48 protein-coding genes and 9 pseudogenes (2 of these 57 running past the window's edge) are annotated in these 57,671 nt (G+C 56.5%); 25 read left to right on the top strand and 32 right to left on the bottom strand.

What is annotated here, in order from left to right:
* Positions 1–613, top strand: partial view of an aldo/keto reductase gene (locus PSH69_RS18065; protein ID WP_305409321.1) — the 3' portion only. It extends 395 nt beyond the left edge of the window; the window shows 613 of its 1,008 coding nt (coding positions 396–1,008); its start codon lies beyond the left edge, outside the window; it ends in the stop codon at positions 611–613.
* A gap of 2 nt (positions 614–615) precedes the next feature.
* On the opposite strand, the gene PSH69_RS18060 is transcribed toward PSH69_RS18065, so the two are convergent.
* The 3 genes from PSH69_RS18060 to PSH69_RS18050 all read right to left on the bottom strand — a co-directional run bounded on the left by PSH69_RS18060 (position 616) and on the right by PSH69_RS18050 (position 2,489).
* Positions 616–939, bottom strand: coding sequence for a hypothetical protein (locus tag PSH69_RS18060; RefSeq protein WP_305409320.1), 324 nt, complete (start codon positions 937–939; stop codon positions 616–618).
* A gap of 15 nt (positions 940–954) precedes the next feature.
* Positions 955–1,266 carry a hypothetical protein gene (locus PSH69_RS18055; protein ID WP_305409319.1) on the bottom strand — a complete coding sequence of 104 codons (312 nt, stop codon included), beginning with the start codon at positions 1,264–1,266 and terminating at the stop codon, positions 955–957.
* A 158-nt stretch (positions 1,267–1,424) separates the two neighbouring features.
* Positions 1,425–2,489, bottom strand: coding sequence for an alpha/beta fold hydrolase (locus PSH69_RS18050; RefSeq protein ID WP_305409318.1), 1,065 nt, complete (start codon positions 2,487–2,489; stop codon positions 1,425–1,427).
* A gap of 205 nt (positions 2,490–2,694) precedes the next feature.
* On the opposite strand from PSH69_RS18050, the pseudogene PSH69_RS18045 reads away from it, so the two are divergent.
* Positions 2,695–3,153, top strand: a pseudogene (locus tag PSH69_RS18045) (VOC family protein); the annotation flags it as partial.
* A 36-nt stretch (positions 3,154–3,189) separates the two neighbouring features.
* On the opposite strand, the pseudogene PSH69_RS18040 reads toward PSH69_RS18045, so the two are convergent.
* The 3 genes and pseudogenes from PSH69_RS18040 to PSH69_RS18030 form a co-directional block, all read right to left on the bottom strand.
* A pseudogene (locus PSH69_RS18040) lies at positions 3,190–3,443 on the bottom strand (hypothetical protein).
* Complete coding sequence (locus PSH69_RS18035) at positions 3,444–3,566, bottom strand: hypothetical protein (RefSeq protein WP_019580173.1); 123 nt, start codon at positions 3,564–3,566, stop codon at positions 3,444–3,446.
* Between the two features lie 46 nt (positions 3,567–3,612).
* Positions 3,613–4,482: a GyrI-like domain-containing protein gene (locus PSH69_RS18030; protein WP_305409317.1), complete on the bottom strand. Its 870-nt coding sequence runs from the start codon at positions 4,480–4,482 to the stop codon at positions 3,613–3,615.
* A 294-nt stretch (positions 4,483–4,776) separates the two neighbouring features.
* On the opposite strand from PSH69_RS18030, the gene PSH69_RS18025 reads away from it, so the two are divergent.
* On the top strand, positions 4,777–5,361 hold the full coding sequence (locus tag PSH69_RS18025) for a DUF4157 domain-containing protein (protein WP_305409316.1): 585 nt from the start codon (positions 4,777–4,779) through the stop codon (positions 5,359–5,361).
* Between the two features lie 12 nt (positions 5,362–5,373).
* Here the strand turns inward: PSH69_RS18025 and PSH69_RS18020 are convergent.
* A pseudogene (locus PSH69_RS18020) lies at positions 5,374–5,510 on the bottom strand (thiol-disulfide oxidoreductase); the annotation flags it as partial.
* Between the two features lie 11 nt (positions 5,511–5,521).
* A complete protein-coding gene (locus PSH69_RS18015; RefSeq protein WP_305409315.1) occupies positions 5,522–6,178 on the bottom strand; it encodes an HAD hydrolase-like protein in 657 nt (218 codons plus the stop codon).
* A 209-nt stretch (positions 6,179–6,387) separates the two neighbouring features.
* Here PSH69_RS18015 and PSH69_RS18010 point away from each other — a divergent pair, with 209 nt between their 5' ends.
* Positions 6,388–6,744 (top strand): VOC family protein, encoded by a 357-nt coding sequence (locus tag PSH69_RS18010; protein ID WP_111455136.1) that lies wholly within the window; start codon positions 6,388–6,390, stop codon positions 6,742–6,744.
* Positions 6,745–6,925: 181 nt separating this feature from the next.
* Positions 6,926–7,621 carry a tRNA (adenine(22)-N(1))-methyltransferase TrmK gene (locus PSH69_RS18005; protein WP_305409314.1) on the top strand — a complete coding sequence of 232 codons (696 nt, stop codon included), beginning with the start codon at positions 6,926–6,928 and terminating at the stop codon, positions 7,619–7,621.
* A 67-nt stretch (positions 7,622–7,688) separates the two neighbouring features.
* Here the strand turns inward: PSH69_RS18005 and tssI are convergent.
* Positions 7,689–8,982 (bottom strand): annotated as a pseudogene (gene tssI / locus PSH69_RS18000) (type VI secretion system tip protein TssI/VgrG).
* A 243-nt stretch (positions 8,983–9,225) separates the two neighbouring features.
* On the bottom strand, positions 9,226–10,329 hold the full coding sequence (locus tag PSH69_RS17995; RefSeq protein WP_305409313.1) for a polyamine ABC transporter substrate-binding protein: 1,104 nt from the start codon (positions 10,327–10,329) through the stop codon (positions 9,226–9,228).
* A gap of 138 nt (positions 10,330–10,467) precedes the next feature.
* On the opposite strand from PSH69_RS17995, the pseudogene PSH69_RS17990 reads away from it, so the two are divergent.
* Positions 10,468–11,259 (top strand): annotated as a pseudogene (locus tag PSH69_RS17990) (response regulator transcription factor).
* Between the two features lie 123 nt (positions 11,260–11,382).
* On the opposite strand, the gene argC reads toward PSH69_RS17990, so the two are convergent.
* Positions 11,383–12,312: an N-acetyl-gamma-glutamyl-phosphate reductase gene (gene argC / locus PSH69_RS17985; protein WP_305412851.1), complete on the bottom strand. Its 930-nt coding sequence runs from the start codon at positions 12,310–12,312 to the stop codon at positions 11,383–11,385.
* A 114-nt stretch (positions 12,313–12,426) separates the two neighbouring features.
* Between argC and PSH69_RS17980 the strand changes: the two genes are divergently transcribed.
* Complete coding sequence (locus PSH69_RS17980) at positions 12,427–13,311, top strand: LysR family transcriptional regulator (RefSeq protein WP_305409312.1); 885 nt, start codon at positions 12,427–12,429, stop codon at positions 13,309–13,311.
* 70 nt (positions 13,312–13,381) lie between these two features.
* On the opposite strand, the gene PSH69_RS17975 is transcribed toward PSH69_RS17980, so the two are convergent.
* Positions 13,382–14,242: a LysR family transcriptional regulator gene (locus tag PSH69_RS17975; RefSeq protein WP_305409311.1), complete on the bottom strand. Its 861-nt coding sequence runs from the start codon at positions 14,240–14,242 to the stop codon at positions 13,382–13,384.
* 193 nt (positions 14,243–14,435) lie between these two features.
* On the opposite strand from PSH69_RS17975, the gene PSH69_RS17970 reads away from it, so the two are divergent.
* The gene (locus tag PSH69_RS17970) at positions 14,436–15,962 is read left to right on the top strand and encodes an MFS transporter (RefSeq protein WP_305409310.1); all 1,527 of its coding nucleotides are present in this window, start codon (positions 14,436–14,438) and stop codon (positions 15,960–15,962) included.
* Between the two features lie 87 nt (positions 15,963–16,049).
* Here PSH69_RS17970 and PSH69_RS17965 read toward each other — a convergent pair whose 3' ends face one another.
* The 9 genes from PSH69_RS17965 to PSH69_RS17925 form a co-directional block, all read right to left on the bottom strand.
* Positions 16,050–16,790, bottom strand: coding sequence for a Mut7-C RNAse domain-containing protein (locus PSH69_RS17965; RefSeq protein WP_018925635.1), 741 nt, complete (start codon positions 16,788–16,790; stop codon positions 16,050–16,052).
* Positions 16,791–16,915: 125 nt separating this feature from the next.
* A complete protein-coding gene (locus tag PSH69_RS17960; protein ID WP_018925636.1) occupies positions 16,916–17,680 on the bottom strand; it encodes an ABC transporter ATP-binding protein in 765 nt (254 codons plus the stop codon).
* Between the two features lie 16 nt (positions 17,681–17,696).
* On the bottom strand, positions 17,697–18,407 hold the full coding sequence (locus PSH69_RS17955) for an ABC transporter permease (RefSeq protein ID WP_064618600.1): 711 nt from the start codon (positions 18,405–18,407) through the stop codon (positions 17,697–17,699).
* Positions 18,404–19,132 carry an ABC transporter permease gene (locus PSH69_RS17950; RefSeq protein ID WP_018925638.1) on the bottom strand — a complete coding sequence of 243 codons (729 nt, stop codon included), beginning with the start codon at positions 19,130–19,132 and terminating at the stop codon, positions 18,404–18,406. Before PSH69_RS17950 ends, PSH69_RS17955 begins: the two co-directional genes overlap by 4 nt.
* A 55-nt stretch (positions 19,133–19,187) precedes the next feature.
* Positions 19,188–19,970, bottom strand: a complete 783-nt coding sequence (locus PSH69_RS17945; RefSeq protein WP_305409309.1) for a transporter substrate-binding domain-containing protein — start codon at positions 19,968–19,970, stop codon at positions 19,188–19,190.
* 291 nt (positions 19,971–20,261) lie between these two features.
* Positions 20,262–21,029 carry a phosphonate ABC transporter, permease protein PhnE gene (gene phnE, locus PSH69_RS17940; RefSeq protein ID WP_305409308.1) on the bottom strand — a complete coding sequence of 256 codons (768 nt, stop codon included), beginning with the start codon at positions 21,027–21,029 and terminating at the stop codon, positions 20,262–20,264.
* On the bottom strand, positions 21,026–21,853 hold the full coding sequence (gene phnE / locus PSH69_RS17935; protein ID WP_305409307.1) for a phosphonate ABC transporter, permease protein PhnE: 828 nt from the start codon (positions 21,851–21,853) through the stop codon (positions 21,026–21,028). Before phnE (PSH69_RS17935) ends, phnE (PSH69_RS17940) begins: the two co-directional genes overlap by 4 nt.
* A complete protein-coding gene (locus PSH69_RS17930) occupies positions 21,847–22,644 on the bottom strand; it encodes a phosphonate ABC transporter ATP-binding protein (protein ID WP_019648578.1) in 798 nt (265 codons plus the stop codon). Before PSH69_RS17930 ends, phnE (PSH69_RS17935) begins: the two co-directional genes overlap by 7 nt.
* A complete protein-coding gene (locus PSH69_RS17925; RefSeq protein ID WP_305409305.1) occupies positions 22,641–23,492 on the bottom strand; it encodes a putative selenate ABC transporter substrate-binding protein in 852 nt (283 codons plus the stop codon). The genes PSH69_RS17930 and PSH69_RS17925 overlap by 4 nt, the downstream gene beginning before the upstream one ends.
* Positions 23,493–23,700: 208 nt before the next feature.
* Here PSH69_RS17925 and PSH69_RS17920 point away from each other — a divergent pair, with 208 nt between their 5' ends.
* Positions 23,701–24,861 (top strand): IS30 family transposase, encoded by a 1,161-nt coding sequence (locus PSH69_RS17920; protein ID WP_305409304.1) that lies wholly within the window; start codon positions 23,701–23,703, stop codon positions 24,859–24,861.
* A 55-nt stretch (positions 24,862–24,916) separates the two neighbouring features.
* Here the strand turns inward: PSH69_RS17920 and PSH69_RS17915 are convergent, their stop codons facing one another.
* The gene (locus PSH69_RS17915; protein WP_305409303.1) at positions 24,917–25,135 is read right to left on the bottom strand and encodes a hypothetical protein; all 219 of its coding nucleotides are present in this window, start codon (positions 25,133–25,135) and stop codon (positions 24,917–24,919) included.
* A 414-nt stretch (positions 25,136–25,549) separates the two neighbouring features.
* Between PSH69_RS17915 and PSH69_RS17910 the strand changes: the two genes are divergently transcribed.
* Positions 25,550–26,326 (top strand): hypothetical protein, encoded by a 777-nt coding sequence (locus PSH69_RS17910; RefSeq protein WP_305409302.1) that lies wholly within the window; start codon positions 25,550–25,552, stop codon positions 26,324–26,326.
* Between the two features lie 370 nt (positions 26,327–26,696).
* Positions 26,697–27,272 (top strand): hypothetical protein, encoded by a 576-nt coding sequence (locus PSH69_RS17905; RefSeq protein WP_305409301.1) that lies wholly within the window; start codon positions 26,697–26,699, stop codon positions 27,270–27,272.
* A gap of 176 nt (positions 27,273–27,448) precedes the next feature.
* Here the strand turns inward: PSH69_RS17905 and PSH69_RS17900 are convergent, their stop codons facing one another.
* Together PSH69_RS17900 and PSH69_RS17895 are read right to left on the bottom strand one after the other, a co-directional pair.
* Complete coding sequence (locus PSH69_RS17900; RefSeq protein WP_305409300.1) at positions 27,449–27,670, bottom strand: hypothetical protein; 222 nt, start codon at positions 27,668–27,670, stop codon at positions 27,449–27,451.
* A 27-nt stretch (positions 27,671–27,697) separates the two neighbouring features.
* Positions 27,698–27,961: a hypothetical protein gene (locus PSH69_RS17895; RefSeq protein WP_305409299.1), complete on the bottom strand. Its 264-nt coding sequence runs from the start codon at positions 27,959–27,961 to the stop codon at positions 27,698–27,700.
* Between the two features lie 202 nt (positions 27,962–28,163).
* Here PSH69_RS17895 and PSH69_RS17890 point away from each other — a divergent pair, with 202 nt between their 5' ends.
* Complete coding sequence (locus PSH69_RS17890) at positions 28,164–28,379, top strand: transposase (RefSeq protein ID WP_305409298.1); 216 nt, start codon at positions 28,164–28,166, stop codon at positions 28,377–28,379.
* A gap of 227 nt (positions 28,380–28,606) precedes the next feature.
* On the opposite strand, the gene PSH69_RS17885 is transcribed toward PSH69_RS17890, so the two are convergent.
* From PSH69_RS17885 to PSH69_RS17875, 3 genes are all read right to left on the bottom strand, one after another.
* On the bottom strand, positions 28,607–31,801 hold the full coding sequence (locus PSH69_RS17885) for a hypothetical protein (RefSeq protein ID WP_305409297.1): 3,195 nt from the start codon (positions 31,799–31,801) through the stop codon (positions 28,607–28,609).
* A 61-nt stretch (positions 31,802–31,862) separates the two neighbouring features.
* Positions 31,863–33,671: a pentapeptide repeat-containing protein gene (locus PSH69_RS17880; RefSeq protein ID WP_305409296.1), complete on the bottom strand. Its 1,809-nt coding sequence runs from the start codon at positions 33,669–33,671 to the stop codon at positions 31,863–31,865.
* Positions 33,672–33,958: 287 nt separating this feature from the next.
* Positions 33,959–34,951: a lipase family protein gene (locus PSH69_RS17875; protein ID WP_305409295.1), complete on the bottom strand. Its 993-nt coding sequence runs from the start codon at positions 34,949–34,951 to the stop codon at positions 33,959–33,961.
* A gap of 500 nt (positions 34,952–35,451) precedes the next feature.
* On the opposite strand from PSH69_RS17875, the gene PSH69_RS17870 reads away from it, so the two are divergent.
* Complete coding sequence (locus PSH69_RS17870) at positions 35,452–36,033, top strand: TetR/AcrR family transcriptional regulator (RefSeq protein WP_305409294.1); 582 nt, start codon at positions 35,452–35,454, stop codon at positions 36,031–36,033.
* Between the two features lie 224 nt (positions 36,034–36,257).
* Positions 36,258–37,478 (top strand): MFS transporter, encoded by a 1,221-nt coding sequence (locus PSH69_RS17865; protein WP_305412850.1) that lies wholly within the window; start codon positions 36,258–36,260, stop codon positions 37,476–37,478.
* 255 nt (positions 37,479–37,733) lie between these two features.
* Here the strand turns inward: PSH69_RS17865 and PSH69_RS17860 are convergent, their stop codons facing one another.
* On the bottom strand, positions 37,734–38,033 hold the full coding sequence (locus PSH69_RS17860; RefSeq protein WP_305409293.1) for a hypothetical protein: 300 nt from the start codon (positions 38,031–38,033) through the stop codon (positions 37,734–37,736).
* Between the two features lie 883 nt (positions 38,034–38,916).
* Here PSH69_RS17860 and PSH69_RS17855 point away from each other — a divergent pair.
* The 6 genes from PSH69_RS17855 (at position 38,917) to PSH69_RS17830 (ending at position 48,421) form a co-directional block, all read left to right on the top strand.
* Complete coding sequence (locus PSH69_RS17855) at positions 38,917–39,432, top strand: Hcp family type VI secretion system effector (RefSeq protein WP_074687775.1); 516 nt, start codon at positions 38,917–38,919, stop codon at positions 39,430–39,432.
* Between the two features lie 130 nt (positions 39,433–39,562).
* Positions 39,563–42,469 carry a type VI secretion system tip protein VgrG gene (locus PSH69_RS17850; protein ID WP_305409292.1) on the top strand — a complete coding sequence of 969 codons (2,907 nt, stop codon included), beginning with the start codon at positions 39,563–39,565 and terminating at the stop codon, positions 42,467–42,469.
* On the top strand, positions 42,466–47,142 hold the full coding sequence (locus PSH69_RS17845; RefSeq protein ID WP_305409291.1) for an RHS repeat-associated core domain-containing protein: 4,677 nt from the start codon (positions 42,466–42,468) through the stop codon (positions 47,140–47,142). The genes PSH69_RS17850 and PSH69_RS17845 overlap by 4 nt, the downstream gene beginning before the upstream one ends.
* 3 nt (positions 47,143–47,145) lie before the next feature.
* Entirely contained in the window at positions 47,146–47,538 is a 393-nt protein-coding gene (locus PSH69_RS17840; RefSeq protein WP_305409290.1) for a hypothetical protein, read from the top strand.
* Positions 47,539–47,613: 75 nt separating this feature from the next.
* Positions 47,614–48,084, top strand: coding sequence for a hypothetical protein (locus PSH69_RS17835; RefSeq protein WP_305409289.1), 471 nt, complete (start codon positions 47,614–47,616; stop codon positions 48,082–48,084).
* Between the two features lie 73 nt (positions 48,085–48,157).
* Positions 48,158–48,421 carry a PAAR domain-containing protein gene (locus PSH69_RS17830; protein WP_305409288.1) on the top strand — a complete coding sequence of 88 codons (264 nt, stop codon included), beginning with the start codon at positions 48,158–48,160 and terminating at the stop codon, positions 48,419–48,421.
* A gap of 495 nt (positions 48,422–48,916) precedes the next feature.
* Here PSH69_RS17830 and PSH69_RS17825 read toward each other — a convergent pair whose 3' ends face one another.
* A complete protein-coding gene (locus tag PSH69_RS17825; protein WP_305409287.1) occupies positions 48,917–49,087 on the bottom strand; it encodes a hypothetical protein in 171 nt (56 codons plus the stop codon).
* 629 nt (positions 49,088–49,716) lie between these two features.
* Between PSH69_RS17825 and PSH69_RS17820 the strand changes: the two are divergent.
* Both PSH69_RS17820 and PSH69_RS17815 read left to right on the top strand, forming a co-directional pair.
* Positions 49,717–50,496 (top strand): annotated as a pseudogene (locus tag PSH69_RS17820) (IS5 family transposase); the annotation flags it as partial.
* An 869-nt stretch (positions 50,497–51,365) separates the two neighbouring features.
* Positions 51,366–52,496, top strand: a complete 1,131-nt coding sequence (locus PSH69_RS17815; protein ID WP_305409286.1) for a hypothetical protein — start codon at positions 51,366–51,368, stop codon at positions 52,494–52,496.
* Positions 52,497–52,884: 388 nt separating this feature from the next.
* Here the strand turns inward: PSH69_RS17815 and PSH69_RS17810 are convergent.
* Positions 52,885–53,489: pseudogene (locus tag PSH69_RS17810) on the bottom strand (IS110 family transposase); the annotation flags it as partial.
* Between the two features lie 201 nt (positions 53,490–53,690).
* Positions 53,691–54,263 (bottom strand): annotated as a pseudogene (locus tag PSH69_RS17805) (IS110 family transposase); the annotation flags it as partial.
* A gap of 62 nt (positions 54,264–54,325) precedes the next feature.
* On the opposite strand from PSH69_RS17805, the gene PSH69_RS17800 reads away from it, so the two are divergent.
* A protein-coding gene (locus PSH69_RS17800; RefSeq protein WP_305409271.1) for an IS3 family transposase occupies positions 54,326–55,476 on the top strand; the annotation gives its coding sequence in 2 pieces (ribosomal slippage) (positions 54,326–54,560 and positions 54,560–55,476; 1,152 coding nt in all).
* On the opposite strand, the gene PSH69_RS17795 is transcribed toward PSH69_RS17800, so the two are convergent.
* Entirely contained in the window at positions 55,412–56,095 is a 684-nt protein-coding gene (locus PSH69_RS17795; RefSeq protein WP_305409285.1) for a reverse transcriptase domain-containing protein, read from the bottom strand. The genes PSH69_RS17800 and PSH69_RS17795 overlap by 65 nt on opposite strands.
* A gap of 285 nt (positions 56,096–56,380) precedes the next feature.
* Here PSH69_RS17795 and PSH69_RS17790 point away from each other — a divergent pair, with 285 nt between their 5' ends.
* Positions 56,381–56,956 carry a recombinase family protein gene (locus PSH69_RS17790; protein ID WP_305409284.1) on the top strand — a complete coding sequence of 192 codons (576 nt, stop codon included), beginning with the start codon at positions 56,381–56,383 and terminating at the stop codon, positions 56,954–56,956.
* Between the two features lie 4 nt (positions 56,957–56,960).
* A pseudogene (locus tag PSH69_RS17785) lies at positions 56,961–57,671 on the top strand (IS481 family transposase) (its annotated part continues 688 nt past the right edge of the window); the annotation flags it as partial.

The following is a 57,671-nucleotide window of genomic DNA, read 5'->3' as shown; positions in this document are numbered from 1 at the left end:
GCCTGCTTTTCCTGCCGACGCCAGCAGTGAAGGCATTGAATTGGCGCTTTCGGCTTTGGCCGCCGCGCGCGATCAAGGAAAGATTCGCGCTATCGGCGTATCGAATTTCGATGTCGCTCAACTCAAGCGTGCGCAGGCGGTGACAGAGATCGTTTCGCTCCAGCCGCCGTACTCCGCCTTGATGCGGGACATCGAGCAGGACGTTCTGCCATTCTGTGAGCAGGCCGGGATGGGTGTGCTTGCCTATTCCACGCTTCAATCAGGGCTGCTTTCCGGCAGCATGACGCGCGAACGCATTTCGCAACTGCCCGAAGACGATTGGCGCAAGGCCCGAAGTGCTGATTTCCAGGAGCCCCGTTTGAGTGCGAACCTGGCATTGGTTGACGTCATGGCACGCATTGGAGAAAGGCACGGGGTGAGCGCTGCGGCGGTCGCCATCGCCTGGGTTCTTCGCAAACCGGTCGTGACGGGCGCCATTGTCGGAGCCCGCCATCGCGCACAAGTAGACGGGCTGATTGCAGCCCTGGAGTTGCGCCTCAGCGCTGCGGAAATCGACGAAATTCGACCGTTCCTGCCGGCGGGCATGGGAACAAATGTCCCTGGTGCCGCCTGACACTATTGAGCAGAGGGTGAGCGTTCAGTTCTGTTATTGAACGCAGGCATTCGATGGGCAGCAGAGCGATCGATCAAGATCGCAATGCTACCCATCACAACACCGATCAAGCCCAGCGGTGCGGTCAGCACCACCATCCACATGTGAGAGAAGTTCAGCAGTTGCAGCATAAGCAGCAGGATGCTGATCATCATCGGCGGGGCCACCGCCAGCAGCGCCTTATTGGCCTTGTCGCTTTCCTCCACCGCGCCGCCCACGTCGATGCGGTAGCCCGACGGCTGTTTCGCTTCGATCTCCTTGAGCAACGGCTGGATCTGCTGCGTCACCGATACACCTTGCTATCAGTTTTTGCACTCCGCCATTACCACATGACAGGTCGTCGGCGTGCCACCGGATTGGCCGGCATAGCGTATGCAGTTATCCATGGACTTTTGGCGAGCCATGTTCAGGGTGGAGCCCCAGGCCAGGCCGCCCTCGCCGGCAGTGGGTAGCGCTTTTGCATAGCAACTTGAGCCTGCGCTTGAGTCTGTGCTTGAGGCCGAGTAGCGGGCCGTGGAAGTTTTGCCAGCACAGCCCGCGGTCAGGGCCAGGTTGATGGCGAGCAGGGAAGGGAGGATCCATGACGAACATTGGCGTGCTGTTTTGCCGATCATCCCATTTTCCCCTGTATCAAGAGGCTGGAGGCGTGTTTGTGGTCGTGTTCTATTTAGATTAGACGGTTGCGCCTGCCTTGGTTAAAACGGCTCGTTAAATAAACGAGCCGTTGTTGTGAGGGTGTTCAGCGGGGCAAGTGCATGGATGTCAGATCACCTCAAAGGTGATCCGCATCAATCACAGCCTTGGCGAACGCCTGCGGATCTTCCTGCGGCAGGTTGTGGCCGATGCCGCCGCTGATCAGCCGGAACTCGTATTTGCCGGTGAAGCGCTTGGCGTAATCCTCGGGGGCGGGGTGCGGCGCGCCGTTGGCATCGCCTTCAAGGGTGATGGTCGGCACGCTGATGGAAGGCGCCGTGGCCAGTTTCTGCTCCAGCGCTTCGTATCGGCTCTCACCCTGGACCAGGCCCAGGCGCCAGCGGTAGTTGAACACGGTGATGTCGACATGGTCGGGGTTTTCCAGCGCCTTGGCGCTGCGGTCGAAAGTGGCGTCGTCGAACGCCCATTTCGGCGAAGCCAGTTGCCATATCAACTTGGCGAAGTCGTGGGTGTTTTTCTCGTACCCGGCGCGACCGCGATCGGTGGCGAAGTAAAACTGATACCACCACTGCAATTCAGCCTGGGGTGGCAGCGGGTTCTTGCCGGCCGCCTGATTGCCGATCAGATACCCGCTGACCGAGACCAGCGCCTTGACCCGTTCTGGCCACAGCGCCGAGACGATGTCGGCCGAGCGTGCGCCCCAATCGTAACCACCGAGCACGGCTTGTTTGATCTTCAGCGCATCCATGAAGTCGATGACGTCACTGGCCAGCGCAGCCGGTTGGCCATTACGAACGGTTTTATCGGACAGAAAATGCGTATCGCCATAGCCACGCGCATACGGCATCAGCACTCGATAACCCTTTGCAGCAAGCAACGGGGCGACCTCGTCATAGCTGTGAATGTCGTACGGCCAGCCGTGCAGAAGAATCACCACCGGCCCATTAGCCGGGCCTGTTTCGGCGTATGCCACGTCCAGCAGGCCGGCGTTGACATGCTTGAGTGGGCCGAATGGGGAGGGTGTTGCATGAGTGGCACCAGCATTGACCGAGGTTGGCTGCGCCGCGGCGGTCGTTTGTGCGTGGGCCGCACCGAGAACGCCGAACAGGGTAAACGCGAGGATCGACGAGCCGACCAGGCGGTGGCGGTTTTTTCCGGTTTTGTTCTGCAGTGCCATCTTCATGTGATGTCTCCGTTGCAAGCCGTTGGCCAGGGGTTCTGACTGAGCCCCTCGAAACCTTGTTTGCATTTGAACGCGGCGACGTATCTGGTCTGTGTCGAATCGCAGGCCAAGTGAAAAACCATGTATCGAGAGGCTAATCAGACACACTGTGATACATAGGGAGAGATCTCGGTATCAAATCGCATATCTGAAGAAGGTGGGGCCATTGAAATTAAAGTTCAGCCACGTGGATGTTCTCGTCAAAGACCTTGAGGAAGCGTGCAGGTATTACGCCCGCGTCTTCAGCGCCAGAATTTCAAAGACACTTGATTGGCAGCGCGACGGTTTGCACGTGCGCTATGCGATCGTTATGTTCGGAACGGAGCGCCTTATGCTGGTGCAACCGTTTACCGGAAATCTCAAGGCTCTGATGGACGCCAACGGCGAAGGCACCATCTACCGGCACTGTTATTCCACACCGGACATCGAGGTAGCCTATGACGAATTGATCGACGCAGGCGTCCAGCCGGAAGATGAGAACGGCAAACCGCTGTCTCGCGATAACCTCCAGACGCCAAGTGGGACACGCATACTCTGGTTACCGAAACGCTTCGGGCATTTTTCTATTGAGTTGCTTGAAGAGAAAGAGCTGGAGGCATTTATCAAGGATGCATTTGCTGAGGAGGATTTATCCCTGGTAGCGATACATCCCTACGTCCCTTCAGTCAATCTGCTCGAACCGCCGCCGCTTCAGGAACAACCCCACCCCGAACGCCACGGCAAAGATCGACAGCAACCCCAGATCAAACCCCAATAAACGGATCTGCTTGCAGCAACGCAGCCGACCGCACCCGCCGCCACCAGCACCACCCCTAGCCACTTGCGCAGCAGATACGGTTTGAGAAACCGATCGAGCAGAAAGAACAGCACCAGGGCAATGAGCAGTTGGGTAATTTCGGATGTGTGTGTCTCCAGTCAGGTCTTGATGATCAGTGTCGAGAGGGTGCGTTGCGGGCCGATACCGTCGTTGACCTGCGCCTCGATGCTGACCAGTACGTCGCCAGCAGGGTCGGTGGGCAGGATTTCATTGGCATACATGCGCACACCGGTCGCTACAGGAATACCTCTATAGCTGCTTGCTCCGCTATTGCAGCGGAACATACACGTCAGTTTGCCATTGATCCTGCGGTGTCTCGGGATAGACGCTCAGGTAATTGAAGAACAACGGGTGGTCACGGAGTTCCTCGCCACTGGCAGGAAGCCAATCGCGGTAAATCGGATAGATCGTTTCGCCGATGTGATCCGGTGACCCCGTATGTCGTACCACGACGCAGCGACCGCCAGGAATGACGATCTCGCGTACGCCGAATTCATTCGGCGCCACGGCCTCGTGAATCTCGCCGCAGATGGCGAAGCGGAATGCTTGTGCAGGTGTCGTGTCGGGGTTGCCATAGGGAATGCCAAAGGTGCGACTCGATGCCACCGGCGACTGTCCGCTCTGCATACGCCACTCGATGAACTTGCGCACGCTCTCATTGACGAGCCCGGGTGGTCCGCAGTGCTCAAGCGCTGCGACCCTGACTTCTGGGAATTCCACGATTCGTACTTGCATGATGATAGTCCTGGAAAAATGAGGGATTGCGAATACCGCATTCCAGACCTGCCAGTTCGGTTCCTTCCTGAACGCACTCGGGGTCATACCGAACGCCCGCCTGAACGCCCTGCAAAATGCCTCGGGGCTTTCAAAACCGGCACCGAGTGCCGCGTCCAGTACCGAGTGATCAGCGAGGGCGGCCAGGCGATGTGCCGCGCGTCGTAGCCGCATCAGTTGCACATAACGTGAGACAGGCACACCTGCGAACGCGCTGAATTGTCGATGGAAGTGAAACACCGAAAAATTCGCCACGTGGCTCAACGTCCTCACCGACAGGTCACCTTCGAGATTGGCATCAATGTAGGCGAGTACGGCGTTGAAGCGTTTTGTGTAGGCGAAGTTGCTCGGCATGTCAGACACTGGGAAAAGGCTCCTGGAAGTACGGTCGGCAATAGCATCGACTATAGCGGCGTGAACGCGCCTAGCCGCGTTTGCTCAAGGTGCGTTTTGGGGTGGCCGATGCGATCTCTTCCACCATGAGACACCGAATATCCAGTCCGATCACTTCTGATCGACTGTTGCTGTCGTTGTGAGGGCAGCAATTACCCCCAGGCAATCATCGAGAAGAGACCCGACAGGGATGCGCTAAAGTTATGCGGGTCATCGATCAATTGTGATCCGCTGTTCGCGCTGCTTCCGTCCCTGGAGGGCCCAATGCCGCCCATCATCACATGCCTGGTGGCGCTGTTTGTTCTTGGTCTGACTCTTGTAGCGCCAGCCCAGGCCAGCACCTGCCCACCTGGCGAGAAACAAGTGTGCCTGAACGGCTGCATCTGCCTGCCAGATCTGGGGCAGATGCCTGATGGCGTCTACCAGGTCGCGGCACCTGCCCTGGCGCTGTGGCTGACCCAAGCCCGCGCTGAAGCCGCCAGCGCCGAGATCCAACCCATTCCACCGCACATCCGGGAGCAACTGCTGCGCTGGTACGATCCCGGCGTCCTCGATGCCGCGCACTACAAAGTGAGCGATAACGGCCAATTCAGCGCCGCCACTACCATGCTGCAAAACCCCGATGTCGGTGCCGTGACCCTGATCGACATCATCCTCTTCCGGGACGCTCAAACCGCAGAACAGGACATCGCGCTCTGGGCTCACGAACTGAAACACGTGCAGCAGTTTCAGGAATGGGGGGTAGAAGGATTTGCCCAGCGCTATACACAAGATTTCAATGCTGTGGAGGCGCCGGCTTATGCCATACAGGCTGAGGTTCGACGGTCGGTGCGGGAAGAGACTCACTGAAGGGTAGCGAAGCTGCCCCTCGGGTGACTGAACCGCCGCCAACCGCACGCGCCGCTGGCGGTCATGGCGAAGACACCGTCGAACAAGACCACCGTCTCTCCTGATTTGAGCAGCGGCGCGGGTGAGGGGCGGATTTGCGAGGCGGGCATAAGCGTGGGTCCTACAAACTTGCAAATGACTCAAGGTGAGCATCACTTCCTGCCAGTCGCCGTAACTCTCTCACATCGGCGAACCACTCATGGGATTGAAGATTGTGGAACGCATCCTGTGTCCCATATCCCCAGGCGACCGCGCCAAAGGCGATACCGGCAGTCGCTGCTGCTTCACCATCCGTAGGTTGGTCGCCGATGTAGATAACCTCCTCTGGCGCCACGCCAAATTTGCGCATGACACGGCGCAAGCGAGACGCCTTGCCGAAAATGGAGACGCCGCATTCGAAGGCCCGGATATGTCGACAGCTGGAGCCCAATATTTGCTTGATATTTTCTTGGGAGTTAGAAGAAACCACCGCCAGGATCAGTCCTCTCTCGTCAAGATGGGCGAGGGTATTGGCAATGCTATTAAACAGTGGGATCGAGCTTCGATGTTTTTTCATCAAGCTCATGAAGGTTCGCGCCACCAGAGGCAACTTCCAGCGGGGCATTCCGATATGAGCCATGATCTCCCGAGCCCCCTGCTTGCGCAGACCGTCCAACTCTTGCGGGTGAATCCGATTGAATGCGTGCCTGTCAGCGACCTGGTTGAACACCGAAACAAAGAACGGAAAAGAATCAGCGAGCGTGCCGTCAAAGTCGAAAATGGCAAGCCGGTATGACATGTAAAAGCTCCTTCCTGTAGTGGCGGCAGCCGAGTCCAGGCGGCTGCTTGTGCTGGGCGATTAATTCACCCGATTGGTGGGAAAGGCGCATTATCCCTGCTCCGGAATCTGCCCGGAAGGAGAAAGTGGCTTAACGCTGGAGGAGGGGGCTGCTCCTTGCCGGCAGCTGCAATATCATTGTTCCTTTGAAATCAGCCAAGGAGGCATCCATGAGTGTGCGTGGTAAAGACCGGCAGATCGATAATATTGAATTTAATGTCGACGACATTGCCCGCAGCAAAGCTTTCTACGGCAGTGCGTTCGGCTGGACATTCGTCGACTACGGCCCAACTTATACGGAATTCAGTGATGGCCGCCTTACCGGTGGCTTCACTACGGGAGAGCCGGTTCGACCTGGTGGCCCTTTGATCATTTTGTACTCGGATGATCTCGATGAGGCGCAGCAACGGCTCAAAGCCTTGGGCGCTGTTATCAGCCGCGAAGTATTCTCGTTCCCTGGTGGAAGCAGGTTCCACTTCATTGATCCGGATGGCTATGAACTGGCCGTTTGGACGGCTCGGCAGTAGGTCTCAGGTCGGCCCAAAGCGATCCATTAGCAGGGTTCGCTTTGGGCCGATACTCAAGCGGTAGGTGCGGGTCGAGCCATGACCCTGGTCGCATAAATTTGAAATGCACTGCGTTGCTCGCCAGAATCGCGGGCCGACCCGGTCAAAGGTGCCGGACGTTCGTGGTGAAAAGGGGCAGCAGTTGAACCAACAGACATTGTCCATGCGCCTGGAACGCGTGGCGGCACATGTGCCAGCAGGTGCGCGCCTGGCCGATATCGGCTCGGATCACGGCTACCTGCCTGTGGCATTGATGCGCCGTGGCGCCATCGTGGCGGCGGTGGCCGGAGAGGTGGCATTGACGCCATTTCGCTCGGCCAAACGCACCGTGCGCGAGAACGACCTGGACCAGTGGATTACCGTGCGCCTGGCCGATGGCCTGACGGCAATCGAGCCGGGAGACGGGATCACGGCAATCAGCATCTGCGGCATGGGCGGCGAGACGATCCGCGACATCCTCGACTGCGGCAAGGCATGTCTGAGCGGCCAGGAGCGTCTGATCCTTCAACCCAACGGCGGCGAGCAGCCACTGCGCCAATGGCTGATGGAAAATGGTTACTGCATCCTCTGCGAGGAAGTGCTGCGGGAAAACCGCTTCGACTACGAAATCATCGTCGCCGAGCGCACCGGGCCGGTGATGTACACCGCCGAGGAGCTGTATTTCGGTCCGCTGCAGATGCAGGCACGCAGCTCGGCATTCCTGATCAAGTGGCAGCGCCTGTTGCGCGAGAAGCAGCGGACCCTGAGCAGCTTCGCCAAGGCCCGGCAGGCCGTGCCCGAGGAGAAGGTGCAGGATGTCGCCCGGCAGGCCCGGTGGATCGCCGACCTGCTGGCTTGAGCCCTTGACTAAGTAATTGCAGGGGTAAATTTCAACCTGACGGTTGCTGCTCTTATAGGGTTTGCGGTTAGCGGCAGCACAGGCAACCGCTGATCAGCGGTTGATCGGGGTCGCTTTCGAGAAATGTAACCATGACTTCCATACCCGTTCGGGGGGGCGTCATTCCACAACTCCAATTGGAGGTCCCCCTCAGCCAACAACAACTCTTGTCGTCAAATCTACCTTCGCGTTCCCAGGGGAACTTGACCTTGACCCTTCCGTTGCGCCTATCACCCTGGATCTCCTCGTCCTCCAGAGCGATGATCACAGCGGTGTGGTTACTTGGTACCTGAGGTTTCTTGTGAGCCAAAGGCGGACGATAGGACACGTCCCACGGAAGAACGATAAAGCGGTTGCGGTAACCCTGATGAAAGTCATCCTCGTTGTCTGTGTTGCCACTGGCGATGTTCTCGCTCAATACCTGTGGTTGCTGGCCTTCGTGGATGATCTGAGTCAGTAACCATAGGTCGTTCCATTCCTGGCGCGGGTGGCCAGAGATCTCCAGAACATGGCCACTGACTAACCGGGTCTGGTCACCTTGCCCTTCGGCTTGACGATAAGCCGCATGGCGGCGCTCCATAGCACGCAGACTTATCTGCTTGCCGTGCTCATGGCTTGTGGAAGGCTTCAGCTTGTCATCGTTTTCCATGCCTGGCTGTTGCTCGTTTCTCCCCAGACGTAGGTTGAAGCGCCTGATCAGTGGCTCGTTGGCCACTCTATCGCTCTCTTGTCCATAAGCAGTGGGTTGCCCAATCCTGGGAAAAGCCGCCTGGTCATCGCCAAAGACCAGCACATGGCCTTGAGCGCTGTGTTGGAAGTGGAAGTGGATACCTTCTTCTTCACACAAGCGCTGAATAAAGTGCAAATCCGTTTCATCGTACTGGGTACAGTAGTCACGCTCGGGGTAGGTCGACCCCAGATGAAGCATAAGCGTCACCCACAATCCCGTGTTCTTCCAGTATCAAGGCGACGATTTTCGGCACCGAGAACTGTTGATAGATCCTCTGGTTGATGCGGTGGCGCAAGTAGGACAGGTGCGGTACGAGGGCCAGATTGTAGCGCGTCAAACGCTGATCATTACCGCTTTGGGCGATGTGATAGATCCGTCCATGGATGCCGTTGCCCTTCGTGTCGAAGGTCAGAAAAGCCTCTACGTCGAAGAGGCTTTCGAGATCCAGGTCAGACCGCTCGCTAACAAGCTCCACATTGAAGAGGTAAGGCCTGCTGATCGCCTCATCTCCGGAGAATGCGAGTACTTGAAAGTCGTGCGCAAAACCGTCGATGGTCAAACTGAAAGGCGTCTGATTGGCTGGGCTGAACATCCACTGTTCTCTTCTTGCATAAGGTGTTGAATCGGCGCTGTCGCAGATGTCAATGTCAGGAAGCCGGGTAAGTCCAGTTCAAGGCAAGAGCTATAACAGGGACTAATCCACTAATTTGGCGCTCTTGTATATCGGCGTTTGCGTCTTACTTTTCGGACATAAATAGCCTCAATCTGCTGCTCAAGCACGTCCGCGTATAAAATAAAGATATGCATAGAGCAGCAGGCGACAAATCAAGTCAGATCACACACCACTCTTCACTTTGGTCCAGATCCGTGTACGGATTCGCTCCAGCTTTAATGGCAGTGGCTCAAGTGGAACAAGTGTGGCAATAGTCTTTTTGTCTGGATAAATCCAGGGATTGTCTCGCAACTTCTGTTCGACAAACTCAGCGGCATCTTTGTTAGCGTTAGGGTAGAGAGTGTGGTTTGAGGTCTTGGCAATGATTTCTGGTCGCAACATATAATTAATAAACGCCATACCTTCCTTTGGGTGGGGAGCGTCTTTTAGAAGAACCAGATTTTCCGACCAGACCAGCGCTCCTTCGCGGGGAAGGCTGTAGGTAATCTTGCGTCCAGTGTTGGTCTTCTCGTTTATGGCCTGCGCGGCAAGGGCACCATTAGCCCATCCCACGACTGCACAAATATTGCCGTCAGCCAGGTCTGCGTCAATTCGGGAGGAGTCGAAATAGAGGACGTAGGGACGGATTTTTAACAGTAGGGCTTGAGCTTTCTGGTAATCATCCGGGTTCCTGCTGTTGCTGGGGAGCCCAAGGTAATGCAAGGCAATCGAAATGATCTCACTTGGAGAGTCAAGCATTGCCACACCACACGACTGGAGCTTGCTGATGTTTTCTTCTTTGAAGATCAAATCCCAGCTATTCACCGGAGCATTATCACCCAATGCCGCTTTGACTTTGTCAACGTCATAGCCAATGCCGGTAGTACCCCATAGATAGGGCACGGCGTAGCGATTACCAGGATCATTGACCGCGACCTGGGACAAGATATCAGGATCGATATGGGACAAATTGCTCAGTTGATTACGATCCAACGGCTGAAGTACTCCCGCCTGGATCAGGCTTGGCAACACATCGGAGGTGGCCACAACCACGTCATACCCCGTGCGCCCAGCCATTACCTTGCTCTGCATGATTTCGGCGCTGTCGAAAGCATCCATATGCACTCTGGTGCCGGTTGCCTGCTCAAACTCCTTTGGGGTCTCCGGTGCGAGAAGCCCGAACCAGTTATACAGATACACCCCAGGCTCTACAGCCCCCACTGATGTGCTCATCCCTGCACAGAGAAGCGAGGCCGAAAAAATGGTTCGCAAACGTGATTTTCTCATGCAACATCCTTATCAAGACGATGTGCCCTCATGGCCATCGTAAGTCCTGCAAGCGAATATACCGGGCGTTACCGAATAGTAAATACCTACGAATACTTATCTCTGACCTACGAATCCCTAACCCTAAAGGGGTAGAAAATGCCGTTCGACCTTCATAGCCTGGCTTGGCACCGATCGATTGGGAAGCTGATCATGCAGTTGAACCGTCCAGAATTCTGGAGTTCACTTGTTCGTATATTAAATGAATACGTGCAAATCGATAATTGGGTTGTATTGATCTTTAGCAATCAACAAGTGCAAGTTGTTAGTCTTCCTGAGGTCGCAGATGTCGAAGAGGTAGACGCGTTCACTCATCGCTATGTGAAGGGGCTTTACCTGCTGGATCCATTTTATATAGCTAATCGAGAAAATCCCCAGAGCGGTTTCTTTCATTTGCTGGATATTGCGCCGGAATACTTTCTTGAAACTGAGTATTATCATCAATATTTTGCACAGTATATCTCTGTGGATGAGGCTCAGTACAATGTTCAGCTTGACGCCGATAGAACGTTATGTATTTCCATTGGTAGCAAAGTCCGTTTTGATCAAGAGTAAATAACAATGCTTGATATTATCAAGCCGTGGGTGACTGAATTAATGCATCAGCGCATGTGTTTTGAAAATGATGTAGAAAAAAATCTCACTGAATCACCTCTATGGCCAGAAACAATTACCCAGCTTGGCACGCAAATAACAATGCGCGAAAGTGATGTGCTCAGATTGTTGCTCAGTGGCTTCTCTAATAAAGAGATAGCCGGAAAGCTTTCCCTTTCGGTGGAAACGATAAAGGTTCATCGCCGCAATATTTATGCCAAATTAAATATCAAGTCACAATCCGAATTGTTTGCTCGATTTTTTATGCCAAAACAAGATGTTTTCTCTACGAGTTGAAGTGGGTGTTTTAGTCTGGGTATTACCGTTAAATGGGTTCACGGCTTCAGGTACGAACCTGGCCTGAGCTCTAATCCTGGTTCGGGATGAGGGCATCACGCTAATTTGCGCGGCTAATCGGAGTCATGTTCCTGCAAGCATCAAATCCAGATTCTGCACTGCTGCTCCAGCTGCTCCCTTCCCAAGATTGTCAAACACCGCAGCCAACAAAACCTGGCCCGTTTCGTCATTCTCAAACACTGACAGTCGCAAATCATCAGTCCCATTAAGTGCCTGAGGATCAAGGGACGTCAGCCCTTTAGCCTCCAGCATCGACATCACCTGTACATGGCTCGCATCGACGTAATGCTGCATCAGACACGCATGCAACTGCACCGCACTCACACCTGGCGCCAACAACCGGGTTTGCAAGGGGATGGTCAGTACGATCCCCTGCCGAAAAGCGCCATAGGCCGGCACAAACATCGGCCGCTCCGTCAGACCGCTTTGTTGCTGAATTTCCGGAATATGTTTGTGTGCCAGCCCCAGCCCATAGACTTGAAACGCCGACGCCTGTGCTGCGCCTTTTCCCTCATGTTCCTCCACACCGACACGTCCTTTCCCGGAATAACCCGACACGGCATGAATGTTCATCGGGTAATCCCTGGGCAGTAATCCGGCCTCCAGTAAAGGGCGCAGCAACCCTATCGCCCCCGTTGGATAGCAACCGGGATTGCTGACCCGTCGCGCGGTGGCGATGCGTTGGCTCTGCTGCGAATTCATCTCCGCGAAACCATAGGTCCAGCCTGGATGGGTGCGGTGCGCCGAACTCGCATCGATCACCCGCACGGCGGGGTTTTCGATGGTCGCTACAGCGTCGCGCGCGGCTTGGTCGGGCAAGCACAGTATCGCGATGTCGCAGTTATTGATGGCTTCGGCGCGACGTTGCGGATCCTTGCGATATTCGGGGCTGAGAGTGATAAGCCGCAGATCGCTGCGGTCGCGTAGGCGTTGATGGATTTGCAACCCGGTGGTGCCTTGGTCGCCATCGATGAATACAAGGGGACTTGCCATGGAATGCTCTCGGACGTTGGAAATCAGGAGTTCCAATCTTCAGTGAGGCGCTAAGATAGGAAAAGTTGAATTTATCAACGATGAAATTCAGTTTTTCTGAACAAGGAGTCACTCATGCGCGAAATCAGCCTGGACCGTCTGCGCACGTTGGTGGCGATTGCCGACCTGGGTTCGTTTGCCGAGGCGGCCCGTGTGCTGCACTTGGCGCCACCCACGGTCAGTTTGCATATCGCCGACCTGGAGTCGCGCGTGGGCGGCAAGCTGTTGTCGCGCACGCGTGGGCGCGTTCAGCCTTCGGCGATTGGGAACACACTGGTGGAACGTGCGCGGCGTCTGTTGGTAGATGCGGAGCAGGCGCTTGAGGACGTGGAACGTCAGGTACAGGGATTGGCCGGGCGTGTGCGGCTAGGCGCCTCCACAGGGGCCATCGCACAGTTGATGCCGCACGCTTTGGAGACGTTGAGCCAGCGCCATCCCGCTATCGATGTGCAGGTCGCGGTGCTCACGTCGCAGGAAACTTTGAAGAAGCTTGCCGAGGGCTCTTTGGAGATCGGTTTGGTCGCGCTGCCGCAGTCCCCGGTGAAGGGCTTGCGAATCGAGCCATGGCGACGGGACCCGGTCATGGCTTTCTTGCCGGCTCGCTGGGAATCCCCGGAGGTTGTGACCCCCGACTGGCTGTCCACTCAGCCATTGATTCTGAATGACAACACCACTCGTCTTTCGCGTTTGACTGCGGAGTGGTTCGCCAGTGGTGGGCCGCAGCCTGCGCCGCGTATTCAACTGAACTACAACGATGCGATCAAAAGCCTGGTGGCGGCTGGCTATGGTGCGACGTTGTTGCCGCATGAGGCCTCCACGCCATTGCCCGATACCAGGATCGTCATGCGGCCATTAAAGCCCTTATTGTGGCGGCAACTGGGTATTGCCCACCGTAGTCGGGACATCGAACGGCCTACGCAACATGTGCTGGATGTGCTGTGGGAGTTGAGTGCGGGGTAGGGGGATTTTGTCAGGCGAATCAATTGTGAGATTGCTAAACCAACTGACGGCCCCCCAGAGACAGTTTGTTCTAGATCGATGGCGACTCAGACATCTCCACCAGCAGTTGTCCAAATGCATTGGCCGCGGGCGTCTTTCCCGTGACACTCCATATCAGCCTGAAATCAGCATCCGGCAGCGGTGGCAGGCCATGTTGGCCGTCAATGACCACCATGCCGGGCTCTAGATCGCCCAGCGGTAGAGCGGTGACGGCAAGTCCCGCCAATACCGCCGCCCGCAGTCCTTGTTGACTCGGAGAGGTAAAGGCGACCCGCCAATCCACGGTAGAACTCTCCAACGCATCTACGGCCACCTGGCGGTGCAAGCAGGGTGCTGGGGCAAACGCCAGTGGCAAAGGAGCATCGCCGGTAAAGTCGAAACTCTGCGCCGCGGCCCAGACAAACCGGGTTTCGCGCAGCACGGTACCGCCGGCCTGGCTGCCCGGCAATGCCATGACTACGGCCAGATCGAGCCCGTCGGCATCAACCAGCGCGCGCAGATCGAGGTAGGTGCCGACGGTTACATCCAGGCGTACGGCGGGAAATTGTCTGGCGAACCGAGACAGTAACGGCGGCAGGCCGTCGCCGATAAAGTTTTCTGGCACACCGAAGCGCACGGCCCCGGATACCGACGACGTTTCGAAACGCCGGGAGAGGGCGTCTTGTGCTCTGAGGATTTGTTCGGCATGGCGCAGAAAATCTTCGCCATCTTCTGTCAGTGTCAAACGTCGGGTGGTGCGTACCAGTAGCGTAGTACCGGCCTGTTCCTCCAAACGCCGGATCTGATGACTGATCGCTGACTGGCTCAAGTGCAGCCGCTCTGCGGCACGAGTGAAACTACCGGTGTCCTTGATCGCGACAAAAGCACGCAACAGAGCTGGGTCGAAGTCCATTTAGTCAACTCATGACGAATATTAATAAAATTTACGAAATTAAATCATTTCTGTCATTTTTTAATTACTTCCAGAATGCGGCCGCTCACTTGGACTTGTGCCCGGTGACGCTGGCGAGGCTATCGCGTCTCTACCCCTGACTGCGTGCAGAGCGGTCTTGCCAGTGCCCATCAACTTGATCTGGAAGATCACGATGCAGTTCTCTCCGTCGCAGAAGGATATTTTCACCATCGCCGCCGTGTGTTTGGCGTCGCTGATGTTCGGCCTGGAAATCTCGAGCGTGCCGGCAATCCTGCCCACTCTTGAATCGGTTCTGCACAGCGATTTTAAAGATATGCAGTGGATCATGAATGCCTACACCATCGCCTGCACCACGGTGCTGATGGCCACCGGCACACTGGCGGATCGGTATGGACGCAAGCGAGTGTTTGTCATCAGCCTGGTGCTTTTCGGCATGACCTCACTGGGCTGTGGATGGGCGCAAAGCGCCAATGTGTTGGTTGCAAACCGATTCCTGCAAGGTATGTCCGGTGGTGCCATGCTGATCTGTCAGGTGGCCGTGCTGTCTCACCGATTTCAGACGGGAGCTGCGCGCGGGAAAGCGTTCAGTGCCTGGGGAATCGTGTTCGGTATCGGTTTGGGGTTTGGCCCGATAATCGGCGCCGTTATCGTGGCGTTGTCGAGTTGGGAATGGGTGTTTCTGGTGCATGCGCCCATTGCCGTGCTCGCGCTGGTGCTGGTGATCGCCGGTGTCGATGAGTCACGTGATCCGCAGCGTCGCAGGCTGGATGTGTTGGGCATTATTTCGCTGTCGCTGGCAGTGTTAGGCCTTTCCTGGTTCATTACCCAAGGAGTAGGGGAGGGTTTCTCCAGCGGTTCGGCCATCACCAGTCTGGTGGTGGCAATGGTCAGCTTTATCGTCTTTGTCGTTGCGCAGCGACGCTATGTCGATCCCATGTTCGACTTCTCGGTATTGCGCATCCGTCGCTTCTCGGGGGCCTTGCTAGGGTCGGCTGGCATGAACTTCAGTTTCTGGCCGTTCATGATTTACCTGCCCCTGTACTTTCAAAATAGCCTGGGCTACGCCAGTGTCGGCACCGGTCTGGCACTGCTGGCCTATACGCTGCCGACGCTGGTTGTTCCCCCGTTAGGTGAACGGCTGGCGCTGCGCTATCGACCTGACGTGGTGATTCCCGCAGGTTTGTTCACCATAGGTTTGGGGTTCCTGCTGATGAAATGGGGCAGTAGTGTCGCGCACGCCAGCTGGCTGACGATGCTTCCAGGCTGCCTGATCGCCGGAGTCGGACTGGGGCTGACCAATACGCCTGTGACCAATACCACCACCGGATCGGTGCCCAGTGAACGTGCCGGCATGGCATCGGGCATCGATATCAGCGCTCGCATGATCAGCCTTGCAATTAATATCGCGCTGATGGGATTCATCTTGGTGGAAGGTATCCTGTCTTCCCTGCGCAACCAGTTGTCTGGCTCGCCCGATGATGGGCAACTGAGATGGCTGGCGGAGAATATTTCGGCCGGCAACTCTGCCGTGTTGGTGCCGACTGGCCAAGGGATCACGATTCCGGTCGATGTCGCCAACGCAGCTTTGGCGCATGGGTTTGGCTGGGTGATGCTGTATGGCGGTATTGCTGCATGGGTGCTGGTGGTGGCAAGTTACCTGGTCTTTCGTTCGAGCAAAGCCGTTCATTCTCAGCGCTGACTGTCATTCGAAGGACTGCTTCTGGCCGTATCTATCTGATGCAAAAGCCAGTTGTCCCTGACCACGCAGCCGAGCCGATGGGCTCGGCTATCGGTCCAGCAGAGGTGCCAGCAGTGCACACATGCCGCGCCAGTGCGAACCCTCCCAGTAAATCCGTTGGCAGGCGTCGCAGCGCAGGAAGTGCGAATAGAGGACGCCAACGCGTGGCGGCACCTGCGGCCGGGCCAGCTCCGGGCTGATTTCGTGCAGCGGCAGGTTGCAATGAAGGCACAGGCTGAAGGGGCGCGCGCTACGCGCCAGGTCGAGGCGTTCGTACAATTCGCGCAGCTGCAGTGACGGTTTCAGGGCATGCACGTAACAGCCGTGGCTGATGATCCGCCGCTTGAGCAGTTCGCGGTCGCGGGTTAGCACGATGCGTCCTTGTTGCGCGGCGATTTCGGCGATCTCGGCATCGTCGAAGCCATTGTCGTAGAGGGTGTCGAAGCCGCTCATGCGCAGCAGACTGGCCAATCCACCAAGGTGCGCATCAGCGACGAAGCGCAGCACCCGTAAAGGTTGCGTACGAACCTTGAGCAACGGACTGATGTCCAGCGCTTCGAACTTGGGATACACCGCCAACCGGTCACCGTCGAAGATCACCCGCTCGAAGCCCACCGACTCGCCGTTGAGCAGCACCATCTCTACTTCGGTGTGAGGTATCCCGAGCGCCTCGATCATGTGCTTGACCGTCGCCCCTCGCGCGCACTCGCAAGTGAAGGACTGCCGCCGCCGTTCGGCCGGCAGGAAATCGTTGAGCTCCTCGTAGAAGCGGAAAGTTGCACGGGTCATGCTGAACAGTATGGCAGGGCTGCAGGAAGAATGAGTTCAGCTGCTCAGTAGAGGGCGGGAGGGATGGATTATCAGGTTGAGCCAGCGCCTTCGAGCAACCCTGCGGTCGCTCGAAGGCGCTCCGGTTACTTCAGGTTGCCGCTGAGGAATTGCTGTAGGCGCTCGCTTTTGGGGTTGCCCAATACGTCCTCGGGCGCACCTTGCTCTTCGACCCGCCCCTGGTGCAGGAACAGCACCTGGTTCGACACTTTTCGCGCAAAGCTCATTTCGTGGGTCACCATGATCATGGTGCGGCCTTCTTCGGCCAGCCCCTGGATCACCTTGAGCACTTCGCCCACCAATTCCGGGTCCAGGGCTGACGTCGGCTCGTCGAACAGCATGATCTCCGGTTCCATGCTCAGGGCACGGGCAATGGCGACTCGTTGCTGCTGACCACCTGAGAGAAACGCCGGGTATTGATCAGCAACCCGTGCCGGCAAACCGACCTTGTCCAGGTAGCGCCGGGCGCGATCCTCTGCGTCCTTCTTGCTGACACCCAGCACCCGGCGTGGAGCCATGGTGATGTTTTCCAGCACCGTCATGTGGCTCCACAGGTTGAAGTGCTGGAACACCATCGCCAGGCGAGTGCGGATGCGTTGCAGTTCGTTGGCGTCGGCCACGCGCATGCCGTGGCGGTCATGGACCATTCGAATCGGCTGGTTGTCCAGACTCATGGCACCGTCGTTGGGTGTTTCCAGGAAGTTGATGCAACGCAGAAAGGTGCTCTTGCCCGAACCACTGGCGCCGATAAGGCTGATCACATCGCCGGTCCTGGCGTTCAGCGAAACGCCCTTGAGGACTTCATGGTTACCGTAACTTTTGTGCAGGTTTTCAACGGTCAGTTTGTACATGAACAAGCATCCTGAATTAGTGAGCCGGGCCGAGGAAAGACAACCAACGGCGTTCAGCCAGGCGGAACAGGCCGACCAGGGAGAACGTGACTGCCAGGTAGATCAACGCAGCGAGGCCGAACGACTGGAAGGTCAGGAAGGTCGCCGAGTTGGCGTCCCGCGCGACTTTCAGGATGTCCGGGATGGTCGCGGTGAAGGCCACGGTGGTCGAGTGCAGCATCAGAATCACTTCGTTGCTGTAGTAAGGCAGCGAGCGACGCAGGGCGGACGGCATGATCACGTAGGTGTACAGCTTCCAGCCGGTCAGCCCGTAGGCTTTGGCCGCTTCGACTTCACCGTGGTTCATGCTGCGAATCGCCCCGGCGAAGATCTCCGTGGTGTAGGCACAGGTGTTCAGGGCGAAGGCGAGGATGGTGCAGTTCATCGCATCGCGAAAGAACGCATCCAGTACTGGCTGAGCCCGCACCGCGGCCAGGCTGTAAATGCCGGTGTAACAGATCAGCAGTTGAATATAGAGCGGCGTACCGCGAAACAGGTAGGTGTAGAACTGCACCGGCCAGCGCACCCAGACATTGCTCGAGACCCGGGCAATCGACAGCGGGATCGACATCACGAAGCCGAAGAAGATCGAAGCACTGAGCAGCCAAAGGGTCATGGCCAGCCCGGTGATGTGATTGCCGTCCTGGAACAGGAAAGGTTTCCAGTATTCCTGCAGTAGCTCGATCATCGCACGGCCTCCCGGGTGCCTGCGGCGTAGAAGATTTCCATCCGGCGCAAGACGTAGTTCGAAACGGTGGTGATCACCAGATAGATCAAGGCGGCCAGAATCAGGAAGAAGAACAGCTGATAGGTGCTCTTGCCCGCGTCCTGGGCCACCTTGACCAGATCGGCCAAGCCGATGATCGACACCAGCGCGGTGGCCTTGAGGATCACCATCCAGTTATTACCGATGCCCGGCAGGGCAAAACGCATCATTTGCGGGAACACCACCAGGCGGAAGCGCTGGGCGCGGGTCAGGCCGTAGGCGGTAGCCGCTTCCATCTGCCCTCGCGGTACGGCAAGGATGGCGCCACGGAAGGTTTCGGTGAAATAAGCCCCGTAGATGAAGCCCAGGGTAATGACCCCGGCGCTGAACGGGTTGATCTCGACGTATTCCCATTCCATGAAGTCGGTAAACGAGGACAGCCAGGTTTGCAGGCTGTAGAAGATCAGCAGCATCAGCACCAGGTCCGGCACCCCGCGAATCAGCGTGGTGTAAGCCTGCGCAGGGACGCGCAGCAGTGCCGATTTCGAAAGCTTGGCGCTGGCGCCGATCAGGCCCAGGCCAACGCTCACCAGCAAGCACAGAAAGGATAATTTGACCGTCATCCAGGAGCCTTGCAGCAACAGCGGGCCGAAACCCTTGAGGCTAAAGTCTGACAGCCCAAGAATCTGCAATAGGTTTTCTAACATTGAGCAGCCCTACGTCAATCAAAGAAGAGCCCATCCGGAAATGGGCGCAGGGTCATTATTTGTCGCTGTAGAGATTCAGATCGCCAAAGTGCTTCTGCTGGACGGCCGCATAGGTGCCATTGTCGTGCAGTGCCTTGATACCTTTGTTCAGCAAGGCCTGGAGCTCGCCGTTGCCTTTGGTGAGACCCACGGCGGTCTTGGCTGGAAGGAGGGGATTTTCGACCGGCTCGCTGACCTGGAAGTCGGCGCCTGGTGGCGACTTCAGGAAGCCCAGTTCGGCTTGCAGCATGTCCTGGATCGAGGCATCGAGGCGTCCGGAGATCAAGTCAGCGTACACCTGGTCCTGGTTAGCGTAGGCCTGGGTCTCTACCCCGGCCTTGTCCAGCACGGCCTTGGCGTAGGCTTCCTGGATGGTGCCTTGCTCGTAGCCGATTTTCTTGCCCTTGAGGGAGGCCGGATCGGTGCCGATGGCCGCGCCTTTCTTGAATACCAGCGCGGTCGGGCCAGAGAACAGCTCGTTCGAGAAATCGATGACTTTCTCACGCGCCGGCGTGACGGTCATGGAAGAGATCACGCCATCGAACTTGTTGGCCTTGAGGCCGGGAATCATGCCGTCGAAATCGCTTTCGACCCATTTGCACTTGACCTTCAGCTCCGCGCAGATCGCGTTGCCCAGGTCGATGTCGAAGCCCACCAGGCCGCCGTCGGCGGCCTTGGATTCGAACGGCGCATAAGAGGGGTCGACGCCAAAGCGCAACTCCTTGTACTCCTTGGCCAGCGCAGAACCGGCAGCCACACACAAAGCCAATGCAGAAAGAGTGAGAAATGCTTTTTTCATTATTTTATTCCCAGGGACCATCGAAAGCGCTTGTGCCGCAAGAGCGCGTGTACTGCGCTGTGAAATGTCCTATGCACACGCAAGTACTTGTACAGACAAGCATATGCAATCACCCGGCCAATTCGCCGATTGGGCGTTTGAGAAAGCGCGTGCAGCGCTCTGGGATGGGCTTGGCAGGCAGGTGAACGCTGGGGAGAGGTAGCCTGCGAGGCTGTTACCTAAGCAGGCTTTTACACTCGGCTGGGGTATGCGGTAACAAAGTGTGGGGTTAAGGGCGCTGACTTTCCTGGCTCAAGCCTTGACCCAACGCTGACGGCTCCAGCTACTCAATGTATCGACGGCCAGGACCAATAACAGCATCGCCAGAATAACCGTGCTGGCTTGAGCTTCCTGGAACAGGCTGAGGCTGACATAGAGCATTTGCCCCAAACCACCGGCGCCGACGAAGCCGAGCACACTGGCCATGCGGATGTTGTTTTCCCAGCGGTACAGGATGTAGGCCAGTAGCTGTGGCAACAGGTTGGGCAGGGTGCCGTAACAGAACGCCCATACGGCATTGGCGCCCTGCAAACGGATCGCGTCGGCCGGTTCCGGTGGGGTGTTTTCCAGTGCTTCGGCGAACAACCGGCCGAGCACGCCGGTGGTGTGCAGGGCCAGGGCCAGGGTGCCGGCGTTGGGGCCGAGCCCGGCGGCCAGGACCATCAGTGCGGCCCATACCAGTTCCGGCACCGCGCGCAAGGCGTTGAGCACCAGGCGTGACGCACTCTGCAAAGGCCAGCCGTAGCGCCCGGCTGCGGGCAATGCCAATAACAGGCCGAACACCGCCGCGAGCAGGGTGCCAAGGGCCGACATGGCCAGGGTTTCCAGGGCGCCGTGGCCGATGGCTTGCAGATGGCCCGGGCTCAGGTCCGGGCTGAGAAAGCGCTGGGCATAAGCGCCCATCTGCTTCAGGTTGCCGGCGCCGCTGAGTTCGCCGAGGTCGATGCCCAGGTAGTTGAACGAGGCGATGACCGCTGCGCCGATGCACAGGAGCAGTGCCAGGTTGAACAGGCGATTCATGTCAGCCTCCAGCGCAGCAGGCGGCTGAGTTGATCGGCGAGCAGCACCAGGACGAGGAACGTCAATAACAGACTGGCCACTTCACCGCCGGCAAACATGCGCAACGACAAATCCATTTGCTGGCCCAGGCCGCCGGCTCCGACGAAGCCCATCACCACCGAGGCGCGGATGGCGCATTCCCAGCGGTACACCGTGTACGACAGCAGTTCCGCAGCGACATTGGGCAGGATTCCGTAGCAAAAGGCTGGGAGCCGACCACTGCCGGACTGCAGTAGCGCGTGTACCGGGCGCTGGTCGACCGACTCGAAAATTTCCGCGTAGACCTTGCCCAACATGCCGCTGTAGGTGATGGCAATGGCCAGTACCCCGGCCGTCGGGCCGAGGCCGACGGCGCGCACGAACAGCAGGGCCCAGACGATTTCCGGCACGCTGCGCAGGAAGATCAGCAAGCCGCGTATGGGCCAACGCAGCAGTTGGCCCCAATAGCTCGGGTGGCCAGCGCGGGAGGCAGCAGACAGCGACAGAGCACGACTGGCGAGCAGGCCGGCGGGAACAGCCAACAGCAACGCCAGGGCCATGCCGGCCGTGGCGATGGCCAGGGTCTGCAGGGTGGCTTGCAACAACAGCTGGATGAACTCGTCGCCATGGGCCGGTGGCCAGAAGGCGGATACAAACCGGCCCATCTCGCTCTGACTATCACTCGCCGCCAGTACACGGAGGTCCAACTCGCTGAAGCGGATGCCGGGCCACAGCAAGGCAAGGGCCAGCAGGGTGAGCAGCAGACGGGGCAGGGCGGCCGGATCGCGGGTGTCAGACGTCAGCATCGGGGGATCTGCACACTCAAGGGAGCCGGAGGAATCGGCGAGGATTGCAACTGCTCATTGGCGTAGAGTTTGTCGAGCAGCTCGCGGTCGACGGCGCTGGCCGCAAGGTCGAACAGGATCTGTCCATCACGCAAGCCGATGATGCGTGAAAAGTGCGCCAGGGCCAGCTCCACCGCGTGCAGGCTGGCGACCAGGGTGACGTTCTGCTCCCGGGCATGGCGGCACAGCACCGAAAGCGTGTGCTGGGCCAACACCGGGTCCATCGCCGATACCGGCTCATCGGCCAGCAACACCTCGGGCGCTTGATACAACACGCGGGCAATGCCCACGCGCTGTAGCTGTCCACCGGACAGTTGCTGGCAATGCGCGAACAACTTGTCACTCAGGTCCAGCCTGGCCAATGCCGCGCGTGCGCCCGGAACATCCAGCGGATGCAGCAGGTTCAGCAGGCTCTTGCCCAGACCCCACTGACCCAGCTTGCCGGCCAGCACCGCGGTGACCACGCGCTGGCGCGGGGGCAGGGGAGGCGCCTGATGGATCAGACCGATGCGCGCGCGCAGCCGCTGGCGCTGACGGGCAGAAAGCTGCCAGACGCGCTCGCCGAGCACCTGCAGCTCGCCGTTGCCCGGTCGCAGGGCGGTGGCCAGCAGGTTGAGCAGACTCGACTTACCCGCGCCGGACGGGCCGATGATCGCGACCTGTTCGCGTGCGCCGATGTGCAGATCCACGCCACGCAGCGCCTGGACACCGTTGGCGTGGGTAAGGCTGACCTGGGTCAGATGCAATGTCATTTGAGCAGTTCGGCGGCGCGTGCGGCTTCCTCGATGCCCTTGTAGTTCTCAGGCTTGGTTTCGATGAAGCGGCTGGCGGCCTGCAGGTCCAGAATCTCCTTGTCTTTCGGGTTCGCCGGATCGAGCGCCAGGAACGCAGCCTTTATCTTGGCCGCCAGCGCCGGGTCGAGGGTTCCGCGCACCGTCCAGTTGTAGTCGAAGTACGCTGGGGTGGTCGAAAACACTTTGACCTTGGTGGTATCGACCTTGCCGGCGGCAACCAGTTTTTCCCACACGCTGGCGTTGAGCACCCCGGCGTCGACCTTGCCAGCCTGGACCCAGGCAACGGTGGCGTCATGGGCACCGGAGTAGCCCACGCGGCTAAAGTACGTTTCCGGCTTGATGCCTTCCTTGAGCATGAAATAGCGCGGCATGAGACTGCCGGAAGTGGAGGACACCGAGCCGAAGGCAAAGGTCTTGCCCTTGAGATCGGCGAGGGACTTGACGGCTGGGTCGGCGGTGATGAATTTGCTGGTGAATTGAGCGTCCTGTTCGCGCTGTACCAACGGAATGGCATTGCCGGTTTTCAGGCGTGCCTGCACGAACGTGAAGCCGCCCAGCCAGGCCAGGTCGATGCGATCGGTAGCCAGCGCCTCGACCACCGCCGGATAGTCGCTGACAGGCACGAACTCAACCTTCATGCCCAATTGTTGTTCCAGATAGGCGCCAAGCGGCTTGAACTTGCGCAGCAGTTCGGTCGGGGCTTCATCGGGAATCGCGCTGACTTTCAGGGTCTCGGCGGCTTGCGCCAGCAGGGTGCAAAAAGACAAGGACAAGCCGACGGCCACTGCCAGGGTACGCTTGAGCATGGAACATCTCCGGTGCATTTACGAAAGAATGTCGAGGCGCCTGGCACAAGGTGATTGCTGCGTGGCGCTTTGTGAGGGTAGCCGAAATGGAGCGAAATTGACTGCTTTTGGGCTATTGCTGTTTATTGAGAAGGGCGGCATACGGCTGTGGATTCAACCGGTCGATGCAACACAACTAAATTCTGTGTAAGCAGAAGGAGTGTTGCAGATGAAGCAGAGACCTCGGATCTATTACACCGAAAGCCAGAAAAAACTGATGTGGGATCACTGGCAGAAAGGCGACTCTCTCCAGCACATCGCCCAACTATTTGATCGAAACCACTCATCGATACAGCGCATTCTGGCGGAGACCGGGGGGATCAGACCCGCTCTACGCCGCAGGTCCAGATTGGCGCTGACGTTGGCTGAACGCGAAGAGATTTCGCGTGCAGTGGTGGCAGGTAACTCGATCCGTTCCATAGCCGCGCTGCTAGGGCGAGCAGCCTCTACGATCAGTCGTGAGATCAGACGCAACGGTGGCCAAGGAGGCTACCGGGCTAATCGTGCGGATCAGGCTGCCTGGGATCGCGCCCATCGACCCAAGGTCTGCAAGCTTGTTGAGAACCGAGCGGTGGCGCAAATTGTTGCAGACAAGCTTCAATTGCAGTGGTCACCGGAACAAATTGCCGGCTGGCTGAAGCGCACCTACCCGGACGATACGAGCTATCAGGTGTCACACGAGACGATCTATCGCACCCTCTTCATACAGGCTCGCGGGGCTCTGAAGAAGGAGTTGCTTGAGCATTTACGGCGAACGCGAGCCATGCGTCGCTCGCGCCATCACACGCAGAAGAAAGAAAATCACGGTCGAATCACAGACGCGGTATCGATCCGCGAACGCCCGGCCACGGCTGAGGATCGGGCGGTGCCAGGTCACTGGGAGGGTGACCTGCTGTGCGGTAGCAGGAACAGCCAAATTGCCACTCTTGTGGAGCGTCATACCCGTTACGTAATGCTGGTGAAGTTGGCCGGTAAGGACACCGAGACGGTCATCAGCGCCCTGATCGAAAACGCCCGCGAACTCCCCGAGGAACTCTACCAATCGCTGACGTGGGATCGCGGCAAAGAGATGGCCGACCATAAGCGTTTTACGGTGGCTACCGACATCAAGGTCTACTTCTGCGACCCTCATCGTCCCTGGCAACGGGGATCGAATGAGAACACCAACGGGTTGTTAAGGCAGTACTTCCCGAAAGGCACCGACCTGTCGGAGCACTCGCAAGCCACGCTCAATGAAGTGGCAAGGCAGCTGAACAGCCGTCCTCGGAAAACACTAAACTACGAAACGCCCGCTGAACGATTTAGCCAATCTGTTGCATCGACCGGTTGAATCCACACCCCATAGCAGCCAGATATATTCATAGGCGAATGAAGAGTGATGCTTGTTAGCTGATCTGAAAGATTTCAGAAATTGCACTCAGGGCTTTCTTGCCGTGAGATTCATAAAGACCGTTCAGCAACCTCTGGTCACTGAGACGATGCAGTCGGAAGTGGTTGTAGAAAGCCTGACCCAACCGCTGGTTCTCGAATGCACCTCTGTCCCAAAGCTCCAGGAACTCATCGTAGGTAGCCCTCTCAATTTCCGGTCTTATCCCACTGTCCAATGCGGCCCCCAATTGACGGTTGGTGTTGGCAGGATCCTACAAAGGCAAAACGGCTTGTGCAAGGCACTCGACCCGCGTGACTTCTTCTGGCCCGGTTGTTGCCGGTAGCCACCGGCAGACATCGACCCACAGGAGACGGTCGCGATTCCAATTTACCAGCCCGATAATTGACGCAGGGAAGGCCGCAATCGATCGGTAGCGCTCGCTGCATAGCAGCCGAATGACAACGCCGTTCGCCGCCGAACAAGAAGCTTGACGCAGGCGCGCGCCATGTACATTGATAAGAAGCCGTACCGGCGCGATCTTGAGCATCGTCCTGCGTCATCGGCTACTCTCACTGCGGAAGTTGCTTCTCCCCTCGCCGAAATTGAATCTCTAGGCTACGCGTGTTCGAATCAATATTGAGATTGGCTCATGACCCCAAAAATAGTTCTTCTAGTTAAGGTATTTGATAAGGAGGAATACGCTGATGCATTCATTCAGACAGGAGAGATGTTCTGTAAGACGATTGGGCAGTTCAAGCAGATAGAGGGTGATGTCGCACGAGGCGACCAATTCGAGGCGCCCTCGGATTGGCATCAACCCGACCGCATATCTCTGACATTATCATTTGAGACGCCGGACGGGGAGGAGAAGTCCTTTCCAATAGAAGGGCTGGCCGGCCCGCTAGTGATTCAGAGTGCGGCGCACGATCGTTTGAATGCCTTCTGTATGTACGCTGTTACCGTGCCGGACTTCGAGGAATCGTATGAAACAGAAGAGGAGCGACTGCGCGTGGTCGAGAAAATCAATTCAATGTTGAAGGTACACGCAACGCTAGGCGAGGAAATGCTTTTGCTTGGAGAGTATGCCGTTATCATCATCAAGGTCACGGATTTCATCGATAAAGTAAGCAAAGCCGCCAAGTCGGAAGGCTATTCGTCTTGGCGAGGCCTTGTCGATTATTTTGATCCCGAGACCTTTCACGGTAGTTTCGGAGAGGTTGAGTCCGTTTTTAAAAAGCGGAACATCTACTCCTATCAAAAAGAGTTCAGATTTGTTTTCAACTCGAGCGAGCCCGAAGGAGCGAAAATTCTTCATGCCGGTCCTCTGGATGGAATTGCTTTTAAGCTCAAAACCAGCGAAATCAACAGCAAGCTTGAATTGAAGCTCGCCGAGGATCAACACGCCAAAGGGAACTCAATTGGTTAGCAGTTTGCTGCTTTGCAGCGGGTGCTGACGCCTACCTAAAACAGGTCAGTGAGGTGCTTGGAAGCAGTCATTGTTGGGCGACAGCTCCTAGCCGTATTCTGCCCGTCGCGAGAGGTAGAAATCGACCCGAAGCGGTCATTCGTAGAGTATCTCTTGCAAGTTTGCTCGCTTACTTACGATTCGAACTCTCGATACACCCAATGGTGCAACTCATGCCCCCTACAATTTTGCCAGCGACAGTTCTTCGTCCCGGCATGCGTGATAGCATTTTGATCTAAGCGTTTTTAACTTGCCGGAATTTTCTTGTCTATGCTCGCACTAGCACCTGATATCTCGATCACAACACACAGGTATCAACTGAGGATAGGTTATGTCCAATGACGGCTATGGGCGCAGCAGAACAAGTATTTTTTTTCCGGTTTTCAGTATATGGCAGGCAAAGCTGGTGATTGTATTGCTTCTCGTTTTACTGGTTGCGGTCAGCGCCCTTGTGCCCGATACAGCTGAGGGAGGAAGTTGGTTGCTGGTTCAGCAGATGATCTTGGTTGGATACAAGGATATTGGGAGTCTTAGTGAAGGATCAAGCTATAGATTGGTAGTAATAGTTGGTTTTTCTATGGCGGTTATTCTGTCTTTGGTTGCTGCCATTGTGCTGTCGTTGACTCGTATTAATATGAATGCCTTTCGGGCTGTTGAGAAAAAAAGCTATTTATCAAGAGTTTTGACTGTTGGGGTCATACTAGTATTCTTGTTGCTGCCAATTTTTCAAGAGTTGCCAAATAGTGAGTTGCAGTTCTCATATCATGTGCTTAAGGCAATGTGGGAAAGTAGATTGTTGATAATCGGGGCGAGCGTTGCGTATTTTGTGCTCTCTTTGTCGTTTTGGGTGCTGGTTTTATTTGAGGTCTCTAACATTCTGGGTCGGAGGTCGTCAACACGTAATTGAACTCTGCCATGGCCAAGCAGCAAGTCGCTGACCGTTTGCAGCCAATAGCAGACACCCAAATCGGGTGTGGAAAATGAGCACAATGGCGCCTCCGTTCTCTCGCCGAGCCTGACCAGATAGCAACTGGAGAAAACTAGTGCCGAAAGGACTAGCTCGGGTGCTAACGTGTACGCGGCTTATCCATACACGTATAAAAGGTCATCGATCAGTTCAAGTTCCTGTTGCGTGAACTGCACCGTGTTGAACCGTCGAATATCTTCAAGCACACCTCTGATCGGTACTTGCCGCGAAGGATTCTGAACGATTTCGATCAGGCGTTCGTAATCGGGACCTCTTCCCTTGAGGTATTTTTCAATCAGCTCTTTGAGTGATACGCGGGCCTGCAGATCGGTTAGCACTTTTACTCCTCCGGCAAAATGGTGACTTCATTCCACTTTAATGACGGTGGGATTAACCGGTTTCGGGATAAGTTGTTGTGCGCCACCCGTTCCGTATTCAGGGTACGCTTTGGTGAACGGTTCCAGGTTTGGACCTTTGCCACCGAGTTCGTACGGCACTGTAGCGCTAGGCACACCATCTTTGGAGAGTTGCAGCGTGTCAAACTTCAATTGCAGACGACCATCACTCCACGCGGGATCCGGGTCGGCCGCAGTGACATGCTCGTACCTGGAGAGCTTTCGTCGCAGCATCGCCAGTCTCAAATTTCTCGAATCCAAAATGCGACAGTCGAGCTTCCTGAGTGTCGATCGTGTTCTGTGCGTGACGGTTTACTATGGCCACGGGCTCGCCGGTCTGTGTATTTTTCCATGACATCCCCCAATGGTGATGTCCAACTTCTGGGGGGCAGATCATTTTTAAGCGGACGCGATAGCCCTTAACTTCAGGATTTCCATGCACCAACGAAGCTCTTACCCCAAACCGTTCAAAGCCCAGGTTGTTCAGGAATACCTGCAACCCGGTGCAACCATCTCCAGCGTTGCCATCAGCCACGGCATCAACGCCAACGTTATTCGCAAGTGGCTGCCGCTTTACCGGGATCAGTCGGCAACGTATCTGCTCGCGCTTGTTCCGTTGGCGAATAAAATCCCGCAACGCACGGGCGTTTAACAACCACACCTGCCGTGCGTAGCACCTTGGTTAATCCCCCGAGAGCCTCACCAGTTCTCTTGCACTTTCTCAGCGGCACGATAGCCATCGCCAACCTGCCAAGACTTTATGCACACTTGCCGAACATGCGCTTGAGGTGCCAGATGGGCCCCGGTACCGGACGGGGCCATCTGGCGATAGGTGTACTTCTTGGATCAGATATGAACGTTCTGACGGGTGAGCGGCGATTACACCGGTGGCGCCGGCGGCATCCAGTGGCTGATCGATGGCTCGGGCCTTCCGTCCGCGCCGTGGATCAGCTCGTAGTTGAGGGCGTACACGTTCCGGTCCAGGCTCACGGTGAGCTTGCCGGATGCAACGCCTTGCGTTGACACCAGGAGGTCACCCTTAGGTGTGTAGATATCCATGTAGTAGTGGTCCGGCGAGCTGCCGTCGCCGGTATAGGAGAGCACGTAGACATACCCCTTGGCCTCCACGTCCAGGTCGAGGTACGTCGACTGGCCGCGGGTTTTTATCGTCAGCGGCAGCATCGACGAAGTCTTGTTCTGGAAGTACTTGACCGGATTACCGTGGATGTCGAACGCCTGCACCCGTGCGTTATCGGATTCGAGCACCATCACCACCCCATCCAGGCCAATCGCGATCGCCACCGGCCCCGACACCAGGCCCTCCCGATCGCCCTCGCCGGAGAACAAGCAGGCGTCGGGGGCCTCCCCCTCCGCGACGGGCACGCTCGACAGCTCGCATCGGAGCAGTTTGCTTCGCCCGGTGCTGATGGCAAACACGTAACCTTGCGGATGCAGGACGAAATCGTCCAGCGGGACATCCGCCGGGAACCGACCATAGCTCTGTCCCGTCCCGGAGTGGAGGGGAGCGCATTTCGATCCGTTGTCGTAGCTCAGCGTGACCTTACGAAGATGAACGTACGACGGTGCGTCATAGTCGCTGCTGGTTGCAACCGGGTAGCTGTCGAGGAAGAGGTTCCGCGCAGAGCCGTCCGACCGGCTCATCAGGTCGTAGCAAATGCCTGATTTACTGCTATAGCCGACGTCGAGCGGCTGGTAAGCCTGCTCCGGTGGCACGAGAAGCGACACGTTCTGCAGCGTGTACATGGGGTCGACCGACCGGGGGTTGGTCGAGAGGTTCTCCGGAATGTTCAGGTTGGAGGCCTGCCAGCTGTAGCCGATCGACGCGGGCCCCTGCGCCAGGGTGATGCTCGTCAGACTAATGAGATCCGAGCCTGACGAACCGAGCGTGACCGTCGGCGCCGCCGCCTTGTCCCACACGTGCGCACCGCCCTGGTAGGCCAGCTTCTCCACATGCTCGTAGACCGAGCTCGTGGTGAGCGGAGGCAGGTTGTTTTTGATCTCGAGGCTCGGAATCACGAGCGTGCTGCCGTTCGTGCCCAGCGCAGGCGTCCAGTCGGTGGAACCCTTTCCAGCGACCCATCCATTGTCGGCATAGAAGATCGCGGTAACCTTCAGCTTCCCCCCGCCCGGGACACCCTTGAAGCTGATCTGAATGGGCTCGCTGTCCGTCCCTTTCGGCAGCGAAAACTCCTTGGAAGGCACCGTCACTTGGCTGTCGTACGTCACGGTAACCACGTAGTGCGTCGCCTGCATCGGGAAGTAATGGTACTGCGAGTCCGGGACGAGTTTTATATCCAGATCGATTGTCCTCGTCACCGTCGACGTGTAAATCGGCGCCGCATCGAGCACCTCGAACGTCGTCTGACTGAGTTGCGCGAAGGTGACAACCGCGTTGGTCGCCTCCAGAGCGATGTCCACGAACGGGATCGCCTCCTCCAGAGCCCCTTGCGCGATAAACTCCAGCAACATCGCCTTCAAGCCCGTCTTCCATAGCAAGGGGCCGATGATGTTGGCCAGCTTGAGGAGCACCTCCTTGATTCCGCCCGTCAATGCATAGTCGAGGATCGCGGCGTCGATCGTCGCCAGGACGCCCAGAATTCCGACGTAGACCGTGTAATCCTTCAGGAGGTTGGTGACGAACTCGGTGTTCATGACGGCCGCGCCCACGACGAGGGCGACAACCGGAATCGCATACTCGAAGGTTGCCGTCATGAAAATGCCGAGCAGGCAGATGTGCCTGTCGGTGTGCCCAGGGCCGAAAACGCCGAGCCCCGCGAGATGGACGTTCACCGCGCTGGCCGTATCCGGTACCGGGAACGTCAGCGTCATGTCCGTGACGTCGATGGGGATGCCGGCGATCTCATCAATGGGCCCGACCCGGTCGAGGTATTTCGACGTGGCGGTGCCGTTGAACATGCTGGGGATCGAAGCCGCTGGCCATGAATCCGGCGGCGCGACGGGGGTGCCGCTGGCATCCAGAAACTCGATGTAGGCTCCCAGGTGCCTGAGCCACTGGTTCTCCACCGTCACGGACATGTTGTTCCCTTCGCACGTCACGCTGGCGGGGTCGACCACGACGCCTTTGCCTGGGGTGAGGTTCTTCAATTGCCACTGAGCGTTCTGGTCTCGCTGCTGGGCGCGCGGCTCCACGGCTTTGGAGTCCGCCGTCCCCTGGTATTCGCTCGATACGACGCCATCGAGCACTTTCCACAGCGCGCCGCGCAGGTACTCGTCCTGCCTCGAGAGCTGGATCGCCAGGGGCAAGGTGCTCGTCATGGCCAGATTCACACCCTCTTCGAGCCTGGTCGTATAGATGGGCTTTTTGTTGTCGTCGTACACCTTGTCGTTGTTCCAGTCGAGGAGCAGCACCTTTTTTTGCCATCCATCGCCTGCGTCGTTGATCGCGTCCACCAGGGTGCCACTATCGTTCTGGATCGCGGCTGTTATGCAGTTCTCCTTGATGTATGCAGGGATGGCACCGCCTTTATCACCGCTCAGGTTCAGGAGGCTCGGATGGTGGAAAAGTACAGCGACCGCCGCCTCCATGGGGTCGTTGTAATCGTCTACGTGATCCGGGAAGTCGGAGTCCAGGACCAGGGGCTTGAGATCGTCCGACGTGATGCCGTATCTCGCGAGCTTGTAGTGAGCCGAGGCGAGCACATCCTTGCCGCGTTTCTTCATCTCTTCGCGCGCGGCCGCCCTGCCGGCCCTGGGGACGTGCAAGTGCATGGCGATGGTGTTGCCGGGCGCCACGTCACCCGTCCCCGTGGACACTGTGATCAGTGCCGGGCGGTTCGAGGGAACGGGGAGGTCCTCGATGTAATGAGTGACGTGCTCCGGCGGGAGCAGTTTCAAGAACGGCGTGCTCTGGCTCGCTCGTGCGAGGGTCTGCGGCGTATGACGCTTGAGCCGATACTTCCTCAAGTTCGCGTGCAGAAGCACGTCGTCCGGGTTCTTGCAATGCTTCAGGTTGAAGTGCAGCGTGCGCGTCTCGGTCGGTCCGGGCAGCCTGTCCGAACGCTGGTTGGTCGCCCCATCATTCCTTTGATTCATCGTTCTCTTCCTGTGAGTGTCTGTACTGGTTGAGCTTGTCTACGCGGGAGCGGGCTGCGCCTCACGGCCCGTAGTGCCAGTCGGTCATGGGCGCGTCGTCGGCGTTCCACATCGTGCCGCTGCAAGGCCCGGTCTGGCCGCTCGGGCACGTTGCGCCAGCGGTGTCCGTCGGCTTCCGCGTGGCGTGGTACTGGATCTTGTGCTTGTCCTCCCGGCCGCCATGGACGGTCAACGTACCGTTGTCCGTGCTTACGGCCGCTCCTGTGAAATTGACCCCACCCACACTCGCACTGGAGAAATCGACGCCTTGCAGGCAAGCCTTCGCGAACGAGGTCGCGCGCTCCTGATTCACTAGCGACAGCGCGGTGCCGATGAACTTGGCGTTGATGAGGCACGCTCCGTCGAAGGTGACGCCCACCGCGTTCTTATCCTTGATGCCAGAGAAGTCCGCCGCGACGAGATACGCACCGCTGAAATCCGCCTGCATGATGTTCGCGCCGACCAGCGCCGCGCCGTTGCCGTACAGGTAGCAATACGGCATCTGTGCGTACGACATGTCTGCGTTGGTGAACGTGGCGCCCATCAGGTTCGCCTCGCTCAGGTTGCAACGGAGCAGGCCGTTTGACGTCGAGAAGGTGGCGTGGTCAAACGTGGCGTACTCCAGGTTCGCTTGCGCCAGGGCGGCGCCCCCGAGCTGGGCGTAGGACAGATCGGCGTAGCGAAGGCTTGGTTTTTCCACGGCGGAGAACTGCACCCCGGTCAGAACGGCATACTGTGCGACCAGATGATTGAGCGTCCCATCGAGGATCGCCTTTCCCGGGTTTTTGGGATCAGGCGTCATAAACTTAACGCCGTCCATCTGTGCGTAGCTCCAGATGTAGATGTCGTTATCCTCGTGGTCGAGCGCGTGCGTTAGGATCTTGTTCACGCGGGCGTTCGTGAAGATAGTTCGGTTATCGGTGGATCGGGTGATGCGGATGGGCTTGGTGAGATCTGAGAGGGTCGCCAGGGCCAGATCGGCGCTTTCCAGGTCAGCGCTTTCGAAGTTGCAATTGTCGAGCACCGCGCCCGTGAAGTCGCTCCCTTTCAGGCTGGCTTTACTAAGGTCAACGTCCTTCAGCGATGCATTGCGAAAGTTCGCGCCATCCAACATGCAACCGGAGAGGTTGCTGCCATCGAGCACTGTGCCCGAGAAATTCGCGATGCCCGAGAACGTGACATTGCTCAGATTGCTGTTCGTCACCCGAGTGCCGGATAAATCCGCATTGTTCAGGAAGAGGTACCAGAAGTCGGCCCGGTCGTATGAACGCTTGCGCAGGTCCGACGCCCCCGGGAATAGTTGTTGCGTAATGACGGGCACGGATGGGTTGGCAAATATCAAGGCAGTCTCCACATCTGCCCAGGAGACCGTATTGTTCAGGATATCAATATTGAGTACGGATACAACCGACTGGCCTTGGACGAGCTCCATCCAGATGGCATTGTCTGCCGGCGGGATGCCGTACGGATCATGGGTCGCCAAGGCGAGCGTCGCAGGCGTCTGCGGAGAGGTGAGTGCGATAAAGAAATCGTGTGAGTTGCCACCCGACATCGGGCTGCCACAGTCCAACCACGTCCCGTCGCGCACCGATTGAACCTGAAGCCAATTGTGGGTGCCCAGATTGAGAGAGTTGTCGGGGGTGAATGTATCCCCCAGATAGAAAGCGAACAAGGTCGCGTCTTTCACAGTGTCATCGTCCAATAGTTCGCACGCCAGCGAATTACCTTGGCGATACGCGAACCAGGTATTGCTGCCTATTTTCCCATAATTGATAATTATGGTGAGGTAGTAGCAGCCGATGTAAGTCTTCACGGCATTCGGGTTGGTCATTTCAGTTTCCTCGTCCGCTTGCCCGTCGTGGCGAGAAAACACAATAAATCGAATTTGGCATCATAGTCAGACATATTGGCTCCATAGTTCAATAGCCGATTGATGAAGCGGAGGAAAAGAACAATCCACAGTGCCTGGCAATATATGAATCCAGCGACGCACGTTGCGACTGCTTAAGCACCGTTGCGAGCGAAAAGGTTTCCGGATAAGCGAGTTGCAGTTGTGTAGGCTTCCCGAAGAAATGCCGGCAACTGCAACTCGAACATCTGGGCGACGAGACTATTGTACTAGCTACCGAACGGTGGCATCGGTATATCGCCAGGTTGCAACCCCAGCAGCGACATGTACTCGTAGATGTGCTGATAGCTGGATTGAGCACTATAGCTTGTGCACTCGGCTTGTAGCTCCCCACAGAGCCGCAGTTCCATGTTTGCGTTGCCCATGCCCCATTGCGTGTAGTTCAAATTATTATTTGTAACAGTGTCGATTCCAACCCAAACCATTTCCTTCATGACTGGATCAATGACGTTGGTGGGTTCATAGAGCGTCAAAGAGAAATCGAGAGAAGTGGCGCACCACGCCATCGGAACAACATCCAGAGTATTGTATATTCGTAGCGCATTACCGGCCATTTGCTTATTGAAATAGCTCGCAAAAAAACCATCGCCGGCCGTTGGCGCAGCAATCGTTTCGCAATGAAAATTAAGGCCCGAGAATTTGTCTTTTAGATAAAGCGCGACTACCGACATTAGAGCACCGCCAAGGCTATGACCGACTAATCGGATCGTCGCGCCACTCCGCTGCTTCCCGAGAAAATCGTTAAGTGTGCCCTGACCACTGATAGTAGATGCCGTAGTCAATATCGCGGTTACACCATCTGCAGTTCCCTGAGATAGGTTTGCCGATACTGGGCAGCTCTTGATGAGGTTCTTTAACGGCACCATTGGAAAAATATCAAGATCGTCCAGCTGATCCTTAAGAGAATTGCCAAGGGTCCCACTCGTCACCACTACGGTGTCGTTCCCACTTTTCCCGCCCATCAGCACGACTGTGATGTGAGCCACGTAATCGCCATCCATCACCAGAGCGGGGCCCCAAACTACGGCATAGCCGCCGCCAACCTTGGAGCCATTAAGACGCGAAAGAATGTTGTCTTTAACCTGGCTCGGCGTAGGATTCGTCATGTTTTCCCAAGACGGCCACCACCTCGCCGCATTATTCACCACGTAAGCGTGTGTAAGATTGATTTGCCTTTGCTGAATTGAGTCTAGTGAAGTCATGACTGCTCCTTGTCTCGAAGATAAATAATTTTCAACGGGACCAACGAAAACTCACGGCTGCCGTCGATCCTTCTGGGCCAGCAAGACCGAGTGTAGACGCAGTTTTGGAAGCGTGAAATGCATCGCCACAATTCGCCCCGATAGGGCGTGGACACGTCGGTAGTCATCACCAACCTTCGGCCTATCATCCCGGCAGGCCAACACCTCTCCTCGACGCACAAGTTCGTTTTTTTGAGTAGATGATCATCGACTGAAGCCCGGTCAATTTCACACTCAAGAGGCTGTCTAACGATCGTTAATAGCGCCCCAAAAAAAGAACTCCAGCCGAAGAATCTATTTCCTACTGTACCCTAGCACCTGGCCTGCCAACGTGGTCTCCGCCGATTTGTACTCTCGGCGTCCTCCATTGATGCGGAGTAAGGTGTGAGGTCAACCCACCCTTGACGAGCGAGAAGGAAGCCAGTACTTTCTGGAATGATCATTCCAGAAAGGCTAGTCCGATGCGCACCAGAGAATTTGAGCATGACGAGATTGTCGATGCAGCCATGCAGGTTTTTTGGCAACTCGGCTATTGCGCCACCTCGATACAGGATCTGGTCGACGGTACCGGATTGTCTCGAAGCAGCCTGTACAACGCCTTTGAGAACAAGCATGGATTGTACGAGCATGCGCTGCGCCGTTATCACGATCTGACTGCCACGAACGTAGCGCTGCTTCAGGAATCGGGCTCGGTCAAAGGGCTGATCCAGCAACTACTGATGAGGATCGTGAATGATGAACTCAGCGATACCCGGCAACGCGGCTGCCTTGCCGCCAATGCCACACTTGAACTGGCTGGTCAGGACGAATCCATTGCCGAGTTGGTCTCCCGCAACTTCCTGCGTCTGGAGAAAGCTTTGGAGCGTGCACTCATCCGTGGTCAGGCAGAGGGGGAAATCCCCACACACAAGAAACCTCGCGCGCTCGCACGCTTTATAGTGAACACGATTCAGGGCCTGCGTGTATTGAGTAAAGGCAGTGCTCACCAGAACCGTCGGCAACGCTTGCTGGATGTGGTCGACATAGCGATAGACGCTTTGTAACGCAGGACGGGTGTTGTAATGCTTCAAGTGAAAGTCTGACAGAGACCAGAATTTATTTACCAAGATTTGGAATGATCATTCCAGATAAAACTCAAAGCAATTTTGTTCATTTTGCAATAGGCCTTGAACGGTCAAAAAGGCATCACCGTTGCTGCCAGAGCTAACCTCAGGCAGTCGATCAGGAAACAGGAAATGTATTTTTTATCAGGGATACAACGATGACCATGCACGGCGACAATGGATTGATAGCAACGGGGTTCGATGAGACGTTTTCTGCGCAAAGACTGCCAGTGTGGAAACTGTTGGCATTTACGATGGCTGGCTTCATCACCATCATGACGGAAACTATGCCAGCCGGACTGCTGCCTCTGATCGGGCAGGGGCTGGGCGTCTCGCAAGCCTTGGCGGGTCAATTGGTTACGCTCTATGCTTTAGGCTCGGTTTTGGCGGCGATTCCGGTCGTTGCTGCTACGCGAAAATGGCGCAGGAGGCCGTTGTTCCTGCTGGCGATCGGCGGGTTGCTGGTCTTTAACACCGTGACGGCATTGTCCTCCCACTATGTGCTGACTCTGGTCGCGCGGTTCATCGCTGGAATGGCGGCGGGCGTGATCTGGGGATTGTTGGCCGGTTATGCACGACGCATGGTGCCCCATGATTTGCAGGGGCGGGCCCTGGCAGTGGTCGGCATTGGTCAACCCATTGCCTTGTGTCTCGGCGTGCCCCTAGGCACTTGGCTGGGTACTCTGTTTGATTGGCGTGGCGTGTTCTGGATCATGTCGGCCCTCGCATTACTGCTATTCGTATGGGTGCGATTTGGCGTGCCTGATTACGCGGGACAAACTGAGCTTCAGCGCCAGCCGATCTGCAGAATTCTTCTGACCCCAGGTCTGCGCCCGATACTGTTTGTGATCTTCGTCTGGATACTTGCCCACAACATCCTTTACACCTACATCGCGCCATTTTTGGACTCCGTCGGGCTTGGTCAGCGAATAGACCTCGTGCTGCTGGTTTTCGGTGTCGCCTCTATCGTCGGCATCGGGGTCACAGGAATGTGGGTGGATCGTGGGTTGCGTGTGCTGACGCTTCTTAGTCTGGCGGTTTTCGCGATGGCGGCGCTGGTGTTGGGAATGGCAAGCAGTTCTCCCAACATTGTGCTCCTCAGCGTTGCGATCTGGGGGCTGACGTTCGGTGGCGCTCCCACGCTACTACAGACGGCCATTGCCGATGCCGCCGGTGACGGCGCCGATGTCGCGCAGTCGATGCTGGTCACCATTTTCAATCTGGCAGTGGCCGGAGGTGGCATTGCTGGTGGCTTGTTGCTGGAGCATGCGGGGCCGAGCTCTTTCCCCCCAACACTGCTGATATTGGCGCTGCTCGGTCTGTCCGTGGTTTGGCTAGCTAGGGCCAATGGTTTCAAGCCTGGCCATCGCGCAATCGCGCAATAAGAATGACCAATGGGTCGCTAGGTGGATGTTGAAGAGAATAAAAATAGTATAAGAGTCTAGCAGCATCCGAAATATGCTTGGTTCAACCAAATGTTCCACTACGCTACGGTTGAACGAGTGCTGAGACTGGCTCGCCGGCTCTATTCTCCAAGCGTGAGAAACTACCTAGCCGGTATGGCAGGTAGTTTCCCAAGATTGGTTGGTCGATTATGTTTTTAAGACTGTTAGTGCTTCAGCACTTACTTTGAGGGCAAGTCAGCACCATTGATATGCCGGATGTTTGGGGTCGAGATGATCGCGTATTTTCCAGTACTCCTGCAGCAAGCCGAACTCGAATAAGAGGGGGCTAACCTTGGGGTAAAAACCGCTCTGGTGATCCATCTCCGCCAGATCTATAACTGCTGCTCGAACTGAGTCCCAGAGATCATCTGCTAAGGAGTAATCCTCATTCACGAGGATTGGGGATTTTTTGTCCAAATGGCTCTGAACACTAGCTTGCATTGCCATGAGGCCGATATTGATGACCAACGGCAAACGCTGTGGATTGTGTAGCATGATGATTCTCCAAATTCAAAAAGCAGAACGCGGAGAAGCACTTCGCCTTGGGGGAAGTATTCCCCGCGAAGGTGGGTAGAGTGGAAGAAGGTGCTTAATGCTAGAGCTTCATGGCAGTAATCAGAACGCCAACGTCAATGACCTGACGCCTATACGGATAGTGAGCTTGACCTCAAGCTGAGACATTCCAATATTCTTGGGTAGAAAGCCAGTTCAATTTCCCATCAAGCTTAGAGGCCTGCCCAGACGAGAGGGCCCGTGGTGGGTGGGAAAGATGTGCTTCCATCGACATAGTCGACTGATCGCGGTACCGGAAGCTCGGCGATCTTGGGAATGGACTAATGCGCGGAACGCATCGCAGCCTTACGAGTCCTGGCTACTTGGGCATATTGCTGACAACGTCAGCGATACATGGGGCACAGAATGGAAATGCCTTTCAAACTTGTCAAGCCGCTCGACACAAAAACTCGGCAGGGAAGCTTACCCAGAGAGAAGGGCCCCCTAGGAGCGAGGCTGCTTCATCACACCGCAGATGCCTGTTCAACGGGAAAATCAATTCAAGCCCTTGGGGATTTCATCAGGTTGCCTAGCTGCGCAAGAAGTTGCGCACTCCTGTGTGGAAACCTTACGGCGAAATCGCTACAGGCCACGTAGTTCGCGCGCTACAGCCAAGTGCGCAAGAAGTTGCACAGTACTGCGCAACTTCTTGCGCACTTTTCTTCTGTTTCTCACACTGAAAGTCGCAAAAATCTCCACCGAAGCCACCTAACCCCTTGAAGGGTAATGGCTATCTGCTGGTTGGCACGACTTTTGATCTCTCCGCGGACACCTGGACAGGCAATCACGCCGTCCGGTCCTGTCTTTTGAGCAAGGAGAGCATCCCATGGCAACACCAGCGTACATGTCCGTTACCGGCGAAAAACAAGGCCTGATCACTGCCGGCGCCTTCACCGCCGACTCCGTTGGCAACACCTATCAGGAAGGCCACGAAGACCAGGTCATGGTTCAGGCGTTCAGCCACGACGTGATCATCCCGCGTGACCCACAGTCCGGCCAACCGACCGGTCAGCGTGTACACAAGCCAGTCGTGATCACCAAGGTCTACGACAAGTCTTCGCCACTGCTGCAAGCGGCGCTGACCTCCGGCGAGCGCATGAGCGAAATCGTTATCCAGTGGTACCGCACTTCGGCTCAAGGTACCCAAGAGCACTACTACACCACCAAGCTGGAAGACGCGATCATCGTCGCTATCAACAACAAGATGCACAACTGCCAGGATCCGTCGAACGCACACTTCACGCACCTGGAAGAAGTGCAGTTCACCTACCGCAAAATCACCTGGACCCACGAAGTATCCGGTACTTCGGGTTCCGATGACTGGCGCGCTCCAGTCGTTTAATCGCGGCTGACTGTTTCACCCCTCGGCCAGCATGACTGGTCGAGGCGGGTGGTACTCCTGAAGAATTTTTGCAGTCGTTGATCGCCATCGGGCGTCGACGAGTGCCGCAACATCGCATGAGGAACACGGAATGTTCGCACCGGCCAATCAGACCCATTTCAGCCTGACCATCGATGGGGCGGACAGCCTGTTTCAGGTGCTGTCCTTCACCGGCCGGGAGCGCCTGAACCAGCCGTTCGAATTCGAACTGGAACTGGTCAGCGAAAAAGCCGCGATCAACCTCGAAAGCGTGTTGCACAAGCTGGCTTTTTTGCAGCTGTCCCCCTCGGGCACCGGCATTCACGGGCTGGTTTACAGCATCGCTCAGGGTGAGGCCGGCAAGCGCTTGACCCGCTACCGGATTTCCCTGCGTCCGCAACTGGCCTACTTGGTGCATCGGGTCAACCAGCGCATCTTCCAGCAGATGACCGTGCCGCAGATCATCGCCAAGGTCCTGGAAGAACACGGCATACTCGCCAGCGAGCACAAGTTCCAACTGAGTGCGGTGTATCCCGAGCGCATCTACTGCGTGCAGTACGACGAGTCCGACCTGCAGTTTATCCAGCGTCTGTGTGAGGAGGAGGGGATTCACTACCACTTCCAGCACAGCGCCAGCGGCCACTTGCTGGTGTTCGGCGATGACCAGACGGTGTTCCCGAAACTGGCGCCGGTGACCTATCAGCAGGACACCGGGCTGGTGGCCGATCAGCCGGTGATCAAGCGTTTCGGTTTGCGCCTGGCCACGCGCACCAGTCGCACCACACGGCGTGATTACGATTTCACCAAGCCGAAGATCGAGCTGGAAAGTGACGCCAAGAGTGCCGCGAAGCCGGACCTGGAGGACTACGATTACCCGGGCCGTTTCGTTGATCGCGAGCGTGGCAAGCATCTGGCCAATCGTGCACTGGAACGTCATCGTAGCGACTACCGCCTGGCCGAAGGCAACAGCGACCAACCGATCCTGGTTACTGGCCACTTTCTCGCCCTGACCGAACACGCCAACTCGGCGTGGAACGACCTTTGGCTGCTCACCGAAATCCTCCACGAAGGCAAGCAGCCGCAGGTGCTGGAGGAGGTGATCAGCAGCGACGTCACTGACCTCAAGGACGATTTTCACCAGGGCTACCGCAACCAGTTCACTGCCATTCCCTGGGATGTGCCATATCGTCCGCCGCTGGATCATCCGAAACCGAAAGTCCTCGGCACCCAGAGTGCGGTGGTCACCGGCCCCGAAGGCGAGGAGATTTTCTGTGACCAGTACGGTCGGGTGAAGGTGCAGTTTTTCTGGGACCGCGAAGGCCAACACGACGACAAGACTAGCTGCTGGATGCGCGTGGCCTCGAACTGGGCCAGCCAGAACTTTGGCTCGATCAACCTGCCGCGCATCGGCATGGAAGTGCTGATCACCTTCCTCGAAGGCGATCCCGATCAGCCGCTGATCACCGGGTGCTTGTACCACGGCGTGAATCTGCCGCCGTACAAACTGCCCGACTTCAAGACCCTGGCCACGGTCAAGAGCAAGGAATACAAAGGCAGTCGTACCAACGAATTGCGCATCGACGACACCACCAGCGAAATCAGCATTGCCCTGCGTAGCGACCACGGCGCTAGTGCGATCAACCTCGGCTACCTCACTCATCCGAGGCCGTCTGGCGGCCAGCCGCGCGGCGAAGGTTTCGAGCTGCGCACCGACCGCCATGGTGCTGTGCGCGCCGGTGCCGGTTTGCTGATCACCACCGAGCCTCGGCCGAACGAGTCGAAGCACCACAAGGATTTGCCAGAAACTGCCGAACGCCTGGCCACCGCCAGCGATCAGCAGGACGGATTCGCGGTACAGGCAAAGGAACTGCAAGCCCAGGAAGCGGGTGATCAGGATGACGTGGCCATGGCGCTGCACGCCCAGCACCAAGGCGTGCTCGGCAGCGGCCCGGCGAACATGACGGCCAACGAGTTTCCGGAATTCACCGAGCCGCATCTGGTGCTCGCCAGCCCGGCCGGTATCGCCCTGACCACCCCGCGCTCCAGCCACATCGCTACCGGCGAACACCTGGCGCTGAGCAGTACCGGTCACACCAGTCTGTCGATCGGCAAGCGTCTGTTGGCCAGTGCCAGTCGCGGCATGCGCTTATTCGTGCAGAGCATGGGCTGGCGCCTGGTCGCGGCCTCTGGCGACATCGACGTGCGGGCGCTGAAGGACAGCATCAACCTGCTGGCCAAGCTCAACATCACCGCCAACGCCGACCGAATCACCATCACCGCCAAGACCGAACTGGTGATCCAGGGTGGCGGCAGCGCCACCACCTACAACGCCGGCGGCATCACTCACGCTACCAGCGGGCCGTACACCGCCCACGCGGCGAACTTCGCCTACACCGGGGCGAAAAGCCTGGCGGGCGTGTTCCCCGAGCCGCCGAAACCGGGCAAGGGCAATCTCGAACTGTTCAACCAGTACGCCGGGCGCCAGGGCATCAAGGAAGGCGATTACGAAGTCATCGACGCCCTGGGCAAAAGCATCAAGGGCAAGCTCGATGCGAAGGGCTTTGCCAGCGTCTCCGGCGCCGCACCCGGCCCGGCGCGCGTGTTGTTCGGCAAGGATCCGGCGGATACCTGGAGTGATGGCAGCTACATCGGCAAACCCGAATGGCCGCTAAAACCGCCGAGTGTCGAAGATGTTCCTAGCCAGGTGCAAGCCATGGTCGCGCAAGTGTTGCCAAGCAAGAACTGGGACGTGCTGGAGAAGGGCAAGGAACTGGCGCAGGGCGGCATGAGTGCGGTGCAGACAGCACAAGGTGCAATGCAAACGGCGCAGCAAGTCCAAGGCGCGCTGCAGGGCGGTGCGGCCGGATTGCCGAAGCTGGCCAGCGCAGCCATGCCAAGCGCTTCGCGCATCCTCGGCGCTGCGAGCAAGAGCGGCAAGCTGCCGAGTCTGCCGACCGTTACCCCTCCCAAGACTTCTTTTAAAACGCCGGGCCTGCTCGCGGGTGAGATGCTGTCATGACCACTGAAACTGCTGTTGTAAAACGTGAACCCCAGGTAGCGGTCGTCCCGCTTAACACCATAGACATCCAGGACGTCGGGCGCGGTGCGGCGGTATTCGATGCGTGGTTGCAGTCCATCAGTGGCGGCGTGGTCACCCTCGAACGCATGAAAAACGTCGCCGGTGGCTTGCCCGTGATCGGCAACATCATGGCGCTGGTCGATGCGTTGGGCGATATCGTCACGCTGACCAAAAGCAAGCAACGGGAGTTGCTCGACTGGGTCAGTCTGGGGATCAACCTGATTGGGGTTTTACCCGCGCCGCCAACGATGGCTGCGGCGCGCATGAGTCTGCGTCCGACCCTATTTCTGGTGCGTCAGGAACTGCGCAACAGCGCCAAGATGCTGTTGGGCGATTCAATGATCGAGGTGCTGGTCGGGCACCTGAACGCGACCATCATCGGCACCTTGGATGACTTCGTAAAACAGGCGCAAGGCAAGCTGTCGGGCATTCTTTCGGACGCCGGCAAGCTCGGCGAACAAGTCGTCGGCGAGATCGCCACGGGCCTGGAGGCGGTGGTCAAGGGCGACCTGGATGCCAAGGGTGACGCTCAGGCGGCCAGTAAAAAAATAACGGCGGCTGGCGGTCAGTTATTGAGTGATCCCAAAGCCGCCATAGGCAATATTTTCGGTGCGGCGTTCAGCGCCTATAAGGCTGTCGGCAAGGGCATGGCTAACAGCGCGGCGAAACATCTGATTCCGACCAAAGCGAGCGAGCTGGTGTTGAGTCACACCGGTCCATTGCGAGCCATGGGACCGGAAATTAATAAACAACTGAGCAAACTGGGGGACCCGGGTACCCGGCACTCCATTGGCTGGTTGTTGGAAATGCTGGCAGGTGCCGTTACTACCTGGCGCAAGCGTCGGGCTCATGGCCAGAGCGCCAGTGTCAAACCCAACGCCACCAGTCAGGCTGAGCACAAGGCCGGGGAAGGTCGGTTGGAAGCCACCAGTCGCCAGGCACCAGCATCAGCCGATGCTAATCCAAAGAAAAACGGCACTTGTACCGGTACCTGCAACAGCATCAGTTTTGCCATGGGGTCGGAAAGTCTCAGTCATACCGATTTCAGTTTGCCCGGTCCGTTCCCTATCGAATGGACCCGGGCCTATAGTTCGCGCTTGGGCGCTTACGACCAGAGCGAGCTCGGCGCTCGCTGGATCAACGAGTTCATAACACGATTCGATTGCATTGACGATGGCCTGATGTTCCACGCGGCGGATGGCCGCAGCCACGTCTATCCGCTACCAAAAGTCGGTCTGTTCCACTACGACGCTATCGAAAACATCACCCTGGCGCGCGCCAGCGAAGATCAGCTATTGCTGTGCCGCGGTTTCGAGCGCAAGGAAACCTACATCCGCCGTGGCCAGCGCTTTGTGCTGACCGGCGTGGTGTTACGCAACGGCGCCGGCATCATGCTGCATTACGAGCATCGTCACGGCGAGCTGTCGGTGCTGTCGGACCTGATCACCTACCAAGAAAACGACATCACCAAGGTTCACCGGCACCTCGGCACGATGATCGACAATCAAGGTCGGCTGATCGGCCTGTGGGACATTCGTGACGGCGCACCGCAGCGCCAATTGTGTGCCTACCAGTACGACGCTTATGGCGACCTGATCCAGGGGCAAGATGAGAACGGCGCGGTCTGGTCGTATCAGTACCAGCATCACCTGATTACGCGCTACACCGACCGCACTGGTCGAGGCATGAACCTGCAATGGCAAGGTGTCGGCGCCGATGCCAAGGCCATCCGCGAGTGGGCCGATGACGGTAGCTTCGACACACGTCTTGAGTGGGACGAAAACATCCGCCTGACCTATGTCACTGATGCCCACGGCAACGAGACCTGGCACTACTACGACATCCTTGGCTACACCTACCGCATCCGTCATCCGGATGAACGTTCGGAGTGGTTCTTCCGTGACGACGCCAAGAATGTGATTCGTCATGTCCGAACGGATGGCAGCACTGATCGCTACAGTTATGACGAGCGCGGTAACGTGGTCGAACATACACGGGCTGACAACAGCGTGATGCATTACGCCTACGACGACCAAGATCAACTGATCAAGATCAGCGATGCCGAAGGCGGACAGTGGCAGCGGGGCTATGACGACAGCGGCAATCTGGTTGAGATGGTGGACCCGCTGGGCAACAAGACCGAATACGCCTATAACCCGGCAGGCCTGCCGACGGCGATCAAAGATGCTAACGGTTCAGAGAAAAAGCTCGATTACAACGACGCCGGACAGTTAGTTGAATATGTCGATTGTTCGGGTAAAACCAGCGCCTGGGAATACAACGAACTCGGGCAGATGATTGGCTTCACTGACGCGGCCGGGCAGAGCGCAGAGTACCAATACAAGGCTGGGCACCTGGCATTGATCAAGCACCCGGACAAGACCGAGGAGCGTTTTGAGCGCGATGCCGAAGGTCGATTGCTCGCGCACGTCGATGGCTTGGACCGTTGCACCACCTGGAGTTATACCGCCGCCGGTTTGATTGCCGAACGCATTGATGCCGCCGAACAAACCCTGCGCTATCGCTGGGACCGCCTTGGCCAATTGCTGGCTCTGGAAAACGAAAACGAGCGACGCGCACTGTTCCACTACGATCCGGTAGGCCGACTGCTGGAAGAAACTGGTTTCGACGGTCGCATCACGCGCTATCAATACGATCCCGAAACCGGTCGCCTAGCCCACACCGTCAACGGCGATCGTGTGATCTCAGTGAGCTTCGACCCTATGGGCCGATTGATTGAACGCCGCGCCAGTCTAGGCGAGCGGTCGCAGAGCGAGAGCTTCGCCTACGACGGCAATGGCAATATGGTCATGGCCAGCAATGCTGACAGCCGCCTGCAGTGGTTCCACGACCCGGCCGGCAATCTGTTGCGTGAACACCAGCACTATCTCGGCCTGGAGAAACCAACGGTCGCGGTCTGGCAGCACGAATATGATGTGCTCAACCAACGAGTTGCCACCGTTCGCCCGGACGGTCACCGGGTCAGTTGGCTCACCTACGGCAGCGGCCATTTGCTAGGTCTACGTCTGGATGAGCATGAGCTGATCGGTTATGAGCGCGACGACCTGCACCGCGAAGTCGCCCGCCATCAGGGTAACCGCTTGCTGCAAACGCAAAAATGGGACCCCGCTGGCCGCCTTCAAGAGCAACTGTTGGGGCGCAGCGAAGACAAGTCCACTTTGCTCAAGCGTGATTACAAATATGACACCGCTGGCCAACTGACCGACGTTAATGACACCCGTCGTGGCCCGCTCACGTATCGCTATGACCCGATCGGTCGATTGCTCAGCGCGACCACTCGCCAAGGTGTGGAAACCTTCGCCTTTGACCCGGCCAGCAACCTGCTCGATGATAAAGCCGCCGAAGCCCGGCGCCCACTGGACCAAACCCCGCCGCGTAGCAAGCGGGTGGACAACCTGCTGCGCGAATACGCCGGCACCCACTACGACTACGACGAACGCGGCAACCAGATCCAGCGTTGGCACAATGGCAAACGCAGCCAGATGCAATGGGATCTCTTCGACCGGCTGGTACGTTTTGACGACGAACGCTTGTCAGTGGATTTTACCTACGACGCCCTTGGCCGCCGCCTGCACAAAAACTCCAGTGCCCATTACAAACAACGCCCGGAAGCTGGCTCGCAATGGAACCGCAGTGAACATGCGCGCAAACAGCGTGAATACGGTTGCGGATTCACCCTGTACGGCTGGGACGGCGACAACCTGGCCTGGGAAAGCAGTCCGGCCCAGGTCGATGGTGCTCCTGGGCGTACCGTTCACTATATCTTCGAACCTGGCACCTTTGTCCCGGTGGCTCAGGCGGTGCGCCATGCAGCCATCAATCTACTTGGTCAGTCGGATTACAGCGGCGAGTACAGCCTCGATGAGGATCCGCTGTGGAATCAAAAGATCACGGCATCAGCGTTTGATGCGTTGGCTTGGTATCAGTGTGATCATTTGGGCACACCGCAGGAATTGACGGACCCGCAGGGTAATACGGCCTGGAGTGCACAGTACAAGGCATGGGGAGCGGTCACTGAGCAGCGTTCGGAATGGGCGCTGCAGCATGGGGTGATGAACCCTATTCGCTTCCAAGGGCAATATCACGATCATGAGACGGGGCTGCATTACAACCGGTATCGATACTATGATCCGGCTGTTGGACGGTTTGTTTCGAAAGATCCTATAGAGTTTGCTGGCGGTATCAATCTCTACGCTTACGCCCCTAACCCGGTTGAATGGGTTGACCCGTTAGGCCTCGCTAAAGCGCCAGGAGACGCAGGTAGAAAACCAATCTCGAGCAAACCGAATCAGAATGCCAAGTGTCCGTGCAGGAAAAAGTGGGAGATGAACCGATTCGACCGGGTTTGTGAGGGGAATCTCAATGGAACAACCGTCAAGTACTATCGCGATCCTAAATCTGAATTGTGGTGGTCAGCCGACACTACAGGCCATGGTAGTTCGGCATGGAAGGTGATGGCTGAAGAGCGTAATGAACTCGTCCATAAAAAAGATGCTGATATTTATGGCGATTTTATGGACAAGCACAAAGGCGAAACTGGTAAGGTTATGCCGATGAAAAAAATGAAGTGTCGGGACGCTAAAGGGGAGTGACCAATGATTGGTAGCGCTGAAGACTTCAAACGTTATATTGAAAGTGAGATTGAAACCGAAAGAGCCAAGGGGCATGATATGGCCTCCGATGAGGTTTGGTTTGACGTTCTATCAAAATACCCTGAGCTTTCTCGCGAAGTTGTTGCTAATAATACAATCTCGATAGAGGTGCTGGAGCGTCTTTCATTAACTGAGGATGCTTCCGTTCGTTGGGATGTTGCAATGAAGAGGAGAATTAATAGAGCTACCTTTGAGCGATTAGCCTGTGATCAGGATGTAAGCGTTAGGCATCGAATTGCGTGCAATCCTAAAGTGCCTTCGGATATTTTGGCTCAACTTGCATTAGACGAGGATGAGATGGTTTCGGCGGCGGCAAAAAAGCGATTGAAGGATTGAGCTTCATATGTACTGAAGTTTTTTTCGCTTCTATGCCCAAGTGATAAAGCTGGGCGTATACGATGGAATCAAGGAATGATTGACAATCAAGAAACCGATATCGAGCTCCTAGAGTTGTATTTGCTCGACGGAGGGATGTCAATTAATGAAATGGTGCGTCATTACGCAAGGTTCTTGCTTGAGCTCATTCAAAAGGGAAGGCTGAAAAATATATCGGACGAAAAGCTTCAGGGTATGACTTCTTACCTGACGCAGGCATTAGCTCTCAAAACACTAGAGTCAAACGAAGGCTTGAGGAAAGCGTCTTTTGCCCAGCTGTGGCCTATAGAAAAGGAGTATCGAGAATCGGATCCTGCGTTCTCCGCCTTCGTTCGCTGTGTTATTTGCTGCTTTGGAAATGAAGATGATTGGGAGCAAGACGATTCGGGTGAGGAAACGCCCTTATGGTTTTTCCTTTTCTATATTAAAAAAGTTTATCCAGACGTTGGGCCAGAATTCTTTGAGTATTTTCGACGCGCAGGTAACTCCGCCGCTGGAGGAGACTAGTCGTCATGAGTTGCCTGTTTTGAGACGACGAGCCGCCAATGTGAGGCGATCACTTTAATTAAGGATGAACACAATGAAAGACGTCATCCGACTGGGCGACTCCACCAGCCATGGTGGAGTGGTGCTTGAGGCGTTTCCACAAACAGATCTCAACGGCAAACCCATTGCCGGTGTCGGCCATAAGGTCAGTTGTCCTCTATGCAAGGGTGTTTTTCCCATCGCCGAGGGCAGCAGCACTTATTCGGTCGGTGGAGTTGCTGTGGCACTTGACGGTATGAAAACCGCCTGCGGTGCCAGTCTAATTGCCAGTGGCCCTAAAGGGGCCGTCATTAGCTGATGTCTACTCATTTCATCTTGTCGCCACTGGCCGGAGAGGAGTGGGCCTTTCGTCGCGTGATGACCTTGATAACGATCCCAATCTGACAGCGCCAGTACGCGGTATGCAATATTGGCTCAGTAGTGGCACGGATGCGTACCTGGATTTGGATCAGTACAAGAATTGAACCTGCATGACTCGGACGAAGGCTGCATCTGCCTCTTTGCAGTGCTGGTATAGCGGGAAGGCTCGATGACCAGGGAGCTTTTCGTAGTTTTCGCTTGGCGAAATGGTTGGGTTCCACCTGTGCCTCTTTAGTAGGCGTCCGCCCAGTAAGCGACCGGCAAACACGCTTACCGAACTCCAAAATTAAGAGCGATGGTGTCCGCCATCAGCCACGGCATCAATGCCAACGTTATTCGTTACGCCATATTCTTCGTGCGCCCAGATCCTTCCAGCTCACGTTGCTGCCACAAAATCTTTGTTTGAGCCCTACAGGGGGCATGGCATAGGCACTCAGTTGCTGAATGGCGTAACGATTTGGTCCCATTCTATGAACGTGCAGCTTTGGAGTTCAAAGGAGATTTCACTCCCCCAACCGCTCAACAAGGTTTTGCCCTCACTAGAGGTCGTCTGAATTTCTGTTTTACTGGAGAGTTTTTCTCTTGATGAAACCGGTTGTTCCATCAACCGTTTCCTACCTGGACATGCGGGGCCAGTAACAGCTCGGTGTGAAGCTCCGGGGACAATGTACCCGCCGATTTTCGGTACGCCTATCCGCGAGGGGAAGCGGAATCTACCAGCACAACGGTGGTGAGGGGCTAGGAACGAGCGGCTACGACCAACACATGTGAACCTCTGTTAAACGTCGTCATGCTCAACAAGCCAAATGTGCTGACAGGCTTGAACCAAAACGGTACGCGGCCAGGTATGAACCCCTTGATTCCTGGGTCATCATGGACAGTAGGCCGCCGGCGAACAGGAGGGGTCCGCCCCGCTCAGAAATTCAGGCGGAACAGGGTAAGCCCGTAGTGCCGCCGGAAACGGCAGGCGAACCGCAAGGAACGCTGTGGGTGCTGCGGGTAGAGGAATGCGGAAAAAGCGAAAGCCGGCCTGTAATGGGCGGGATACGGGCTGAAACATTGCTCGACTCGAAAGTGGGCAGACTTCCGTAGGGTTATTCATGGCGAGAAACTTGATTAATCGTTACTCGAAGGAAAGCAGATGACGGTTATTGGTAGCGCTGCGAAAACAGAGGCGATCGGTACTGGTGCACCTTCGCACGCTGAAAGGATGTGGCTTCAGACTGACTGGGGTACGAGACGACTATTCTGCGCCAGTTTGCTGGGCTGAGCCTGGAGCGCATTCCCGACGAAACCACCATCCTCAACTTCCGTCGCCTGCTGGAAAAGCACGAGCTGGCGGCAGGGATTCTGGGCGTGATCAATGGCTACCTGGGTGATCGCGGCCTGTCGCTGCGTCAGGGCACCATCGTCGATGCCACGCTGATTCATGCGCCGAGTTCGACCAAGAACCAGGACGGCAAGCGCGACCCGGAAATGCACCAGGCCAAAAAAGGCAATCAATGGTACTTCGGCATGAAGGCCCATATCGGTGTGGATGGCGAGTCGGGCCTGGTGCATAGCGTGGTGGGCACGGCGGCCAATGTGGCCGATGTCACGCAGGTCGATAAGCTGCTGCACGGCGACGAAAACGTGGTCTGTGCCGATGCCGGTTATACCGGAGTGGAGAAACGCCCCGAGCATGAAGGTCGCCAGGTCATCTGGCAGATTGCCGCCCGGCGCAGCACCTACCAGAAATTGGGCAAGCGCAGCGTCCTGTACAAAATCAAGCGCAAGATCGAAAAAGCCAAGGCGCAGGTAAGGGCGAAGGTCGAGCACCCGTTCCGAGTGATCAAGCGCCAGTTCGGTTATGTGAAGACGCGCTTCCGTGGCCTGGCCAAGAACACGGCACAACTGGTGACGCTGTTTGCGCTGTCGAATCTGTGGATGGCTCGCCGACATTTACTGAGCAATGCAGGAGAGGTGCGCCTGGAATGCGGGAAACAGCCGCCGCGAGGTGCTCGCAGCAGCTAAAAAGACGGGAATTAGTGAGTGATCTGAGCGTTTTGGATCGACTCGCCACTTTCAACATCGGCGGTGGCCGAAGTCAGCCAGAAACACTTGGCTACTTCAGACCATCCTTAGATGATTGATGAGTCCGTTTTCATTGTTGATCGACCACTTGCACGACTCGTCGCTTTTAATCGAGGGGGAGAGGGAACTGATAGCACGCTTCACACCACCTAAATACACAATTCTTAGGGGGGCTCTGAAAAAGACTTCCCGATCTGGTGAAATACCCGCCTCAGACGAACTGAACGGTTGAGCTCGATGACACAGGATGGGTATGAGCGAGGTGCGCCTGTAATGCGGGGCGCGCGGTAGATTAAATGGGTTGGATGCAGTTGGGCAGAGATGCAAGCCAGCAATCATGGTGTGCCTGAGTTCAATTGTGCCAGGAAGACAAATACGGTAGAGGAAACCTTATGTTAAATTCGCATACTAGCCCGCATATACTGAGAACACTGCTCGCCTCAAGGCGTTTAACCTTGCAAACCGAACTAGTATCGGGGCCGGTACCTATCATAGGTTTTCAGCGTAATGTATTTTGCTTCTTAACAAATAACATCAGCGCTTTTTGCGCCGATAAGGTAATTCCAGCAGAGCTGTATTGTGATGACATGCCTTTGTGCACCATCGATTTGATATGGCGTGGAACTCAGCATCGAAACAATAATGGAGAGGTTTTTGCTGGTTTTGCAAGTGATGACGCTCGTAGAGAATTCTGGCAAGTACTGCAAGCACTGCGAGACCCTCGAATTCATAACACTGCTGGTCCTGGACCTATTCCACGACTACCTGGCCGAGGTCAATACTCGGAAGATGCACGCCAGGAGCGCCTGATGTTTTTGCGCGAACACACTGGCACCAAACTGGATGTCATTGAAAAGTCCTGCTTTGAGGCGGAGAAACTTAGCCACAACATCGAGTCTTTTATAGGATCAATTGAAATCCCAATAGGGGTCGCGGGCCCGCTTCAGGTGAATTTCCCGGAAGGTGCGGAGCTCGTATATGCACCATTCGCCACCACCGAAGGTGCTCTGGTTGCATCAGCTACACGCGGTGCACTGGCGCTCACCCGCGCCGGGGGGGCTAACGTGGTGGCGCTCGAACAACGCATCATGCGGGTGCCGGTGTTCGAGTTCGACAATCTTAAAGATGCATTGTTTTTTGCCGACTGGATCGAAGCTCACTATGAGCCCATTCGCGATAAAACCCGTGAGGTCTCACGGCGAGCGGAACTCAGGTACGTGGAGCCCGAGTTGTTCGGTCGTAACGTGATTTTGCATTTCGTTTACAGTAGTGGCGATGCAGCAGGCCAAAACATGACCACGACCACAACCTGGCATGCCTGCACTTGGATCAGGGCTCAATTTGCCCATTCACCCGGGCCAGTGATTCGCAATTTCATGATAGATGTTAACTCCAGTGATAAACGCGTGTCGTATCGAAGCTTTATTCACGGTCGTGGTACCCGTGTGATCGTTGAGTGCCTTCTGCCTGCCGAGGTTGTGCGGCAGGTCCTCAAGGTTGAACCTAAACAACTGCTGTGGGGGTATCGCAATTTCGCCGCGACGAACAGCGCTGCTGGGGCGATCGGTATCAATATCAACATCGCCAATGCTATTGCTGCAATTTTTGCTGCCACTGGTCAGGATCTAGCCTGCGTGCACGAATCCTCGTTGGGCTTGTTGCAGCTGCATTCGGCCGAAAACGATGCCGTTTATGCCAGCCTGTTGCTACCCGGACTATTGGTCGGCACCGTGGGTGGTGGCACCGGCTTGGCCCCACAACGCCAAGGACTGGAGCTGATTGGATGTGCAGGAAACGGCAAATCAGCACGTCTTGCACAAATCATTGGTGCCTTTTGTCTCGCACTGGATTTGTCCACATTATCGGCAGTGGCAGCCGGCCATTTTGCAGATGCGCACGAACGTATGGGGCGCAATCGACCTGATGAGGCAACCCAGTGATGCCCACTAATTCTGAAGGACGTCCTCACGGGGTTGCCGACGCAGCGGGCGAGTGAGGTTGCGGAGCTGCTGCCGCATAGGTGGCGACCGGTTTAGTTGCGCAAGACGGGGTGCCCGGACGTACATGGACGCCCCCTGTTTGCCAAGCTTTCATTTAGAAACGGTTTGAAGGTAAAGATTGCACCCGTACATCCGGACTTTCACTACGAGACGTGCTCGTTGTCCCTGATGGGTTCTGCTGGTCAGCGCCTCAATCGCATACACGCACTCTAAGTGCCTCGTCCGGCGAGGGTTGTGCCGACCACGGTCTTACCTGTCTTGCCATCACTAAGTGATTGCCAGTGCAATCGGTGGTGTTATCTACCTCGATGAAGCTCCGACGACTCGTCTATGCCGTCATCAACGAATGCCGATAATTCGGTTGGTACTCGCTTTTGTGGGTTAGTAAAGCCCAAACGATCCTGGCCGTCTTGTTGGCCAAGGCTACGGCAGCAACATTGATATTGCGTCGTTTGATTAGCTTGACCAGCCAGCTATCGGGATCGTTTTTCTGGCCGGCCCGGTAGATCACTGAACGGGAACCATGAATCATCAAGGTTCGCAGATACGCGTCTCCGCGTTTGCTCATGCCTAGCAACGTTGGCCTTCCACCGCTGGAATGCTGCCGAGGCACAAGACCTAACCAGGCAGCCAATTGCCGTCCGTTTTTAAAGTTCTTCGCATCGCCGATAGAGGCGACTAACGCACTGGCAGTCAGCGGGCCAATGCCCGGTATTCTTTCTAATTGGCGGCTAATCTCTTCGGCCCGGTGCCACGCCTTGATCTGCGCTTCCAGCTCCTCAACCTCTTTATCCAGCACCTTGAAGTGCTCGATCAGTCGCTCAATAAGCTGACGGAACGAGACCGGCAGCTCATTAGTCGCGCCGCGCCTTCGATTACGCACTGGAGCCTCGTAGTAATGTGGGCGATTCCTTGAGGCACAATAAGACCAAAACTTTCGGTGCGGCGTTACCGCTGTCCCTGATGGAATCCGCTGGCCGAGTTCTCAATAGATCCGTGTGCTCATGGCACGCTGTGCGGGTCAGATTTTCTTGGCCACGGTCTTACCAGTTTTGCCATCAATTCATGATCACCTGAGCAATCAATAGCGTTGGTCTACTACAGGGTTGAGTTGACGTCTTCAAGCCGCTCCGATTACGCGACGACGGTCGTGTAATCGGAGCGGAACTCGCGGTCACCGGCCAACAAGGCCCATATAATTCGGGCGTTTTTATTAGCCAGTGCAACGGCTGCCACATTGGCGTTACGCCGCTTAAGTAGCCGGCCAAGCCAGCTGTCAGAAATCTCTTTTCGCTGTGCTGCGTAGATCATCGACCGTGCCCCCTGGATCAGTAGCGTCCGTAGATAGGAGTCCCCCCGCTTACTCATCCCCAACAGCACTGTTTTACCACCAGTGGAGTTCTGCTTCGGCACCAGCCCAAGCCAAGCACTCACCTGTCGGCCATTCTTGAAACTCTTGGCATCGCCAAGAGAGGCTACCATCGCACTGGCCGTGATTGGCCCAATGCCAGGAATCTTGGCCAGCTTGCGGCTGTTTTCGTTCACGCGATGCCAGGCGACAATTTGACTCTCGATCTCATGACCCTGATGATCGAACCCCTTCAACTGTTCCAGTAGACGCTGCAAAAGCAGACGAAACGAGCTCGGCAACTCGTTGTGCTCATCCTCAATAAGCTCCGGCACACGCTTGGCGACATGTGCGATGCCTGAATCGCCCCGGGTTTCGTAGACACCTCTTTGCCTTAAACTGAGGCCAATTAGGAGGTGCCATGAGCAACCCGCATTACCCCGAAGAATTCAAAATCCAAGCGGTCAATCAAGTGACCGAAAAGAAGCTACCCGTCGCTGATGTGGCGGCGCGTCTTGGCGTGTCGACGCATAGCCTCTATGCCTGGATAAAGCGCTACAGCAAACCTCAGGCAGAACGGCAGCAAGACGATGATCAGCACGCTGAACTGCGTCGTCTGCGAGCCGAACTCAAGCGGGTCACCGAAGAGCGAGACATCTTAAAAAAGGCCGCCGCGTACTTTGCCAAGGAGTGCGGTTGAAGTACGCCTTTATCAAGCAGCGAGCGGGCGACTATTCCATTCGACGGCTTTGCCTGACGCTGAAAGTCCATCCCAGTGGTTATTACGCTTGGTTGTCTGAGCCGCAATCTGCACGCGCTAAAGACGATCAGCGATTACTGGGTTTGATCAAGCATTCCTGGTTGGAGAGCGGCGGCGTTTATGGCTATCGCAAAATCCATGACGATCTGCGCGAGGTCGGTGAGGATTGTGGTCGTCATCGTGTGGCGAGGCTGATGCGTCTTGAAGGTCTGCGTTCTCAGACAGGTTATCGACGCCGCCCTGGAAAGTACGGCGGTAAGCCAGCGGTCGCCTCACCCAATTTGCTGAAGCGCCAGTTCGATGTCGTGGAACCCAACAAGGTTTGGGTCACCGACATCACCTACATTCGTACGTATGAAGGCTGGTTGTATTTGGCGGTGGTGCTTGATCTGTTTTCTCGTCAGGTCGTTGGCTGGTCAATGAAAGCGCAGATGACCAGTGATTTGGCTATTGACGCTTTGTTGATGGCGGTTTGGAGGCGTAAACCTAAGCAAGAGGTGATGGTTCATTCCGACCAAGGCAGCCAATACAGCAGCTCCGATTGGCGCAGCTTTTTAAAGGCAAACAATTTGGTTGCCAGTATGAGTCGCCGAGGCAACTGTCATGACAACGCCGTGGCCGAGAGCTTTTTCCAGCTTCTGAAACGGGAACGGATCAAGCGAAAAATCTACACCACGCGGGAAGATGCTCGGAGTGATGTGTTCGATTACATCGAGATGTTCTACAACGTAAAACGCCGCCATGGTTTCAACAATCAGCTGTCACCGGTAGAGTTTGAAAAGCGTTACGCAATAAGCTTGCAAGGTGTCTAGAGAATCCGGGGCGATTCAAGATATTGGCCAGCAGCGGTGAAATAGGCGCACCTTGTGGGGTGCCCTGCTTCGCCGGGATTCGCTTTCCATTCTCGATAACGCCAGTACGGAGCCATCGAGCTATCAACCCTAACACTCGCCTATCTGCGATTCGGTGTTGCAAGAAGCACATCATCCATTCGTGATCGATCGTGTCAAAGAACGCACGAATATCCACGTCCAATATCCACCGAACCCGAGAGTTCTGTATTCCCACCGACAAAGCATCCAATGCATCGTGTTGCCCTCGACCAGGGCGAAACCCATACGAGAGTCCGAGAAAATTCTGCTCATAGATCGCATTGAGCACCTGCACTACTGCTGTCTGGACGATCTTGTCTTCCAGCGCGGTGACACACAGCAGTCGCTCGCTGCCATCTGCCTTCGGGACGAAAACCCGTCGAACAGGTTTGGCTCGGTACCGCCCACTGTGCACTTTGTCATGCAAGGTTTTCAGTTTCTCTTGAAGATCTTGCTCGTACTCTCGCCACGATATTCCATCCACACCACAGGCGGCGTCTCGCTTGAGGTTGTAAAAACTCTCGCGTAGTTGTAGCTGCTTGCAATCGAAAACGGGCATGCTTGCAATCAACGCTATTTCAGGCTCGGATTAATTGCGACTGAAGCAGCCTCTGTGCTCGCATTAGCTGCAACTGTGCTTGCATTCAGCGCCGTGTGCTTGCAATCGATTTCCGCGTGCTCACTTTATGTGCGACTGACGGCCCGTCCATCAAACGCTGGTTTGTTGGACGTTAAGCTGTGATGGGGCTTTCGCTCCGAAATCCGCACTGACTGTGTCCAGTAACTGTTTCCAGATTTCAATATCCAGCTAAGCTGATTATCTATTGAATATCTGGACGAAATCATGCTGATTGGATATGCCCGAGTCTCAACCGATGATCAACTCCTCGATCTGCAACGCGGTGCGTTGCACAAAGCAGGCTGCGAGCGTGTGTTCGAAGACATCGGCAGCGGCGCCAAGGCCGAACGGGTTGGCCTGACCGCTTTGCTGACCACGCTGCGCCGGGGCGACACCGTGGTGATTTGGCGTCAGGATCGTCTTGGGCGCTCGCTGAAGGATCTGATTCGACTGGTCGAGCAACTGGACGCTGCAGGCGTTGGTTTGCGCAGCTTGCAGGAAAGCATCGACACGGTCTCGATTGGTGGACGCTTAGTGTTTCATCTGTTTGGTGCTCTGGCAGAATTCGAGCGCAATTTGATTCGTGAGCGCACCCAAGCAGGGCTATCAGCAGCACGTGCTCGCGGACGCAAGGGGGGACGCAAGAAACGGCTCGATCCGGCCAAGCAAGAACTGGCCCTAAGTCTTTACCACGAACGAAAACACACCCTGGCAGAAATCTGCCGCTTGATGGGCATCGGTCGTTCAACGCTCTACAACTATCTGACCGAGACTGAACGCAATGTCCAGCGGGCGGCATAGTGCCATCCCTGACGATTCGCTGACGCAGTTGCGGCAGCGGCTTGACCGGTTGCCGAAAAAAAGTCCGGAGCGGACTACCCAGGTGGCCGCTTTAGCGCAGTTGTATGGTGTGTCTCCCAGCACCGTGTACCGGGCGCTGAACCTCATCCATAAACCCTATTCAGTCCACCGGGCCGATCACGGCAAGCCCCGTGTGTTGCAGAAAGCCGAGCTGGAGCGCTACTGCGAGCTGATTGCGGCACTGAAGTTACGCACGACGAACAAGCAGGGGCGACATTTATCAACTCGTCGCGCCATTGAGTTGTTGGAAGACTATGGGGTAGAAACCGAGCAGGGACTGGTCAAAGTACCCAATGGCGTGCTGAGACGTCCGACCATCGATCACTACTTATCCTTGTGGGGACTGGATCAAACTCGCCTGTTGCGACAGCCACCGGCCACACGTTTTCAAGCGGAAAACAGCAACGACTGTTGGCAGTTTGACCTGTCACCCTCGGACCTTAAGCACATCGACAAACCGGACTGGATCGACCCGAGCAGGGGCATGCCGACACTGATGCTGTTCAGTGTGGTGGACGACCGCAGTGGTGTGGCTTATCAGGAATACCGCTGTGTCTACGGTGAGGACGCGGAGTCTGCGCTACGCTTCTTGTTCAACGCTATGGCGCCGAAGGCTGACCCGGGCTTTCCATTTCAAGGCCGTCCAAAGATGATT

The sequence above is a fragment of the Pseudomonas sp. FP1740 genome (genome assembly GCF_030687165.1).
Classification (GTDB): Bacteria; Pseudomonadota; Gammaproteobacteria; order Pseudomonadales; family Pseudomonadaceae; genus Aquipseudomonas.
This window is presented reverse-complemented; position numbering and strand designations above follow the sequence as displayed.

Bases quoted from the DNA above. Each gene is read 5' to 3' on its own strand.
- PSH69_RS17995 (WP_305409313.1), bottom strand. From the start codon at position 10,329: ATGAGAAAATCACGTTTGCGAACCATTTTTTCGGCCTCGCTTCTCTGT.
- PSH69_RS18035 (WP_019580173.1), bottom strand. From the start codon at position 3,566: ATGTATGCCAATGAAATCCTGCCCACCGACCCTGCTGGCGACGTACTG.
- PSH69_RS17975 (WP_305409311.1), bottom strand. From the start codon at position 14,242: ATGGACTTCGACCCAGCTCTGTTGCGTGCTTTTGTCGCGATCAAGGAC.
- PSH69_RS17880 (WP_305409296.1), bottom strand. From the start codon at position 33,671: ATGACCAACCCGAATGCCGTGAAGACTTACATCGGCTGCTACTACCTC.
- PSH69_RS17885 (WP_305409297.1), bottom strand. From the start codon at position 31,801: ATGAATCAAAGGAATGATGGGGCGACCAACCAGCGTTCGGACAGGCTG.
- PSH69_RS17965 (WP_018925635.1), bottom strand. From the start codon at position 16,790: ATGACCCGTGCAACTTTCCGCTTCTACGAGGAGCTCAACGATTTCCTG.
- PSH69_RS17855 (WP_074687775.1), top strand. From the start codon at position 38,917: ATGGCAACACCAGCGTACATGTCCGTTACCGGCGAAAAACAAGGCCTG.
- phnE (WP_305409308.1), bottom strand. From the start codon at position 21,029: ATGAATCGCCTGTTCAACCTGGCACTGCTCCTGTGCATCGGCGCAGCG.
- PSH69_RS17960 (WP_018925636.1), bottom strand. From the start codon at position 17,680: ATGTACAAACTGACCGTTGAAAACCTGCACAAAAGTTACGGTAACCAT.
- PSH69_RS18010 (WP_111455136.1), top strand. From the start codon at position 6,388: ATGAGTGTGCGTGGTAAAGACCGGCAGATCGATAATATTGAATTTAAT.
- PSH69_RS17950 (WP_018925638.1), bottom strand. From the start codon at position 19,132: ATGTTAGAAAACCTATTGCAGATTCTTGGGCTGTCAGACTTTAGCCTC.
- PSH69_RS17865 (WP_305412850.1), top strand. From the start codon at position 36,258: ATGCACGGCGACAATGGATTGATAGCAACGGGGTTCGATGAGACGTTT.
- PSH69_RS17835 (WP_305409289.1), top strand. From the start codon at position 47,614: ATGATTGACAATCAAGAAACCGATATCGAGCTCCTAGAGTTGTATTTG.
- PSH69_RS17910 (WP_305409302.1), top strand. From the start codon at position 25,550: ATGACCCCAAAAATAGTTCTTCTAGTTAAGGTATTTGATAAGGAGGAA.
- PSH69_RS18025 (WP_305409316.1), top strand. From the start codon at position 4,777: ATGCCGCCCATCATCACATGCCTGGTGGCGCTGTTTGTTCTTGGTCTG.
- PSH69_RS17945 (WP_305409309.1), bottom strand. From the start codon at position 19,970: ATGAAAAAAGCATTTCTCACTCTTTCTGCATTGGCTTTGTGTGTGGCT.
- PSH69_RS17905 (WP_305409301.1), top strand. From the start codon at position 26,697: ATGTCCAATGACGGCTATGGGCGCAGCAGAACAAGTATTTTTTTTCCG.
- PSH69_RS18055 (WP_305409319.1), bottom strand. From the start codon at position 1,266: ATGATCGGCAAAACAGCACGCCAATGTTCGTCATGGATCCTCCCTTCC.
- PSH69_RS17860 (WP_305409293.1), bottom strand. From the start codon at position 38,033: ATGCTACACAATCCACAGCGTTTGCCGTTGGTCATCAATATCGGCCTC.
- PSH69_RS17840 (WP_305409290.1), top strand. From the start codon at position 47,146: ATGATTGGTAGCGCTGAAGACTTCAAACGTTATATTGAAAGTGAGATT.
- PSH69_RS17980 (WP_305409312.1), top strand. From the start codon at position 12,427: ATGCGCGAAATCAGCCTGGACCGTCTGCGCACGTTGGTGGCGATTGCC.
- PSH69_RS18015 (WP_305409315.1), bottom strand. From the start codon at position 6,178: ATGTCATACCGGCTTGCCATTTTCGACTTTGACGGCACGCTCGCTGAT.
- PSH69_RS17890 (WP_305409298.1), top strand. From the start codon at position 28,164: ATGCACCAACGAAGCTCTTACCCCAAACCGTTCAAAGCCCAGGTTGTT.
- PSH69_RS17870 (WP_305409294.1), top strand. From the start codon at position 35,452: ATGCGCACCAGAGAATTTGAGCATGACGAGATTGTCGATGCAGCCATG.
- PSH69_RS17895 (WP_305409299.1), bottom strand. From the start codon at position 27,961: ATGCTGCGACGAAAGCTCTCCAGGTACGAGCATGTCACTGCGGCCGAC.
- phnE (WP_305409307.1), bottom strand. From the start codon at position 21,853: ATGCTGACGTCTGACACCCGCGATCCGGCCGCCCTGCCCCGTCTGCTG.
- PSH69_RS17850 (WP_305409292.1), top strand. From the start codon at position 39,563: ATGTTCGCACCGGCCAATCAGACCCATTTCAGCCTGACCATCGATGGG.
- argC (WP_305412851.1), bottom strand. From the start codon at position 12,312: ATGGCAAGTCCCCTTGTATTCATCGATGGCGACCAAGGCACCACCGGG.
- PSH69_RS17795 (WP_305409285.1), bottom strand. From the start codon at position 56,095: ATGCCCGTTTTCGATTGCAAGCAGCTACAACTACGCGAGAGTTTTTAC.
- PSH69_RS17930 (WP_019648578.1), bottom strand. From the start codon at position 22,644: ATGACATTGCATCTGACCCAGGTCAGCCTTACCCACGCCAACGGTGTC.
- PSH69_RS17955 (WP_064618600.1), bottom strand. From the start codon at position 18,407: ATGATCGAGCTACTGCAGGAATACTGGAAACCTTTCCTGTTCCAGGAC.
- PSH69_RS17825 (WP_305409287.1), bottom strand. From the start codon at position 49,087: ATGGAACAACCGGTTTCATCAAGAGAAAAACTCTCCAGTAAAACAGAA.
- PSH69_RS17925 (WP_305409305.1), bottom strand. From the start codon at position 23,492: ATGCTCAAGCGTACCCTGGCAGTGGCCGTCGGCTTGTCCTTGTCTTTT.
- PSH69_RS17875 (WP_305409295.1), bottom strand. From the start codon at position 34,951: ATGACTTCACTAGACTCAATTCAGCAAAGGCAAATCAATCTTACACAC.
- PSH69_RS17815 (WP_305409286.1), top strand. From the start codon at position 51,366: ATGTTTTTGCGCGAACACACTGGCACCAAACTGGATGTCATTGAAAAG.
- PSH69_RS17920 (WP_305409304.1), top strand. From the start codon at position 23,701: ATGAAGCAGAGACCTCGGATCTATTACACCGAAAGCCAGAAAAAACTG.
- PSH69_RS17790 (WP_305409284.1), top strand. From the start codon at position 56,381: ATGCTGATTGGATATGCCCGAGTCTCAACCGATGATCAACTCCTCGAT.
- PSH69_RS18050 (WP_305409318.1), bottom strand. From the start codon at position 2,489: ATGAAGATGGCACTGCAGAACAAAACCGGAAAAAACCGCCACCGCCTG.
- PSH69_RS17970 (WP_305409310.1), top strand. From the start codon at position 14,436: ATGCAGTTCTCTCCGTCGCAGAAGGATATTTTCACCATCGCCGCCGTG.
- PSH69_RS17830 (WP_305409288.1), top strand. From the start codon at position 48,158: ATGAAAGACGTCATCCGACTGGGCGACTCCACCAGCCATGGTGGAGTG.
- PSH69_RS17845 (WP_305409291.1), top strand. From the start codon at position 42,466: ATGACCACTGAAACTGCTGTTGTAAAACGTGAACCCCAGGTAGCGGTC.